Annotated in this window: 62 protein-coding genes and 1 pseudogene (2 of these 63 running past the window's edge); 18 read left to right on the forward strand and 45 right to left on the reverse strand. The window is 71.0% G+C overall.

All coding sequences use genetic code 11. The annotated features are described in order from the left end of the window. The 5 genes from rlmN to CBQ26_RS13100 form a co-directional block, all read left to right on the forward strand. Positions 1-1016 carry the 3' portion of a dual-specificity RNA methyltransferase RlmN gene (rlmN, locus tag CBQ26_RS13080; protein WP_088249071.1) on the forward strand. It extends 28 nt beyond the left edge of the window, so only the last 1016 of its 1044 coding nucleotides appear in the window; its start codon lies beyond the left edge, outside the window; its stop codon occupies positions 1014-1016. 108 nt (positions 1017-1124) lie between these two features. Further along, the gene (locus tag CBQ26_RS13085) at positions 1125-2732 is read left to right on the forward strand and encodes a tetratricopeptide repeat protein (protein ID WP_229844046.1); all 1608 of its coding nucleotides are present in this window, start codon (positions 1125-1127) and stop codon (positions 2730-2732) included. Continuing rightward, entirely contained in the window at positions 2729-3775 is a 1047-nt protein-coding gene (locus CBQ26_RS22860) for an SPOR domain-containing protein (protein WP_088249072.1), read from the forward strand. The genes CBQ26_RS13085 and CBQ26_RS22860 overlap by 4 nt, the downstream gene beginning before the upstream one ends. 1 nt (position 3776) lies before the next feature. Then, positions 3777-4475 carry a redox-sensing transcriptional repressor Rex gene (locus tag CBQ26_RS13095; RefSeq protein ID WP_088249073.1) on the forward strand — a complete coding sequence of 233 codons (699 nt, stop codon included), beginning with the start codon at positions 3777-3779 and terminating at the stop codon, positions 4473-4475. Beyond that, entirely contained in the window at positions 4472-6376 is a 1905-nt protein-coding gene (locus CBQ26_RS13100) for a hypothetical protein (protein ID WP_143342103.1), read from the forward strand. The genes CBQ26_RS13095 and CBQ26_RS13100 overlap by 4 nt, the downstream gene beginning before the upstream one ends. Before the next feature lie 114 nt (positions 6377-6490). Here CBQ26_RS13100 and cpdB read toward each other — a convergent pair whose 3' ends face one another. From cpdB to CBQ26_RS13125, 5 genes are all read right to left on the reverse strand, one after another. Beyond that, positions 6491-8365: a 2',3'-cyclic-nucleotide 2'-phosphodiesterase gene (gene cpdB, locus CBQ26_RS13105; protein ID WP_229844062.1), complete on the reverse strand. Its 1875-nt coding sequence runs from the start codon at positions 8363-8365 to the stop codon at positions 6491-6493. Positions 8366-8622: 257 nt separating this feature from the next. Next, positions 8623-9270 carry an FAD-binding oxidoreductase gene (locus CBQ26_RS13110; protein WP_088249076.1) on the reverse strand — a complete coding sequence of 216 codons (648 nt, stop codon included), beginning with the start codon at positions 9268-9270 and terminating at the stop codon, positions 8623-8625. A gap of 82 nt (positions 9271-9352) precedes the next feature. Then, the gene (locus CBQ26_RS13115; protein WP_088249077.1) at positions 9353-10786 is read right to left on the reverse strand and encodes an FAD-binding oxidoreductase; all 1434 of its coding nucleotides are present in this window, start codon (positions 10784-10786) and stop codon (positions 9353-9355) included. Between the two features lie 43 nt (positions 10787-10829). Then, positions 10830-12107, reverse strand: coding sequence for a glycolate oxidase subunit GlcF (gene glcF / locus CBQ26_RS13120; RefSeq protein ID WP_088249078.1), 1278 nt, complete (start codon positions 12105-12107; stop codon positions 10830-10832). Positions 12108-12216: 109 nt separating this feature from the next. Next, a complete protein-coding gene (locus tag CBQ26_RS13125; RefSeq protein WP_088249079.1) occupies positions 12217-12759 on the reverse strand; it encodes a hypothetical protein in 543 nt (180 codons plus the stop codon). Positions 12760-12860: 101 nt separating this feature from the next. On the opposite strand from CBQ26_RS13125, the gene CBQ26_RS13130 reads away from it, so the two are divergent. Then, positions 12861-13910, forward strand: a complete 1050-nt coding sequence (locus tag CBQ26_RS13130) for an LLM class flavin-dependent oxidoreductase (protein WP_088249080.1) — start codon at positions 12861-12863, stop codon at positions 13908-13910. A gap of 84 nt (positions 13911-13994) precedes the next feature. Here CBQ26_RS13130 and CBQ26_RS13135 read toward each other — a convergent pair whose 3' ends face one another. Then, on the reverse strand, positions 13995-15161 hold the full coding sequence (locus CBQ26_RS13135) for an MFS transporter (protein WP_088249081.1): 1167 nt from the start codon (positions 15159-15161) through the stop codon (positions 13995-13997). Positions 15162-15351: 190 nt separating this feature from the next. On the opposite strand from CBQ26_RS13135, the gene CBQ26_RS13140 reads away from it, so the two are divergent. Further along, the gene (locus CBQ26_RS13140; protein ID WP_088249082.1) at positions 15352-15888 is read left to right on the forward strand and encodes a hypothetical protein; all 537 of its coding nucleotides are present in this window, start codon (positions 15352-15354) and stop codon (positions 15886-15888) included. Here CBQ26_RS13140 and CBQ26_RS13145 read toward each other — a convergent pair. The 7 genes from CBQ26_RS13145 to trpC all read right to left on the reverse strand — a co-directional run bounded on the left by CBQ26_RS13145 (position 15876) and on the right by trpC (position 21816). Continuing rightward, the gene (locus CBQ26_RS13145) at positions 15876-16409 is read right to left on the reverse strand and encodes an isoprenylcysteine carboxyl methyltransferase family protein (RefSeq protein WP_088249083.1); all 534 of its coding nucleotides are present in this window, start codon (positions 16407-16409) and stop codon (positions 15876-15878) included. The two genes, CBQ26_RS13140 and CBQ26_RS13145, sit on opposite strands and share 13 nt — an antisense overlap. Continuing rightward, positions 16406-17371: a methylmalonyl Co-A mutase-associated GTPase MeaB gene (gene meaB, locus CBQ26_RS13150; protein WP_229844047.1), complete on the reverse strand. Its 966-nt coding sequence runs from the start codon at positions 17369-17371 to the stop codon at positions 16406-16408. Before meaB ends, CBQ26_RS13145 begins: the two co-directional genes overlap by 4 nt. A 113-nt stretch (positions 17372-17484) precedes the next feature. After that, entirely contained in the window at positions 17485-18198 is a 714-nt protein-coding gene (locus CBQ26_RS13155; RefSeq protein ID WP_088249084.1) for a histidine phosphatase family protein, read from the reverse strand. Then, complete coding sequence (gene purM, locus CBQ26_RS13160) at positions 18195-19250, reverse strand: phosphoribosylformylglycinamidine cyclo-ligase (RefSeq protein WP_088249085.1); 1056 nt, start codon at positions 19248-19250, stop codon at positions 18195-18197. The genes CBQ26_RS13155 and purM overlap by 4 nt, the downstream gene beginning before the upstream one ends. 96 nt (positions 19251-19346) lie before the next feature. Beyond that, a complete protein-coding gene (locus CBQ26_RS13165; protein ID WP_088249086.1) occupies positions 19347-20036 on the reverse strand; it encodes a TVP38/TMEM64 family protein in 690 nt (229 codons plus the stop codon). 47 nt (positions 20037-20083) lie between these two features. After that, on the reverse strand, positions 20084-21016 hold the full coding sequence (locus CBQ26_RS13170; RefSeq protein ID WP_244898042.1) for an MBL fold metallo-hydrolase: 933 nt from the start codon (positions 21014-21016) through the stop codon (positions 20084-20086). 11 nt (positions 21017-21027) lie between these two features. Further along, positions 21028-21816 (reverse strand): indole-3-glycerol phosphate synthase TrpC, encoded by a 789-nt coding sequence (gene trpC / locus CBQ26_RS13175; protein ID WP_229844050.1) that lies wholly within the window; start codon positions 21814-21816, stop codon positions 21028-21030. A gap of 122 nt (positions 21817-21938) precedes the next feature. Between trpC and hpt the strand changes: the two genes are divergently transcribed. After that, positions 21939-22466, forward strand: a complete 528-nt coding sequence (gene hpt / locus CBQ26_RS13180; protein WP_088249088.1) for a hypoxanthine phosphoribosyltransferase — start codon at positions 21939-21941, stop codon at positions 22464-22466. A gap of 58 nt (positions 22467-22524) precedes the next feature. Here the strand turns inward: hpt and CBQ26_RS13185 are convergent, their stop codons facing one another. Next, the gene (locus CBQ26_RS13185) at positions 22525-23601 is read right to left on the reverse strand and encodes an endonuclease/exonuclease/phosphatase family protein (protein WP_088249089.1); all 1077 of its coding nucleotides are present in this window, start codon (positions 23599-23601) and stop codon (positions 22525-22527) included. A 184-nt stretch (positions 23602-23785) separates the two neighbouring features. On the opposite strand from CBQ26_RS13185, the pseudogene CBQ26_RS13190 reads away from it, so the two are divergent. The 4 genes and pseudogenes from CBQ26_RS13190 to leuS all read left to right on the forward strand — a co-directional run. Beyond that, a pseudogene (locus CBQ26_RS13190) lies at positions 23786-24358 on the forward strand (ABC transporter ATP-binding protein); the annotation flags it as partial. Further along, positions 24355-25629, forward strand: coding sequence for a hypothetical protein (locus tag CBQ26_RS13195; protein WP_143342104.1), 1275 nt, complete (start codon positions 24355-24357; stop codon positions 25627-25629). The pseudogene CBQ26_RS13190 and the gene CBQ26_RS13195, both read left to right, overlap by 4 nt. 118 nt (positions 25630-25747) lie before the next feature. Next, on the forward strand, positions 25748-26164 hold the full coding sequence (locus CBQ26_RS13200; RefSeq protein WP_088249092.1) for a hypothetical protein: 417 nt from the start codon (positions 25748-25750) through the stop codon (positions 26162-26164). A gap of 256 nt (positions 26165-26420) precedes the next feature. Then, positions 26421-28889 (forward strand): leucine--tRNA ligase, encoded by a 2469-nt coding sequence (gene leuS, locus CBQ26_RS13205; protein WP_088249093.1) that lies wholly within the window; start codon positions 26421-26423, stop codon positions 28887-28889. Between the two features lie 122 nt (positions 28890-29011). On the opposite strand, the gene CBQ26_RS13210 is transcribed toward leuS, so the two are convergent. The 3 genes from CBQ26_RS13210 to CBQ26_RS13220 all read right to left on the reverse strand — a co-directional run bounded on the left by CBQ26_RS13210 (position 29012) and on the right by CBQ26_RS13220 (position 32021). Further along, on the reverse strand, positions 29012-29212 hold the full coding sequence (locus tag CBQ26_RS13210) for a hypothetical protein (protein ID WP_088249094.1): 201 nt from the start codon (positions 29210-29212) through the stop codon (positions 29012-29014). Positions 29213-29269: 57 nt separating this feature from the next. Next, on the reverse strand, positions 29270-30835 hold the full coding sequence (locus tag CBQ26_RS13215) for a GGDEF domain-containing protein (RefSeq protein ID WP_088249095.1): 1566 nt from the start codon (positions 30833-30835) through the stop codon (positions 29270-29272). A 121-nt stretch (positions 30836-30956) separates the two neighbouring features. Beyond that, positions 30957-32021 carry an alpha/beta fold hydrolase gene (locus tag CBQ26_RS13220; protein WP_088249096.1) on the reverse strand — a complete coding sequence of 355 codons (1065 nt, stop codon included), beginning with the start codon at positions 32019-32021 and terminating at the stop codon, positions 30957-30959. A 140-nt stretch (positions 32022-32161) separates the two neighbouring features. On the opposite strand from CBQ26_RS13220, the gene CBQ26_RS13225 reads away from it, so the two are divergent. Next, positions 32162-33166 carry a polyprenyl synthetase family protein gene (locus CBQ26_RS13225; RefSeq protein ID WP_088249097.1) on the forward strand — a complete coding sequence of 335 codons (1005 nt, stop codon included), beginning with the start codon at positions 32162-32164 and terminating at the stop codon, positions 33164-33166. 353 nt (positions 33167-33519) lie between these two features. Here the strand turns inward: CBQ26_RS13225 and CBQ26_RS13230 are convergent, their stop codons facing one another. The 6 genes from CBQ26_RS13230 to CBQ26_RS13255 form a co-directional block, all read right to left on the reverse strand. After that, entirely contained in the window at positions 33520-34341 is an 822-nt protein-coding gene (locus tag CBQ26_RS13230; protein WP_088249098.1) for an N-formylglutamate amidohydrolase, read from the reverse strand. Positions 34342-34381: 40 nt separating this feature from the next. Next, on the reverse strand, positions 34382-35461 hold the full coding sequence (locus CBQ26_RS13235) for a LysM peptidoglycan-binding domain-containing M23 family metallopeptidase (RefSeq protein ID WP_088249099.1): 1080 nt from the start codon (positions 35459-35461) through the stop codon (positions 34382-34384). A 73-nt stretch (positions 35462-35534) separates the two neighbouring features. Beyond that, positions 35535-35972 (reverse strand): D-aminoacyl-tRNA deacylase, encoded by a 438-nt coding sequence (gene dtd, locus CBQ26_RS13240; protein ID WP_088249100.1) that lies wholly within the window; start codon positions 35970-35972, stop codon positions 35535-35537. A 1-nt stretch (position 35973) separates the two neighbouring features. Then, positions 35974-36258, reverse strand: a complete 285-nt coding sequence (locus tag CBQ26_RS13245; protein WP_088249101.1) for a DUF1844 domain-containing protein — start codon at positions 36256-36258, stop codon at positions 35974-35976. Positions 36259-36334: 76 nt separating this feature from the next. Further along, on the reverse strand, positions 36335-37012 hold the full coding sequence (locus tag CBQ26_RS13250; RefSeq protein ID WP_229844051.1) for a uracil-DNA glycosylase: 678 nt from the start codon (positions 37010-37012) through the stop codon (positions 36335-36337). 94 nt (positions 37013-37106) lie between these two features. Next, entirely contained in the window at positions 37107-37484 is a 378-nt protein-coding gene (locus tag CBQ26_RS13255; RefSeq protein WP_088249270.1) for a hypothetical protein, read from the reverse strand. 531 nt (positions 37485-38015) lie between these two features. Here CBQ26_RS13255 and CBQ26_RS13260 point away from each other — a divergent pair. After that, a complete protein-coding gene (locus tag CBQ26_RS13260; RefSeq protein ID WP_088249103.1) occupies positions 38016-38636 on the forward strand; it encodes a C40 family peptidase in 621 nt (206 codons plus the stop codon). Between the two features lie 133 nt (positions 38637-38769). Here CBQ26_RS13260 and CBQ26_RS13265 read toward each other — a convergent pair whose 3' ends face one another. Together CBQ26_RS13265 and CBQ26_RS13270 are read right to left on the reverse strand one after the other, a co-directional pair. Then, positions 38770-39432: an outer membrane lipoprotein carrier protein LolA gene (locus CBQ26_RS13265; RefSeq protein WP_088249104.1), complete on the reverse strand. Its 663-nt coding sequence runs from the start codon at positions 39430-39432 to the stop codon at positions 38770-38772. A 141-nt stretch (positions 39433-39573) separates the two neighbouring features. Then, positions 39574-40761 carry a hypothetical protein gene (locus CBQ26_RS13270; protein ID WP_143342105.1) on the reverse strand — a complete coding sequence of 396 codons (1188 nt, stop codon included), beginning with the start codon at positions 40759-40761 and terminating at the stop codon, positions 39574-39576. A 71-nt stretch (positions 40762-40832) separates the two neighbouring features. Between CBQ26_RS13270 and CBQ26_RS13275 the strand changes: the two genes are divergently transcribed. The 4 genes from CBQ26_RS13275 to CBQ26_RS13290 all read left to right on the forward strand — a co-directional run bounded on the left by CBQ26_RS13275 (position 40833) and on the right by CBQ26_RS13290 (position 43582). Further along, positions 40833-41333: an LEA type 2 family protein gene (locus CBQ26_RS13275; protein ID WP_088249106.1), complete on the forward strand. Its 501-nt coding sequence runs from the start codon at positions 40833-40835 to the stop codon at positions 41331-41333. A 40-nt stretch (positions 41334-41373) separates the two neighbouring features. Beyond that, a complete protein-coding gene (locus CBQ26_RS13280; RefSeq protein ID WP_373297122.1) occupies positions 41374-42624 on the forward strand; it encodes an amidase in 1251 nt (416 codons plus the stop codon). Further along, positions 42621-43055, forward strand: coding sequence for a hypothetical protein (locus CBQ26_RS13285; protein WP_088249107.1), 435 nt, complete (start codon positions 42621-42623; stop codon positions 43053-43055). Before CBQ26_RS13280 ends, CBQ26_RS13285 begins: the two co-directional genes overlap by 4 nt. A 68-nt stretch (positions 43056-43123) precedes the next feature. After that, a complete protein-coding gene (locus CBQ26_RS13290) occupies positions 43124-43582 on the forward strand; it encodes a hypothetical protein (RefSeq protein WP_088249108.1) in 459 nt (152 codons plus the stop codon). 160 nt (positions 43583-43742) lie between these two features. Here the strand turns inward: CBQ26_RS13290 and CBQ26_RS21930 are convergent, their stop codons facing one another. The 20 genes from CBQ26_RS21930 to CBQ26_RS13385 all read right to left on the reverse strand — a co-directional run. Further along, a complete protein-coding gene (locus tag CBQ26_RS21930; protein WP_172418073.1) occupies positions 43743-43895 on the reverse strand; it encodes a hypothetical protein in 153 nt (50 codons plus the stop codon). A 28-nt stretch (positions 43896-43923) separates the two neighbouring features. Continuing rightward, positions 43924-44133, reverse strand: a complete 210-nt coding sequence (locus CBQ26_RS13295) for a hypothetical protein (protein ID WP_088249109.1) — start codon at positions 44131-44133, stop codon at positions 43924-43926. Positions 44134-44136: 3 nt separating this feature from the next. Further along, complete coding sequence (locus CBQ26_RS22215; protein WP_088249110.1) at positions 44137-44613, reverse strand: transglycosylase SLT domain-containing protein; 477 nt, start codon at positions 44611-44613, stop codon at positions 44137-44139. A 495-nt stretch (positions 44614-45108) separates the two neighbouring features. Further along, positions 45109-46080, reverse strand: coding sequence for a hypothetical protein (locus CBQ26_RS13310; RefSeq protein ID WP_088249112.1), 972 nt, complete (start codon positions 46078-46080; stop codon positions 45109-45111). After that, positions 46070-47194: a hypothetical protein gene (locus tag CBQ26_RS13315; RefSeq protein ID WP_088249113.1), complete on the reverse strand. Its 1125-nt coding sequence runs from the start codon at positions 47192-47194 to the stop codon at positions 46070-46072. The genes CBQ26_RS13310 and CBQ26_RS13315 overlap by 11 nt, the downstream gene beginning before the upstream one ends. Beyond that, a complete protein-coding gene (locus CBQ26_RS13320; RefSeq protein ID WP_143342107.1) occupies positions 47191-48690 on the reverse strand; it encodes a hypothetical protein in 1500 nt (499 codons plus the stop codon). The genes CBQ26_RS13315 and CBQ26_RS13320 overlap by 4 nt, the downstream gene beginning before the upstream one ends. A gap of 9 nt (positions 48691-48699) precedes the next feature. Next, on the reverse strand, positions 48700-49164 hold the full coding sequence (locus CBQ26_RS13325; protein WP_088249115.1) for a hypothetical protein: 465 nt from the start codon (positions 49162-49164) through the stop codon (positions 48700-48702). After that, entirely contained in the window at positions 49164-49451 is a 288-nt protein-coding gene (locus CBQ26_RS13330) for a hypothetical protein (RefSeq protein ID WP_088249116.1), read from the reverse strand. Before CBQ26_RS13330 ends, CBQ26_RS13325 begins: the two co-directional genes overlap by 1 nt. Further along, a complete protein-coding gene (locus CBQ26_RS13335; protein WP_088249117.1) occupies positions 49448-49651 on the reverse strand; it encodes a hypothetical protein in 204 nt (67 codons plus the stop codon). Before CBQ26_RS13335 ends, CBQ26_RS13330 begins: the two co-directional genes overlap by 4 nt. 23 nt (positions 49652-49674) lie before the next feature. Further along, complete coding sequence (locus CBQ26_RS21935) at positions 49675-49833, reverse strand: hypothetical protein (RefSeq protein ID WP_172418076.1); 159 nt, start codon at positions 49831-49833, stop codon at positions 49675-49677. A gap of 8 nt (positions 49834-49841) precedes the next feature. Next, the gene (locus tag CBQ26_RS13340) at positions 49842-50291 is read right to left on the reverse strand and encodes a hypothetical protein (RefSeq protein WP_088249118.1); all 450 of its coding nucleotides are present in this window, start codon (positions 50289-50291) and stop codon (positions 49842-49844) included. Continuing rightward, entirely contained in the window at positions 50288-50683 is a 396-nt protein-coding gene (locus CBQ26_RS13345; protein WP_088249119.1) for a hypothetical protein, read from the reverse strand. Before CBQ26_RS13345 ends, CBQ26_RS13340 begins: the two co-directional genes overlap by 4 nt. Continuing rightward, positions 50680-51318 carry a hypothetical protein gene (locus CBQ26_RS13350; RefSeq protein WP_143342108.1) on the reverse strand — a complete coding sequence of 213 codons (639 nt, stop codon included), beginning with the start codon at positions 51316-51318 and terminating at the stop codon, positions 50680-50682. The genes CBQ26_RS13345 and CBQ26_RS13350 overlap by 4 nt, the downstream gene beginning before the upstream one ends. A 3-nt stretch (positions 51319-51321) precedes the next feature. Beyond that, entirely contained in the window at positions 51322-51585 is a 264-nt protein-coding gene (locus CBQ26_RS13355; RefSeq protein ID WP_088249121.1) for a hypothetical protein, read from the reverse strand. Then, entirely contained in the window at positions 51585-51794 is a 210-nt protein-coding gene (locus tag CBQ26_RS13360) for a hypothetical protein (RefSeq protein ID WP_088249122.1), read from the reverse strand. Before CBQ26_RS13360 ends, CBQ26_RS13355 begins: the two co-directional genes overlap by 1 nt. 137 nt (positions 51795-51931) lie before the next feature. Then, positions 51932-52705, reverse strand: coding sequence for a hypothetical protein (locus CBQ26_RS13365; protein ID WP_088249123.1), 774 nt, complete (start codon positions 52703-52705; stop codon positions 51932-51934). Continuing rightward, a complete protein-coding gene (locus tag CBQ26_RS13370) occupies positions 52705-53187 on the reverse strand; it encodes a hypothetical protein (RefSeq protein WP_088249124.1) in 483 nt (160 codons plus the stop codon). The genes CBQ26_RS13365 and CBQ26_RS13370 overlap by 1 nt, the downstream gene beginning before the upstream one ends. Before the next feature lie 38 nt (positions 53188-53225). After that, positions 53226-53609, reverse strand: a complete 384-nt coding sequence (locus tag CBQ26_RS13375) for a hypothetical protein (protein WP_088249125.1) — start codon at positions 53607-53609, stop codon at positions 53226-53228. After that, positions 53609-53908 carry a hypothetical protein gene (locus tag CBQ26_RS13380; protein ID WP_088249126.1) on the reverse strand — a complete coding sequence of 100 codons (300 nt, stop codon included), beginning with the start codon at positions 53906-53908 and terminating at the stop codon, positions 53609-53611. The genes CBQ26_RS13375 and CBQ26_RS13380 overlap by 1 nt, the downstream gene beginning before the upstream one ends. A gap of 17 nt (positions 53909-53925) precedes the next feature. Next, positions 53926-54033: the 3' end of an ATP-binding protein gene (locus CBQ26_RS13385; protein ID WP_088249127.1), read on the reverse strand. The gene runs 612 nt beyond the window's last position; the window shows 108 of its 720 coding nt (coding positions 613-720); its start codon lies off the right edge, out of view; the stop codon is at positions 53926-53928.

Genomic DNA, 54033 nt, shown 5'->3' on the forward strand with positions numbered 1-54033 from the left:
ACGCCTACCCGTTGCAGGGCTTCCGCCGCAAGCAGCTGCTGGAGTGGGTGTTCGAGCAGGGCGTGGGCACCTTCGACGCCATGACCAACCTGCCCGCCCAGGCCCGCGCCCAGCTGGAGGCCTCGTACCTGCTGAACCCGTTCAAGCTGATCGAGACGGTCCGCAGCGCCGACGGCAGCGTGAAGTACCTGTTCACGCTGATGGACGGCCGGCAGATGGAAGCGGTGTACATGCCGTACCTGGACCGCAAGACCATCTGCGTGTCCACCATGGTCGGCTGCCCCGCCAAGTGCGCGTTCTGCGCGACCGGGGCGATGGGGTTCGGCCGGAACCTGACGCCCGGTGAGATCGTGGGGCAGGTGCTGGCCGTGGCGGGCGGCGAGGGCTTCGCGCCGCGCGAGATCCGCAATCTGGTGTTCATGGGCATGGGCGAGGCCATGCTGAACTACGACAACACCATGCTGGCGGCCCGCATCCTGCTGCACCCGGACGCGCTGGACATGAGCAAACGCCGCGTGACGCTCTCCACGGTGGGTATCGCCAAGGGGATTCAGCGGCTGGCGACCGAGGACGACCTGGGCATCAAACTGGCGATCAGCCTGCACGCCCCGGACGAGGAGACGCGCCGCCGCATCATCCCAACCGGCGCGGTGAACTCCATCGAGGAGATCATGGCCGCCGCCCGCGAGTACCAGTCGGTCACGGGCCGCCGCATCACCATGGAGTACACGATGCTCAGGGGAATCAACGATCACCTGTGGCAGGCGGAACTGCTGGCCGACCTGCTGCGCGGCATGGTCAGTCACGTGAACCTGATTCCCATGAACCCCTGGCCCGGCTCCGACTTCGAGAGCACCACCGAGGAGCAACTCCAGGCTTTCTACGACACCCTGGAAGCGCGCGGCGTGGACGTCAGCGTGCGCCGCTCGCGCGGGCGTGACGCCGGGGCCGCCTGCGGGCAACTGGCGCTGAAACGGCCGTACGCCGTCAGCGGGCAGACGACCGCCGGCGCCTGACCCGGCGCGGCGCTCCCCAGGCGGCGCCGCGCCGGTCATATGAGTAAGGGTTCCGAGAGAGGTTAATGCTACGCTACTCGCGTTTCCGAACACCAGGAGGCCATCAAGGTGACGCAATACACACGCTCCGTTCTGCTGGGCCTGACGCTGGCCCTCGCCAGCCAGGGTGCCGCCCAGACCATGATCGAGACGGTCGGTGCGGCCGGCATTCAGAACACCCTGCAATCCGCCGGTACGCCCGCCATCCCGAAAGTGACCGTTCCCGCCGCGCCGGGCGCCGCCAGTGACGCCGGCAGCGCCGCCACCCCGGCGGTCACCGTCACGCCCCTGACCGCCGAACAGCAGACGCAGCTCGAAGCCGCGCAGGCCGCGTTCCAGGCCCGCAACTACCCGCAGGCGCGCGCTGCCTTCGAATCGCTGATCACGCAGAACTACACCAACCCCGCCCCGCACTTCGGGCTGGGGCTGGTGCTGTTCGCGCAGAACGACGACAAGGGCGCCGCCTTCGAATTCACGCAGTTCGCGGCGCTGGCCCCCACCCGCTTCGAGGGACCGTACAACCTGGGCGTGATCGCCACCCGGCAGGGCAACCACGAGCAGGCGCTCACGCTGTACACCCAGGCCGCCAGCCTGATGAAGGACCAGGCCGGACCGGCCGCGCAGCGTCAGGTACTCGAGGCGCTCGCCGCCGAGCAGACCCGCAAGGCCGACTTCGCCGCCCTGAGCGGCACGCTCGCCGCCATCGGCACCCTGGACCCCCAGGACCTGGACGTGCAGTACCGCCTCGCGCAGGCCCGGACGCTCAGCGGACAGGGCGCCGCCGCGCTGCCCGGCGTGTACGCGCTGCTGGCGCAGGCCCCGGCCCGCGTGGACGCCGCGCTGCTGCTGGCCGACATCTACGTCGCGCAGGGACTCCCGGACCGCGCCGTGCGGGAACTCGACGCGGCCGCCGCGCGCGTCACGAACGGCACCGACCGCTCGGCGCTGCTGCTGCGCAAGGCCAACGTGCTCGCCCAGGGCGGCGACACGCGCGCCGCCGTGTTCGCCGCGCAGGACGCCACCCGCGCCGACAGCCGCAACGCCGCCGCCTTCGCCCGCGTGGGCGAACTGCGCGCCCTGCGGGGCGACCGGCCCGGCGCGCTGACCTTCTACCAGAACGCCGTGAAACTCGCCCCTGACAACGCCGCCTACCGCGCCGCGCTGGCCGGGGTGCGCCTGACCCTCAACCAGAACGCCGAGGCGGCCGCCGACGCCGCGCTGGCCCTGACGCTGCGCCCCGACGACACCACCCTGGCCCGCGCGCTGTTCGTGCAGGGCGTCGCCGCCTACCGCCAGGGACAGTACGCGCAGGCAATCCGCGCCCTGAGTTCCAGCCAGACGCGCGCCCCCAGCGCCGACACCAGCCTGTGGCTGGGCCTCAGCGCGTACGCGCAGAAGGACTACGCGGCCGCCGCGACCGCGCTGGGCGAGAGCGTGAAACTGAACCCCACGCCCACCGCCCGCCTGAACCTCGCCAGCGCCCTGCTGGCCAGCGCCCGCTACGCGGAAGCCGAGGCGATCCTGCGCGGCCTCGTCAGTGACGACCCGAAGAACGCCGAGGCGTGGTACCAGCTGGGCCTGTCGCAGCGCGCCCAGGCGCGTGAACCCGACGCCCGCGCGTCCCTGAAGACCGCCGCCGCGCTGGGCAGCACCCGCGCCGCCGGAGCGCTCCGGTGAGCCGCGCTCCCACCACCCCGCGCCGCTGGCCCGACCTGCTGATCGGCCTGCTCGTCCTGCTGCTGCTGGGCGGCTTCGGCACCCTGCTGCTGCGCGGCAACCCGCAGATCACCCCGGCCACCGGGACGCCCACCACGGAAACCGCCGGCGAGGCCAGCATTCCCGGTGCGCCCGGCACCACCGAGACCGGCGGGATCACCACCGCGCCCATCACGGCCGCCCCCAGCACCGACACCCCGGCCGCACCCACCGGCGAGCCTGCCCCGCAGGACAGCGCCGTCACCGACGCGCCGATCATCGAGGCGGCCCCCATCGGCACGCCCGACCCGGCCATCACCGGCGACACCGACCCGGCAGCCACCACCGACCCCGATACCGCCGACGCCACCACGGCCGACGCCACCGACGAGGCCGACGCGGCCGACACCGATCCGGCCGGCGGTCCCGCCCCCAGGCCCGAAGGCGCCGTGGCGACCAGCGAGACGCGCGTGCCGCTGCGCAGCGACTACCGCATCACCCTCGGGACGTTCAGCAGCGCCGCCGCCGCACAGACCGCCGCCGCGCCCGTCCAGGGCATCGGCTACACCGTCTACCCCATCGACGTGGGCGCGCAGGTCGTCGCGCAGGTCGGTCCCTTCGCCGACGAGCAGAGTGCCCGGCAGGCCCTCGCGGACGTGCAGCGCGCCTACCCCGGCGCGGTCCTGTACCCCCCGCGCAACCAGCCTGCCGCCTCCACGCCCACCACCGCCACGCCGGCCCCCACCAGCACCCCCCAGGCCACCAGCACCGACCCGGCCCCGGCCGCCAGCGCCCCGGCAGCCCCCAGCGGCCCCACCTACCTGCAGGTCGGCGCGTTCGACCGCGTGGAAAGCGCCCAGAACCTCGTGCAGCAACTCCGGGATCTCGGGTACAACCCCACCGTCAACGCCCCGGAAGGCCGCAAGGTCACCGTCCTCGTCGGCCCCTACGAGAACCCGGACGCCCTGACCCGCACCGAAACCCGCCTCGCCACCAACGGCCTCGACAGCTTCCGGGTCCGCTAACGTGGCCGAAATTCCCACCGCCGCCATCAGCCGCCTCGTCACCTACCTGCGCATCCTCGAACAACTCGAAACGCAGGACATCAGCCGCACCAGCAGCAGCGACCTCGCCGAACGCGCCGGCGTCAGCGCCTTCCAGGTCCGCAAGGACCTCGCGTACTTCGGCCGCTTCGGCACGCGCGGCATGGGCTACACCGTCCCCATCCTGAAACGCGAACTCGTGCGGGTCCTCGGCCTGAACCAGACCTGGAACGTCGTGATCGTCGGCGTCGGCCGTCTCGGACAGGCCATCGCCAACTACCCCGGCGCCAGCGACTACCAGTTCCAGTACGTCGGCCTGTTCGACGTGAACCCCGCCCTGGTCGGCCAGCAGGTCCGCGGCCTCACCGTCCGCCACACGGACGAACTCCGCGACTTCACCCGCCACAACACCGTCGACATGGGCTTCCTGGCCGTCCCACCCGAACACGCCCAGGACGCCGCGCAGGCCCTCGCCGACGCCGGCGTCAAAGGCATCCTCAACTTCGCACCCGTCGTCATCCAGCCCCGCACCCTTGAGCGCGGCGGCCCGCAAGAAATCAGTGACGAATGGCGTGGTCTGATCGTCGAAAACATCGACTTCCTCGCCGGCATGAAACGCCTCGCCTTCTACATCCTCAACCCGCACCTCAAAGACGCCCCCACCCCGGAGGACCCCGCATGAAGAAACTCTCGCTTCTGACCTTTTCCCTCATCCTTGCGGCGTGCGGATCACAGACTTCCCCAGATGGTGGCTCTGTAGCTGTCAGCGCCAAGTCGAACACCGTCGCAGTTACCGCTGGTAACCTGACTGGCTCGACCAGTTTTACGTTCACGAACAAGGCTGGCGGCCGTGAGGCGACGATCTCGACTGCGACCATCACCTGGACAGATCCGGCCAGTAACACGGCCAAATCAGAAACAGTCAGTCTGTCCCCTTTTACGTTGCCGTCCGGCTTCACATGCGCCAACACGGCCAGCAGCTGTAATTACAACGATCCCGGCACCACTCCAGCTGATCGCAGTGTCGACAGGAACATCAGCGACGCCGATCTATTCAGCAAAGTCCTGGCGGCCAATCCCGCAGTCACCAACCTGCCTCTGTCGGTCCGTTTCAACAACTCTCAAAATGCAGTACCGTTTACCTTCACCTCGAAAACTACGACAGGGGGCGACGGCTCAGGTGTACCGACAGAAGCAGCGCCCGCACCGCTTATCACCATCAACTCAACGGGCACGCCGCCGCTCAGCGGCAACCTGAGTGTCAGTGTGTCGGGCAACTTCGATGTGACCAGCAAGGTCAAGAATCTCGTGCTGGAAATCCGTGACAGTAAAGGCAACATCGACAACACCACCTACACCAGCGCCAACGCCAATGCGACATTCAGTATCGATACGACCAAGTACGCCGATGGTGATCTGACCCTGAAGGCGATCGGCCTGACCGAAAGCAACCTGCGTGGCGAGAGCGCCGCCCAAACTGTAAAGGTTCTCAACGTGTCAGCTCCGACCATGACCATCGTGAGCCCCGATGCAGGCACGGTCATCACAGGACCCACCACTGTGAGGGTACAGTTCCGGCAGTCTGTCAGCACCTTCAAACTCCAGCCATTGAGTGGCAAGGACGATGTAAAACTCGAGGTGCGCGACTTCCGCGGTCAGGTCGTCAAAACTGTTTACGGCCAAGCGCTCCAGGTCAGTTCAGGCATCTACGAGGCGTTCATTCCGCTCGACATCATCGGACCGGAATTCTCCAGCAATACCTACAACATCACGGCAACGGCCCAGGCAGTACTGGCCGACGGCAGTACCCGGAGTCTGAGTAGCAGCAACAACATCAGCACGAAGGTCAGCGACAACAAACCCCCAGCCCTGAGCATCCTGATGCCCGGCTATATTACTGATCCTTACGCCACGCCCACTCGCGCCATCATCACCCGCACCTCTGCAATTGCCATCCAGACCAGTGACGATAACGGCGTCAGCAGTCTGCGTGTCGATCTGGTCTGTGATCCGGCGACCGCTGTGGCCGGCCAGGTGTGTCCGTCGGCCCCGTACTCTTACAACGTGCCTGTCAATCTCGCTGGCATCATGTTCCGTGTCTTTGAGCTCGGCGCCCTGATGGACGCTCAACCGTACGTTCAGAACGGCAACTACACCATGCGCGTCACCTCGTATGATGGCACCAACGCCAACATTCAGGAGATGCCCATCCGTATCAGCCGCACAGCCAGCGAGTCGGTGATTGCCGGACTGGGTTCAGGCGTCGTCACTACCGTCGTTCCCGACAGCACTCCCGGAGCTGTGAACCCGACCTCTGCCACCTGGACGATTCCCGGCGCTACCACCAATGAAGTTCGCGTGATCACGCTCGCCTATGACAACACCATGGCGACCCTGGTACCTACCCGACAGCGCATTGATCCGGTGCTCCCGGCCGGTACTACCCTGAGCGTCACACAGTCGTTCAAGGATGAGGGCAGCTACCGAATTGATTACATCGTGCAGGATCTGACAACCGGCTTCACCCGCTACTACCAGGGCGGCGAAGTGGTCGTTAAGAAGAATCCCACCGCCACTCCCTGATACGGACTCGGATTGAACGGGCTTTGCAGCTCATTCAATCGGAATCCGTATCAGCCTGAACGAGGAAGCCCCCCACCGCACTGGTGGGGGGCTTCCTCGTGTACTGCTGTGCGTTCAGTTTTTGATGGTGTATTCGGCGAAGCCGTCGTCGCGGGTGCGCAGGAGGGCGGCGCCCTGGGGGAGGTATTTCTGGGCGTTGGGGCTGCTGATGTAGAGCAGGGTGGCGCCGGGGATGGGGGTGAGTTTCCAGTTGCCGTCGGCGGTGGGGTTGACGGTTTTCTGTTCGTTGAAGTATTTGACGAGGGCTTCGCGGGTTTCGTCGGGGGCCTGGAGGATGATGTTCTTGCCGTTCAGGCCGGGGAAGCTGCCGCCGCCGCTGGCGCGGTAGTTGTTGGTGGCGATCACGAACTGCTGGTTGGGGTCGATGGGTTTGCCCTGGTAGCTGAGGTTCTTGATGCGGCGGGCGGCGGGGTTGGCAACTTCGCCGCGGTTGTTGTAGCGGTTGGGTTGGGTGACGTCGATTTCGTAGGTGACGCCGTCGATCACGTCGAAGTTGTAGGTGGGGAAGGTTTCGTCGACGAGGGCCTGGGGTTCGGTTCTGGTGGGGTCGATCTGTTTGAACTGTCCGGCGCTGCGTTCGAGCCATTCCTGGACCTGCGCGCCGGTGACGAGGACGGCCTGGACGGTGTTGGGGTAGACGTACAGGTCGGCGACGTTCTTGATGGCGAGCGTGCCGGCGGGGATGTCGGTGTAGTAGCTGACGCCGGCGCGGCCGCCGGCTTTGAAGGGCGCGGCGGCGGACAGGACGGGCAGGTCCTTGTACTGGGTGGCGCTGAGGGCGGCCTTGACGTAGGCGGTCTGGGCGTTGCTGACGAGCTGGACGCTGGGGTCGTCCTGCATGAGGGCCCAGTAGGAGTTGATGGGGGCGCTCAGGTCGGCGACCTTGCCGCGCACGTAGCCGAGGGTGCCCTGGTGGGCAGTGTCGACGGCGGCGGCGACGGTGGTGTCGGCGGTGACGAGGCTCTTCTTGGCGGTCTTGTCCCAGATGGGGCGGATGCCGCCCTGGGCGTCCACGATGGTCCACTTCTGGGTTTTGCGGTCGAGGCTGAGTTTCAGGTCGGCGACGCCGAGGTTGTTGCCCCAGAAGCCGGGCATCAGGACGACCTTGCCGTTGATGGTGCCTTTGGCGAGGTTCACGCCGGGGACGTCCTTGTAGGAGGCGCTGGGGAATTCGAGGTGGCTGTGGCCGGTGAGGACGACGTCCAGTCCGGGGACCTTGGTGAGTTCCGCGCCGGCCTGTTCCTGGCCGGGGGTGTACGTGCCGGAGTTGATGCCGGTGTGGGCGAGCGCGACGACGATGTCCGCGCCCCTGGCTTTCATCTCGGGGACGAATTTCTGGGCGCTCTGGACGATGTCCGTGACCTGTACCTTGCCGTCCAGGTAGGCCTTGTCCCAGTTGAGGATCTGGGGGGGCGTGAAGCCGATCACGCCGACGTTGATGTAGTACGGGCGGCCCTGGGTGTCGCGGACGAGTTTGCGCTGGATGACGTAGGGGGTGTAGCGGTTGCTGCCGTCCAGGTTGAGCACGTTGGCGTTGACGTAGGGCATGGGGGCGGTGGCGAGGACGCGGTCGAGGTAGTCGAGGCCGTAGTTGAATTCGTGGTTGCCGAGGGTGGCGCCGTCGTATTTCAGGGAGCGCATGGCCTGGTGCATGGGGTGCAGTTCGCCGTCCTTGATGGGGGCGATGCGGGCGGCGTAGTCGCCGAGGGGGTTGCCCTGGATCAGGTCGCCGTTGTCGAACAGCAGGGTGTTGACCTTCTCGGCGCGGGCCTTGGCAATCAGGCTGGCGGTGTATTCCAGGCCGAATTCACCGGTGGGTTTGTCCTGGTAGTAGTCGTAACCGCGCGCGGCGGTGTGCAGGTCGCTGGTTTCGAGGATGCGGAGTTCGACGGTCTGGGCGCCGGCTGCACCGAGCAGCAGGGCCGTCATCAGGGAGATAGTTTTAAACACGCTGCCAAGAATAGCGAAAAGCGTCAGGATTGTATCGGCCGTTCCCATCTGGGTGGCAGGTCATGGAGGTGGGGTCCGCGCGGAGGCCAGCGTGTCTGGCTTATGCGGACTCCGTTTGTTTCGCCGACAATCCGGAACTTCACCGGATTGCCAGCTCCACGTCCGGAATCCGTTTCTCTCCCACTCGCTTCGCTCGGACCCAGCGGGCTTTGCAGCCCATTCAATCGGAGTCCGTATTACAGGCTGGCGGCCAGGGTGCGGAACAGCGTGGGCGGCGTGGGGTGGGCGGCGCCGTCCTGCCAGCCGAAGCGCAGGTCGCGCAGGGGGCCGCCCTCGCCGACGCCCATGCCCTGCGGGAACAGCGGGGCGTAGTCGGGTGGGGTGGTGACGGGGACCGCACCGGGCAGGTCGAGGGCCGTGCGGACCTCGCGTTCGTGACCGAAGTGCACGACGTGCGTGCCGTCCGGGGCGGCCCAGGTGAAGCGGGCGGCGGTGGGGACCAGCGGGCCGGGGTGGACGACGTGCCCGGCGCTCAGGCCGGGGCGCAGGCGCAGCGTGACTTCCAGCGCCTCGCCCAGCAGGCCGAAGCTGCCCACGAAGGGGCGGGTCAGGTCGTAGCCCTGCACGTTCTTGACGGTGCGGCCGCCCGCGCGGATCACGCGGCCGCTGGGGGCACGGAAGGTGACGCCCAGAATGTCGGACGCGAACGGGAACGTCTGTCCGAAGCCGCCGCGCAGGATCAGGTCGCCCACCGTGCCGGGCAGGTTCACGCGCGGGAACGGTGGGTACAGGCCAGCGGGCAGCGCGGCGAAGACCTCGGGGAGGGTGGTGTCGCCGCTGACGGTGACGGTCTGATCGCCGGGGGACAGGTCAAGGATGGTCATGGGGCGCCTCCAGCAGGGTAAATGGTTGATGGTTGAAAGGAGATGGACGAACGGCCCCGCTGGTTCCATTGACCATCAACCATCAACCTTCCACTCCTTCCGCAGGAAGAATCTTGCCGGGGTTCAGGGCGAGGTGCGGGTCGAGGGCGCGTTTGACGTTCCACAGGGCTTTCAGGGTGGCGGGGTCGACGGCGTCGGTCATGAAGTCGCGTTTCATGGAACCGATGCCGTGCTCGCCGCTCAGGACGCCGCCGTGCCGCAGGGCGACGAGGGCGATGTCGTGCGCGAGGTCGTGGACGGCGTGCGTGTCCTCGTGGCGGGGGTCGAAGAGGATGTTCGGGTGCAGGTTGCCGTCGCCGATGTGCCCGAACTGCACGAGGCGGAAGGGGCTGGCGTCGCCCAGGGCGCGGATCTCGCGGACCACGTCCGGGAGGGCCGAGCGGGGCACGACGATGTCCTCGTTCATGCGTTGCGGGCGGATGCGGCCCAGCGCGGGGCTGACGCTGCGCCGCGCGCGCCACAGGGCGGCCCCCTCGGCGTCGGTGGCGGCGCGGCGCACGGTGCCTCCGGCGCGTTCGCAGGCGTCAGCCACGAGTTGCAACTCGTCCTGCACGGTGTCCAGGTCGTCACCGTCGGTGTCGACCAGCAGCACCGCCTCGGCGTCTCGGGGCAGGCCGAGGTTCAGGTAGTCCTCGACGGCGTTCGTGCAGGCGCGGTCCATGAATTCCAGTTTGCTGGGCACGGCCCCGGCGGCGATGGCGGCGCTGACCGCCTCGGCGCAGGCTCCGACCTCGGGGAAGTGCGCCATCAGGGTGCGGGTGTGCGGGGCGGGCGGGATCAGGCGCAGGGTGGCCTCGGTGATCAGGCCCAGGGTGCCCTCGGAGCCGATCAGCAGTCCGGCGAGGTCGAAGGCGTCGCGGGTGACGTGGTGCTCCTCGCCGTCCGCGTCCACGAAGCTGAGGGCGCGGACGTAATCGCCGGTCACGCCGTACTTGAAGCACATGGGGCCGCCCGCGTTCTCCGCGAGGTTCCCGCCGATGGTGCTCGTGCGGAAACTGGCGGGGTCCGGCGGGTAGATCAGGCCGTGCGGGCGGGCGGCGTCGGTGACGGCCAGGGTGATCACGCCCGCCTGCGCCTGCGCCTCGCGCCGCTCGGGGTGGATGGTCAGGCGGGTCATGCGCGTGAACGAGATCACCAGTCCCGGTTCGGTGGGGGCCGCGCCGCCCGACAGGCCGCTGGCAGCGCCGCGCCCCACGATGGGCACGCCCGCCGCGCGCGCCGCCCGCACGGCCGTCACCACGTCCCCGGTACTTTCAGGCAGCACGACCGCCAGCGGCGTGGCACCGAACTGGATGGCGTCGTAGCGGTAGTTCAGGCGTTCGGACAGGTTCGACAGGACCTTGCGCGGCCCCAGCGCGCGGGTCAGCTCGGCGGCCAGCGCGCTGGGTGCCCCCCCGGCCGAGGCAGGCTTGCGGGCACCCGAATTCGTGGTCAGCGCCAGTTTCTCCGTGCTCACGAAACCCCTCCTCCATCAGCCATCGACCATCCCCTCTCCCCTTTCACAGTTCCCCCCGGTACGCCAGATCCAGAATCTCGACCGTGTGCATGACGGGCGCGCGGTCGCCCTGGCGGCGCACGTGGCTCTGGATCTGGGTGTGGCAGCCGATGTTGCCGCTGGCGATCAGGTCGGGCGTGGTGGAGAGGATGTTCCTCGCCTTGCGCGCCCCGAGTTGCGTGGCGAGTTCGGGCTGTTCGAGGTTGTACGTGCCGGCCGAGCCGCAGCACAGGTCCCCCTCGGGCACTTCGAGGACGGTGACGCCGGGAATGGCGCGCAGCAGGTCGCGTGGCTGGGCGCGCACGCCCTGCGCGTGGGCGAGGTGGCAGGCGTCGTGGTACGCGACCTTCAGGGGGCGGCTGGCGGGCAGGGTGGGTTCCAGCGTGCCGCCGGCCAGCAGGCCGCCCAGGTACTCGCTGATGTCCATGACCTTCGCGGCGAAGGCCTTCGCGCGGGCCTCGTCGGGCTCGCCGTGCAGGACCATCGGGTACTCCTTGAGGCCAGCGCCGCACCCGGCGGCGTTCGAGAGGATCGCGTCGAAGTCGTCCGGGTTGAAGGCGTTCAGGTTCGCGCGGACCAGTTTCAGCGCCTCGTCCCGCGCGCCGGTGTGCAGCGCGGCGGCGCCGCAGCAGCCCTGCCCGTCGGGAATGACGACCTCGATGCCGTTGCGACTCAGGACGCGCAGGGTCGCGGCGTTGAAGTTGGGCGTCAGGGCCTGCTGCGCGCAGCCGACCAGGAACGCCACTCGCCCCCGACGCACGCCGCGCGCGGGCGTGAAGGGCGCACTGGGCTGCATGGCGGGCACCGATTCCGGCAGCAGGTCCAGCGGACTGCGCAGCGCGGCGGGCAGCGCGGGCGCCAGCGGCTTGACAAACTGGCCCAGGCGGGCGGCCACGCTGAACACCTTCGGGGCGGGCAGGACCTTCAGGATCGCGGCCCGCTTGGCCCGGTCCAGCGGACTGCGCTGGCGTTGTGGCTCGCTCCAGCCCCGGAAGGCGGTGATCAGTTCCCCGTACGGCACGCCGCTGGGGCAGGCAGTCACGCAGGCCTGACAGCCCAGGCAGCGGTCCAGGTGCGGGGCGGCGTCCAGCAGCGGCAGCCCCCCCTCCAGCACCTCCTTCATCAGGACGATCCGGCCGCGCGGGCTGTCCATCTCGTCGCCCAGCAGCGCGTAAGTGGGGCAGGCGGGCAGGCAGAAACCGCAGTGCACGCAGGCGTCCACCGCGTGCGCCATGACCTCGCCCTGCCCGCCGAGGGTCTGCACGGGAATGTCGTTGTTCAAGCGTGGAACCTCATGCCCTACAGGATAGGCGCGGCCGGGCGGGACGACAGGGCGCGCGGACGCTGTGGGCTAGGGGGGTACGGGCCAGGGGGTGCCCCGCGCCTCGGCGTTACTTGGTCAGCCAGCGAAGGATCAGGTCCGCACTGCGCACCGGGCTCAACCCCGACACGTCCAGTGTGGGTGCGGGCCACTCGCTGCGATCTGCATTCAGCCAACGATCCCACTGCATGTCCGGCCAGCTTCCCTGGGTGATCACGTCCGGGCGCCACAGCGGGTCGTGGTGGTGCAGGCGCAGCCATGCCGACCAGTTCAGGACATCCTGCGTGTCCTGACCGTCACCGCGCGTCCGCAGTCGCCTGATGCGCTCGACGTCACCGACGTCCAACAGGGCGTGACGGACCGTTGCAGTGCCGGGCATCGAGGGGGCAGCCAGCACCTCGCCTAGCGGGCACGGCCCGAGCAGCCCGAGAGTTCGCCCCGTCCCCAGAGCGGCCCGGATCCACTCATCTGTCACCTGCTGCCGCTCGGCTTTACCACCACCTCGCCACCGCTCGTCGAAGTCGTGCCAGTCGACTTCCGGGCACGCGCCTTTCAGGTGGGGCAGCAGGGTGGTCTTTCCGACGCCGGACGCACCGGCCAGCACGATCAGCATGCGCCGACTCTGACAGGTCCAGGCCCGGCAGACATCCGTCACCTGACCTACCGTGACCACGCGCAGCTTTTCCGTGTGCGCTCAGGCGCAGACTGCCGGGCATGAGTGTTTCCTCTCCCCTGCCGCTGTCCGTGCTCGACCTTGTTCCCGTGCCGCTGGGGTCCAGCGCGGCCGGGTCGGTGGAGGCGGCGCTGGCGTACGCGAAGGCCGCCGAGGACGCCGGGTTCACGCGGTACTGGGTGGCCGAGCATCACAACATGGGCGCACTGGCCTCCAGCGTGCCGCTGGCGGTGCTGGCCGCCGCGTCGCAGCGCACCACGCGCATCCGGCTGGGGTCGGGCGGCGTGATGCTGCCCAACCACGCGCCGCTGAGCGTGGCGGAAGGGTACCGGCTGCTGTCGGCCCTCGCACCGGACCGGGTGGACCTGGGCCTGGGGCGCGCGCCGGGCACGGACGGCCGCACGGCCCGCGCACTCCGGGGCGCGCAGGGAATGATCGAGGAGTCCTTCGAGCGGCAACTCTCGGACCTGATCGCCTTCGGCACCGGGCAGTACCCGGCCGGGCACCCCTTCGCGGGCACGGTCGCGGCCCCAGCGGGCGAGGGCCTGTTCCCGCCGCTGTGGATCCTCAGCAGCAGCGGCTACGGCGCGCATGTGGCGGCGAAAGCTGGCGCGGGGCTGGCGTTCGCGTGGCACATCAACCCGGACACCGCGCAGGCCCGCGCCGCCGCCGACGCGTACCGCGCTGCGTTCCAGCCCTCGGAAGCCTTCCCGGAACCGCGCGTGATCGTCGCCGCGAGCGTCGTGACTGCGCCCACCGCCGCCGAGGCCGAGGAACTCAGCCTGCCGCTGGGTCTGATGTTCCTGCGCCTCACGCGCGGCGAGAGCGCCCCCTACCCCACCCTCGCCGAGGCCAAGGCCTACCCGTACACCCCGCAGGAACGCGCGCTGGCCGACTCCATGCGCCGGCGTGCCATCATCGGCGACCCGCAGAGTGTGGCCGCGCGCCTGCACGCCCTGGCCCGCGACGCGGCTGCCGACGAGGTGATCGTCAGCCTGAACATCCCCGACGCCGCCCAGCGCCGCGACACCCTGAAACTGGTCATGGACGCCGTCCGCGCGCAGGAAGCTCGGGAACTCGCACCCGCCTGACAATCAGGAGGCATGACAGGGTGGGTCCTGACCTCGGGACCCACCCTGCTGTTATATGGAGTCCGTATCCGGCCCGGCCGCCGATCAGCTGAACTGCACCTTCTTCGGTTCCGGGAGGCGCGCGGCGATGAGGGCGCTGGGAATCAGCAGGCTCAGTGCGGCGAGGGCAGCGGTGGTGGGGCTGGTGGCGTCGGCCAGCGCGCCGACAAGGAACACGAGGAGACCCGCGAAGCCCCAGGAGAAGCCCATCATGATCGAGCTGGCGACCGCGACGTGGCCGGGCGCGTACTCCTGCGCGGTGACGACGCCGACGGGGATGCTGGCGTTCACGGCGGCCCCGACGATGAAGGTCAGGGGGTAGAACCACCAGTGGGCGGGGCTGGAGAGGATCAGCAGGGCGAAGAAGGGGATGGTGGTGAGGATCGCGCCGCGCAGGACGGTCACGCGGCCCAGGCGGTCGCTGAGTCGTCCGCCGACGATGCCGCCGATGGCGCTGGCGACCGAGTACACGGCGAGCGTGACGGCGACCTCGCGCGCGCCGTAGCCGCGTGCCAGGAGCATGAACGGCAGCATGGCGTTGTAGCCCATGCTGGCCAGTGAGCGCAGGACGGCCATGGCCCACAGGGATACCAGGGGGCCACGGAAGATGCCCGCGTAGTCCCGCAGGGGGATGCGTTTGGCCTTCTGCACGCCGCTGGGGGTGACGGCGAAGGTGATGGCGGCGACGACCACGCCGATCAGCGCGAACCACGGCAGGTGCGTGAGGCCCACCCCGGCGAACACCGGGCCGAGGGCCATACCGGCGGTGCCGCCCGCGCTGAACAGGCTGGCCCACAGGCCGCGCCTGTCGGGGGGGCTGTGCTGCGCGACGTAAGCCGCTCCGGCCGGGTGGAAGAATCCGCTGCCAAGTCCGGCGACCGCGACGAGCAGGATCAGCGCCCCGAACCAGGGCACGAAGCCCATGAGGGTCAGGCCGATCCCGGTCATGAGGGGGCCGAGCGCGGCGGCGTAGCGGCGGTCCAGTCGCTCGCCCAGGATGCCCAGCAGGGGTTGCAGGACGCTGCTGGTCAGCGAGTACACGCTGGACAGCAGAGTGACGGCGGCGATGCTGACCCCGTACTTGCTCTGCAGGGCAGGGGTCAGGGGCGTGAGCATGGCGCTGTAGGCGTCGTTGATGAAGTGCCCGGCGGTGACGGCCACGGCGATGGCGGTGGCGTGGCGGGTGGCGGTGGCGGTGGCGCTGGCCTGCATATGGGCTGCACGGTACTGCGCGCGGCGGGGTGGGGTGGGGGTGACAGGCGACGAAGGGCGTCCCGGCGTCCGGACTGGCGGGCCGCCGCGTCCCCGCCCCCCCGGACGCACCTGATCGTTCAACATTCGGTGAAGACGACCCGGAGCAGCTGTGACAGCCCCGCAAGACCCGTGACCCTACCCTGGGAACATGACTGACCTGTTCCGCGCCTCGATTGCCCGCGCCCTCCCCAGCCCGGAGCGGGTGCGGGAGTCCCTGCGGCAGCTGAGCGGGCCGGACCTGCAGGCGGCCGCCGAGTACTTCAGCCGGACCCTGCCGGAGTTCGACGTGGCGGTCGCGTTGCCGGGCGCGGCGGGACTGGCGCAGGCGGTGGCGGACCTGCGCGGCGCGTTCCTGGTGACGGCCGGTCGCACGGCGGCGGGCCGCTGGGAGCTGGTCGCGCCGGACATGGCCGGCATCACGCGGGAGCTGGGGTCGGGGCGGCGGCCGGCGCGGGCCGCGCTCTTCACGCCGCAGCTGAAAAGCGGCCTGAAGGAACTGGAGGTCCTGCTGACCGCCGCCCGGCCCGGCTGGCTGGTGCCGGCGCTCGCGGCGGGCGTGGCGCGCACCGACGCGCTGGGCCGCGCCCGCCTGGAATTACAGGGCGTGCGGGTGGTAACGCCGGTCATGCTGGCCGACACGCCCGGCGGACTGGTGTTCGAGCGCCGTTATCCTCACTCGGCCTGACGCGCCTGCTGCCCGGCGCGGTAGTGGGCCAGGGCGCGTTCCTCGGCCGGGATGCGGATGCCCAGCAGCAGCGCGGCGTTCAGCAGCGTGAAGGCCAGCGCGGTTCGCCACGCGCCCACCGCGAGTGGCGCGGCGGCGAGTTCCAGCGCCACGACCGCGTAGTTCGGGTGCCGCAGGTAGCGGAACGGGCCGCCCGTGACGCGCTGCCCGCCCGGCACGATCAGGATGCGGGTGTTCCAGTAGCGGCCCAGCGTGCGGATCACCCAGTAGCGTAGTGGCTGGGCCAGCAGGAACAGCAGCAGCGCCGGGACGTTCACGCGCCGACCGTTGCGGCCTTCCAGGAACGTGAACACCATCCAGGCGGGGTGCAGCACGAAGAACAGCGGGTAGTGTTCCTGGCCGTACTCTGCGGCGCCCTGCTCGCGTGCCCAGCGTTCGTTGCGGCGCGCGACCCGCAGTTCCAGCAGGCGCTGCGCGGTCAGGAAGGCCAGCAGGCCGCCCGCCAGTGTGCGGGCCTTCACGACTGCTCCAGCAGGGTGTCGGCGGCCTCGTCGGCGCTCAGTTCACCACGGGCGACGCGGGCGTACAGGTCGCCGCTGCGTTCGCGGGCCAGTCGCAGCAGCCGCTCCTGCACCAGGGACCGGACTTCGAATTCGGCGCGGGCCTCGCGGCGGGCCAGCAGGCCGGCCTCGCCCAGGTGGGCGCGGTGCGCCTCGACCGCCTCGATCAGGGTGTCGGTGCCCTCGGCGCGGGCGGCGACCGTGCGGCGGATGGGCGCCATCCAGGTGTGCTCGTCGTGCGCGCCGAGGCCCTGCGCGGCCATCAGTTCGCGCACCGTGCGTTCCGCGCCGGGCAGGTCGGCCTTGTTCACGGCGATCACGTCCGCGATCTCCATGATGCCGGCCTTGAAGGCCTGCACGCCGTCCCCGCCGGCCGGCGTGAGGACCAGCAGGGTGTGGTCGCAGGCGGCGGCGACGTCCACCTCGGACTGCCCGACGCCCACGGTTTCCAGGATCACCCAGTCGAAGCCCGCGCCCTCCAGCAGGGCCAGCACGGACATGGTGCGGGCCGACAGGCCGCCCAGCGCGCCCCGGCTGGCGAGCGAGCGCACGAACACGCCCGAGTCGGCGTGGTGGCGCAGCATGCGGATGCGGTCCCCGAGGATCGCGCCGCCGCTGTACGGGCTGCTGGGGTCCACGGCCAGCACCGCGACCCGCTGCCCGCGCGCGCGCAGGGTGGCGATCAGCGCGTCGGTCAGGGTGCTCTTGCCGCTGCCGGGGCTGCCGGTCACGCCCAGCACCACGGCCCGGCCTCCCTGGCGGGCGGTGCGTTCACGCGCGGCGCGCAGCAGCGGCCGGGCGCCCGGCAGGCCGGCCTCGGCCAGCGTGACGGCGCGGGCCAGGGCGCGCAGGTCCCCGGCGCGGTAGCGGGCGAGCAGGTCGCCGGGCGGCGGACTGCCCGCCGGGGTCAGCGGGGCGGTCACGGCCTGCCCCGGCCGGAACGGGTGGATGGAAGGGAAGGCATGTGCCTCTCAGGCTAGCGCATGGGCGCGCGTCGGGGTTCAGCCGCGCAGGACGCCGTTCCCGCGACCGCCGCTCACGGGGCCTGCCCGAGGACGTCGTCGGCCTCTGTGGCTTCCAGCAGGCTTTCGAGGTGGGCGTCGTCGTTGAAGCCCAGCAGCATGCCGCTGCCCTGGCCCAGCAGGACGCGCGTGACCGAGGTGTTCGACACGCTCAGGCGCGCCCAGGCGTTGGCGGGCACGCCGCCCAGCGCCAGACCGACCGCCACGCGGACCACGCCGCCGTGCGTGAACACCAGCACCCGCTGGCCGGGGTGCCGCGCCTGGATCTGCGTGAAGGCCTCGCCGCTGCGGGCGTACAGGTCCTCCATGCTCTCCCCGCCGGGGCGGCGGGTGCTCCAGGGTTCGGCGCTCAGGGCCTGCAGGTACTCGGGGAAGCGGGCGCGGATCTCGTGGATGGTCAGGCCCGCGAGTTCCCCGACGTGAATCTCGCGCAGGCCCTCGTCGGTCTGCACCGGGGGTGCGCCGTGCAGCCGCTCGGCGACGATGCGGGCGGTCTGGGCGGCGCGGGCCAGGTCGCTGGTGTACACGGCGTCGAAGGGTTGCGCGGTCAGCCGCTCGGCGAGGCTGGACGCCTGCAACACCCCGATCGGGCTGAGCGGCACGTCCGTCTGCCCCTGGTAGCGGCCGTCGGCGTTCCAGGTGCTCTCGCCGTGGCGCACGACCCAGAATTCCGTGGCGGTGGCGCGGTCCGGCGCGGCGAAGCCGGTGGGGGCCAGCCGCCTGGTCAAACGGCTCCCGTGAAGGTCACGCCCTGACCGGCCGTCATCTGGCCGATCACCCAGGGCTGCTCGCCGGCGGCCCGCAGGGCGTCCAGCGCCGCCTGTCCCTGCGCGGCGGGCAGGATGAACAGGAAGCCCACGCCCATGTTCAGCGCGCGGAAGGCCTCTTGGCGTTCCACACCGGCGCGCGCCACGATCAGCTCGAAGACGGGCGGGACGGTCCAGCTGCCGGTATCGACCTGCATGCCGATCCCGTCGGGGAACACGCGGGGCGGGTTGTCGATCAGGCCGCCGCCCGTGATGTGCGCCATGCCGCGCACGTCCACCCCGGCGGCCTGCAGGGCGTCGAAGGCCGGCAGGTACGAGCGGTGCGGGACGGGCAGCAGGTCCGCGAGCGTCTGGCCGTTCAGGTCGTCGCGCGCCTCGTTCCAGTCGAGGTCGTCCAGGGCCATGCGGGCCAGCGAGAAGCCGTTGGTGTGCAGCCCCGAGCTGGGCAGCGCGATCACGGTGTCGCCCGCCTCGATGCGCGCGCCGGTGATCAGGGCGGGGCGGTCCACGACGCCCACGATGGTGCCCACGATGTCCAGTTCGCCGTCCACGTACACGCCGGGCATCTCGGCCGTCTCGCCGCCCAGCAGGGCCACGCCCAGCGCCTCGCAGGCCTGCGCCGCGCCGGTCACGACTTCCGCGACCCGTTCGGGCGAGAGTTTGCCCATGGCGACGTAATCCAGGAAGAACAGCGGGCGCGCGCCCTGCACCAGGATGTCGTTCACGCAGTGGTTCACGATGTCGCCGCCCAGCCCGCCGAAGCGTCCGGTGCGGACCGCGACCTTGGTCTTGGTGCCCACGCCGTCGGTACTGGCGACCAGGACCGGGTCTTCCATGTGGCCGAACGCGGCGCGGAACAGACCGCCGAAGCCGCCCAGGCCGCCCAGCACGTTGGGGGTGTGGGTGCGGGCCACCGCGCCCTTCATCAGGTGAACGGCGCGGTGGCCGGCGTCGATGCTGACGCCCGCGCGTTCGTAGGCCGACGCCTGCGCGCCTTGCTTGCTTTCAGTCATGTGCTCCTGCCTCCTGCAGTCCGCTGAGCGGACGTTCAGTGCAGTGTAACCAAACTCGCGCTGATCGGGGCCGGGCGGGGTCGGGGACAAGCGGGGTCAGGGCCGGGCGGCGCGGCGGGCCAGCAGCCAGCGGATCAGGCCGATCAGGCCCACCACGCCGGACAGCAGGCCCAGGCCCCACAGCATGCGCTGCGTGTCCCCGCTGAGCCACACGACGAGCAGCGTGACCGGCAGCGCCCCGATGGCGGTGGCGATCATGAACGGCCGGAAGCCCATGCGGGCCGCGCCCGCCACGAGGTTCATGACGTCGGCGGACAGGACCGGCATCAGGCGCACCATCAGCACGCCCTGCAGGCCGTAGCGGGCGGCGAAGTCGTGTGCGGCGCGGCGGGCGCTCTCGCCGGCCAGGGTGCGGACCAGGGTGTCGCCCAGCGTGCGGCCCAGCGCGTACCCGGCGGCCGCGCCCAGCAGCGTGCCCAGGTACACGATCAGGAATCCCTCGTAGGGGCCGTAGGCGCGGGCGGTCACGGCGGTCATGACCAGCGCCGGGAGCACCGGCAGGACCGCCTGCAGCACGAAGCCCGCGATCAGCGCGAGTGGCCCGGCCCAGCCCAGGTCGTCCACGAATGCGTGCGTGACGCGCGGGTCGCTGCTGGTCAGGGCGGCGTACGCGCGGCCCAGGAACTCGCGCACGTCCGGCTGGAGGGCCGCGCCGCCCATCAGCAGCAGTGCGCCGCCCAGGATCAGCCAGCGCAGGTAGCGGGGTGGGTGAACGGCGGCCGTCATCGCGGCCCAGTGTAGGGGACGGGCAGATGAGCTGCGACCATCAAAAGTTACGGTTCCTGCTGCGGCCGGGCCGGACGGCCCGCAGCGAGGGCGGCTGATGGGCGGGGCGCGGCGGCCAGCGGCACGGTCAGGTCGTCGTGCGCGTACTGCCAGCCGGGCGGCAGGTGACCGGCGCGGCGTACGTCCACGCCGTGCGACAGGTGCGTCAGGACGACCCGCCCGGCCGCCTGCGCCCACGGGAGGGTCAGGGCCTCGCGGACGTCGTACACGCTGCGGCCGCTCAGGGGCGCGCCGGACTCGTCCTCGAAGGACGTGCCGAGCAGCAGGGTGTCCAGGCCCGCGCCGCCGGGGCCGCGCAGCCATGTGCGGGCCAGTTCTGGCGGAATGCCGATGGCATCCGTGACGACCGCCGCCGACCAGCCCTCCCGCCCGGCCCCGGCGGGGCGGTCCAGGCGGTAGGCGTGGCTGTGGCCGTTCGCGCCGTGCGGCACCCGGAAGGCCCGCACGGTCACCTCGCCCACCGGCACGCCCTGCGGCGGGATGGGCTGCACCGGCCCCGCCCCGCCCGCCGGGAAGGCGTACGGGAAGCGCGCGGCGATCTGCGGGACCACCTCGGGCGGGGCGTACACCCGCAGCCGCCCGTCGGCGTAGCGCACGTAGTCGAGCAGGTCGCCCAGGCCCAGCAGGTGGTCGTTGTGCGCGTGCGAGATGAACACCGCGTCCGGCACGAGCGGGCCGTTCAGGCGGGCCAGTCCGGCGTGCGTGTCGGGCCCGGCGTCCAGCAGTGCCGACTGCCCGTCCGAACGCAGCAGCGTGGCGGTGCGGGTGCGGCGATTCACGCCGGGCCGCCCGTCCACGCCGCGCGCCTCGGTGCAGACCGGGCAGGCGCACCAGAAGCGCGGCACGCCCTTGCTGTCGCCCGTGCCGAGCAGCGTCAGGGAGTCGGTCTGATTGGGGCTGATGTCGGCTGGGCCAGTCACGGGGTCATCGTTCACGGGGTCATCAGGTCACGCGCGGCGCGGGCGAGGTCGCCGCTGCCCGCCAGACTGCTGCCCACCAGCACCGCGTCCGCCAGTCCGCGCACGGCGGCGATGTCCTGCGGGGCGCGGTAGCCGCTCTCGGCGACCAGCACGCCCGCGAAGCCCGCGTCACGCGCCCGGCGGATCAGGCGCGGGCTGACGTTCAGGTCGATCTCCAGGGTGGTCAGGTCGCGGTTGTTCACGCCGATGATCCGCGCGCCGGCCTCCAGCGCGATGTCCAGTTCGCGGTCGTCGTGAACCTCGACCAGGGCGTCCAGGCCCAGGTGGTGCGCCGCACTCAGGTACTCGCCGGTGTGTTCGTGCAGCACGCTGACCATCAGCAGCGCCGCCGACGCGCCCCAGTCGGCCGCCTCGCGCAGCATGGCGGGATGCACCACGAAATCCTTGCGCAGCGCCGGCAGGTCGGTCACGGCCACGACCTCCAGCAGCGCCTCGCGGTTCCCGTCGAAGTACCGGGGTTCGGTCAGGACGCTGATGGCGGACGCGCCGCCCGCCGCATACGCCCGCGCCGCGTCGGCCGGGTCGAGCGGCGCGATGGCCCCCTGGCTGGGACTGGCGCGTTTCACCTCGGCGATCAGGGACAGGTCCGGGGCGCGCAGGGCCGCCTCGAAGCGCCGCGCGGCGGGGCGGGCGCCTCCCAGGGCGGGGTCGGCGTCCCGGTAATCCCCGGCGCGGAGGTCCACGATGCGGCCCAGCACGCCCGGAACGCGCGTCAGGTCAGGGGTGCTCAGAACAGACATGCGCCGAAGCATAGAGCATTTGCCCCGCCGGCCAGGAGTCGGGCGCAGGAGTCGGGCGCAGGAGTCGGGAGCGGGCGCGGCCGGGACGGACCGCCACGCCCGGCGTGTTAGCCTGAGCCACTATGAGTCTCGCCCCCGGCAACGGCCCCGTACAGATCACGCAGGACCAACTTCAGGCCCGCATTCACGAAATCGCCGCGAAAATCCGCGAGGACTACCACGGCATGGAACCTCACCTGATCTGCGTCCTGAACGGCGCGTTCATGTTCCACGCCGATCTGGTGCGCGCCATCGACATGCCCTGCACCATCGACTTCCTGCAGGCCAGCTCGTACGGCAACGCCAAGCAGAGCAGCGGCGAGGTCCGGATCGTCAAGGACCTGCAGTTCCCGATCAGCGACCGGCACGTGATCCTGATCGAGGACATCGTGGATACCGGCATCACCATGAACTACCTGCTGCACTACCTGGAGGGCCGTGGCCCCGCCAGCCTGAAGATCGCGGCGCTGCTCAGCAAACCCAGCCGCCGCAAGGTCGAGATTCCCGTCGAGTACCTGGGCTTCACCATTCCCGACGCGTTCGTGTACGGCTACGGCCTGGACCGCTCGCAGTTCGACCGGAACCTGCCCTTCATCACCAGCCAGGAGTGAACGGGCGGCGGGGGAGCGGCCACTCCGGGTGAACCGGGGCCGCTCCCCCGCGCTGCGTTCAGGGCAGGGTGACGGTGGTCAGCATGGCGTAGTGGTCGCTGATCTTCGGCCGGTCCTGCCGCACGCGTTCGTCGCCGCGTTTCAGGCCCGGCGAGTACAGGAAGTAGTCGATGGTGCGGTCGGCGCGGCCCACGGCCGGGTCGTTCGGTTCGTGGGTGTAGAAGGCCGGGTCGCCGCTGTCGATCTGCGCGGGGCTGGGGAACGACTCGAACCTCGCGAGCAGCGGGGCCAGTTCCGTCTGCGGGTTGAAGTACGCCCGTTCCCGCTCGCGCAGGCGGTCGTAGGCGGCGCGGGTGCCGAGCAGGTTGAAGTCCCCGCCCATCACCCAGGGGGCCGGCGCGGCGCCGAGCAGGTCGTTCACGAACGCCGCCTGCCGCTGCATGGTGTCGCAGCCCTGCGCGAAGGCGTCCATGTGCGTGTTGAAGGCGCTCAGGGGCGCGCCGCCCTGCACGGGCAGGGTCACGCCCAGCACCGCCCGCCTGAAGTTGAACGCGACGGTGACCGGGTCGCCGCAGATGCGCGGCAGCTGGTAGCGGGTGGCGGTGTCCAGGCGGTAGCGGCTGAGCGTCACGAGGCTCAGGCCCACCCGGCCCATGATGGACGGGTGCGGCACGAACGCCGCGCGGTGGTAGTACGTGCTGGCCGCGCAGGGGAACGCGCCGCCCAACCGCTCCTGCAGCAGCGCCAGCTGGTCCTGGTAGTCGGTGCGACGGCTGTCGCGGTCGATCTCCTGCAGCAGGATCAGGTCCGGCTGCTCCTGCCGGATGGCGCGCGTCACCTCGTCCAGCGTCCGGGCGAGGCTCTCGGGGCTGGGGCGGGTGTCGGGGCCGTCGCCGTTCAGGGTGTCGTAGAAGAACACGTACCCGCGCCCCGCGAGGTACTGCACGTTCCAGTTCATGACCCGCACGGCCTGCCCGGCGCGCAGGGTGGGGGCCGAGTCGGGGCAGCTCAGGTCGGCGGCCTGCACGGGTTTCGGGTGGTCGGTCAGGGCGTAGATCAGGCCCGCCAGGACGCCCGCGAGGAGCAGCAGTCCGGCCAGCAGGCGCGGCAGCCACCGCGTCAGGATTCGCTTCATGATGCCCGCAGCATAGAGGCCGGGCGCCGGGTGTGGGAACCTCCCCCCCGCCGGGACCGTACCGGCCTTGCAGATGCCCCCGTCATCCCTGATCGCGCCGTCCCCCGCCGGGCCACCTCCCTCTGACCCGCCTCCCTCTGACCCGGCCCTGCCGGCCCTGTTCGTGCCGCCCGGTCCGCTGCTGGTCGCCGGGCGTCCGCTGGCGCTCCTGCCGGGCCTGACGCTGCGGGCGGGCGAGGTGCTGCACCTGCACGGCCCGAACGGCGCCGGCAAGACGACGCTGCTGCGCGCCCTGGCCGGCGAGCAGGCGGGCGTGGAGGGCGCGCGGATCGCGGGCGACGTGCCGGGCAGCCGGACGGCGCGGGCGGCGACGGCGTGGGTGTCGACCGACGCGCCCCTGCCGGACGACCTGAACGCCGGGGAGTTCCTGCACTTCACGGCGGCGCTGTGGTCCCGCCCGGCCGGGCCGCTACTGGCGCTGGCCGGAACGCTGGGACTGGACCGCTGGCTGGACGCGTGGCCGCAGGACCTGTCGCGCGGCACCCGCCAGAAGGTCGCCCTGAGCGCCGCGCTGGGCCTGGGCCTGCCGCTGACCCTGCTGGACGAACCGTTCGGGACGCTGGACACGGCCGCGCGGGCCGCGCTGCTGCGGGCCATCCAGGCGCGGGCGCAGGCGGGCGGGGCGCTGATCGTCACGACGCACGGGGACGAACTGGCCCCGTTGCGGCCCCGCACGCTGACGCTGGACGTGGCGTGAACGCCCGACCCGGTCGGCCAGAGCGGGCCGTGTGGGCCGCGCAGGCCCTGGCGACCCGCCGCGCGTGGCGGCAGACCTGGGGGGCGTGGCGGGCCGCCGGACTGCCGCTGATGGCCGCGTACCTGGGCGGCGCGGCCCTGATCGCGCTCGTCAGCCTGTGGCAGACGTACCGACCCGCGCCGCTGGACCTGCCGCTGACGCTGCTGCTGCCCGTGGTGTGCGCGGGCCTGCTGCTGGCCGCCCTGAGCGCCCGGTCCGGCCGCCCGCCGCTGGTCCTGTCCGGCGCGGACCTGACCTGGCTGCGCTCGCCCGCCGCGCCGTGGGCCGCGCTGCTGTGGCCGCTGCTGCGCCGCGCCGCGCCGTGGCTGCTGGCCGGACTCGCCGGCGGGAGCGCGCTGCTGGCGTGGTACGCCGGAAGCTGGGCGTTCGCCACGGCCCTGCCCCTGCTGACGCTCGGGGTGCCGCTCGTGCAGGCCGGAGCGCACGCCGCACGCCTGACCGGGCGGCCAGCGCCGGTCCTGCTGGCCGGGACGCTGCTGCCGCTGGCGGGCCTGCTGCACCCGGCACTCCTGCCGGTCGGCGCGGCCCTGACCGGCGTGGTCGCCGCGTGGACGTGGCGGCGCGCCCTGCACGCCGACCTGCCCCCGCGCCTGCACCGGCAACTGGACATCCAGGCGCTGCGGACCGGCGCGCGCCGCCTGGAGCTGCCCGCCCCGGTCATGACGGCCGACGGGCACCGGCCCAGGCGCCCCTGGTCTCCCCCGCTGCGCCGCGCCACACCCGCCGGGGCGCTGCTGTGGCGCGCGACCCTGAGCCTCCTGGGCCGCCCGTCGCGGCTGCTGCCGGCCCTGCTGGGCGGCGCGGCCCTGGCGGCGGGCGTGCCGGTGCTGGCGGCGCTTCCGCTGAGCGTCACGCTGGAACTGCGGCCCCCCGTCCCACCCGCCCAGGTGCCGCTGGACGCCCGGACGGCCCGGCTGCTGTCGTCGCTCCCGGCCGGCGTCGGCCTGGGCGCGTTGTGCCTGCTGGGCGCGCTGCTGGCCGGGGCCGGTCCGGCGGTGGCCCTGGCAGCCCTCCTGAGCCCCTGGGCGGCGCACGCCGTTCACGCGTGGCTGGTCGGCGGGCAGCCGGGGGCGGGGCAGGCGGCGTTCGGCGCCGCCCTGGCCCCCGCGCTGCTGGGAACCCTGTGCGGCGCGGCCGGGGTGGGGGCGCTGGCGCCGGTCGCGCTGCTGACCCTGGGCGCGCTGTGCCTACTCGCCCCGCCGCTGGGATGAGACGGACTCCGGTTGAACGGGCTTTGCCACCCGTTCGGGCCGGGCCGTCAGGCTCTGCCAGGGCTGGGGGCCGAACACCCCTGGGCGGCGCACGGGGGGCCGGGATAGCCTGCGCGGCATGAGACGAACGGTGGGAGTGGTCGCGGCGCTGGCGGTGCTGGCGGGCGCGGCCGGGTGGTGGCAGTCCGGGGCACGCTGGCGCGGGGAGCTGTACTGTTTCGCGCAGCCCGGACAGGTGTGGCAGCTGGGCGCGGTCCCGCCGGGCGCGGCGCCCGGATGTCCGGACTCGCGCAGCGTGCGGGCCGAGGTGCGGGCCGGTCAGACGCGCGTCGAGCAGTTCACCTTTCCCGACTGGCAGCCCGAGGCGGTGCTGGACGTCCTGAAGGCCGGGGGGTTCACGCAACTGACCGCGCGGCCCGACGACGGCGTGCAGTTCGAGGTGGTCCTGACGCGCGGCCGCGAGCGGGTGCTGTACCTCGCCGCGCACCAGGGAGCGGGAACGCTCGTGACGCTCAGCAGCACCCCGGCCCGCTGACCGGCCCGCGCCGGCCGGCGTGACGAATGGCGGGCCGGTGCGCTACACTTCCGGGCATGATCCGCTCTGCGCTTACCATCCGGGGACGCCTCGACTGACTGTAACGGTCCGTTCGAGCGTCCCCGGCTGGTTGCCGGGGCGTTTTTTTTGGTGATGGTGGATGGTCGGTGGTTGATAGACCAGCTTCAGCACTGGCAGACGCAACGGCTTCCATCAACCGTCAACTTTTACCCATCACCCTTCCGAAGGAGCCCAGATGAACAACGAGCACCCCATCAACATTCCCGAGCCGCGCATGGAGCGCTACAACCCGCACGCCATCGAGAAGAAATGGCAGAACGCCTGGGAGCAGAGCGGCCTGTACAGGTTCGACGAGGACGCGCCGGGCGAGAAGTTCTACGCCCTGACGATGTTCCCGTACCCCAGCGGAAACCTGCACATCGGGCACTGGTACGCGAACGTCGCGCCGGACGCGCGGGCGCGCTGGCTGCGGATGCGCGGGTACAACGTGCTGTTCCCGATGGGCTTCGACGCCTTCGGTCTGCCCGCCGAGAACGCCGCCATCAAGAACCGCACCAACCCGGCGACCTGGACGTACGCGAACATCGAGCGCATGACCGGGCAGTTCCAGGCGATGGGCACCATGATCGACTGGAGCCGCCAGTTCGCCACCTGCGACCCGGAGTACTACCGCTGGAACCAGTGGTTCTTCATCGAGTTCTACAAGCGCGGGCTGGTGTACAAGAAGGGCGGTCTGGTGAACTGGTGCCCGAAGGACCAGACGGTGCTGGCGAACGAGCAGGTCGTGAACGGCCACTGCGAACGCTGCGGCACGGCCGTCGAGAAACGCAACCTGAGCCAGTGGTACATGAAGATCACGGACTACGCCGAGGAACTGCTGGACTTCAGCGGCGCCGACATGCCCGAGAAGGTCAAGCTGATGCAGACGAACTGGATCGGCAAGTCGGTGGGCGCCGAGGTGACCTTCGACACGCCGGCCGGGCCGGAGACGGTCTTCACGACCCGTCCGGACACCCTGATGGGCGCGACGTTCATGGTGCTGGCCCCCGAGCACGCCAAGGTGGCGGACCTGACCACCGACGAGCAGCGCGCCGAGGTCGAGGCGTACGTGGCGGCAGCGGGCCGCAAGACCGACGTGGAGCGCCAGCAGGAGGGCGAGAAGACCGGCGTGTTCACGGGCAGCTTCGCCACGCACCCCATCACGGGTCATCAGCTGCCGATCTGGGTGGCGGACTACGTGCTGGTCACGTACGGCACCGGGTCCATCATGGCGGTGCCCGCGCACGACGAGCGTGACTTCGCCTTCGCCCGCCGCTTCGGCCTGGAGATCACGGAAGTCATCCGGCCAGAGGGCGGCGAGCCGATGGCCCCTGACGCCCAGGAGGCGTACACCGGCGAGGGCGTCATCGTGAACAGCGGCGAGTTCGACGGATTGAGCGGCGGGAAGGCCAGCATCGCTGGCATTGTCGAGCAGCTGGAGGCGCGCGGCATCGCGAAGGCGAAGACCACGTACCGCCTGCGCGACTGGCTGTTCGCCCGCCAGCGCTACTGGGGCACCCCGATTCCCTTCGTCCACTGCCCCGAGCACGGCGCGCAGCCCGTTCCCGAGGACCAGCTGCCCGTGCGCCTGCCCGAGAACGTGGAGTTCACCCCGACCGGCCAGAGCCCCCTGAAACTGGATAAGGAGTGGATGAGCGCCACCTGCCCCGTCTGCGGCGGCCCGGCCGAGCGCGACACGGACACCATGGACACCTTCGTGGACTCCAGCTGGTACATGTACCGCTACCTGAGCCCCGATTATCACGAGGGCCCCTTCGACCCCGCCAAGGACCCCATGATGCCCGTGGACCTGTACACCGGGGGGATCGAGCACGCAATCCTGCACCTGCTGTACTCGCGTTTCTGGGTGAAGGTCATGCGTGACATGGGCCTGACGAAGCACAGCGAGCCCTTCGCCCGGCTGCGCAACCAGGGCATGATCCTGGGCGAGGATGGCGAGAAGATGAGCAAGTCCCGCGGGAACGTCGTCGATCCGGACGACCTGGTGCGCGAGTACGGCGCGGACACCGTGCGCACGTACCTGATGTTCATCGCCCCGTGGGAACTGGGCGGCCCGTGGGACCCGCAGGGCATCAACGGTCCTGCCAAGTGGCTGTCGCGCGTGTGGAATCTGTACTTTGAGGAGAAGCCCACCGGTCCGGCCGAGACGATCAGCGAGGCCGACCTGCGCTTCGCGGTGCACAGCACCCTGAAGAAGATCGACGGCGACTTTGAACGCCTGAGCTTCAACACCATCGTCGCCGCGCTGATGGAGCTGACGAACACCCTGGTCAAGGCCAAGCGCGCCCCCGCGTTCGGCACGCCCGCCTGGGACGAGGCGCTGGACATCTTCGTGCGCCTGCTGGCCCCGGTCGTGCCGCACATCGCCGAGGAAATCTGGACCGGGCGCGGTCAGGACGGCAGCGTACACACCGCCGCGTGGCCCGAGGTCGACGAGCAGGCCGCCACCCGCGACACCGTCACGATGGGCGTGCAGGTCAGCGGCAAGGTGCGCGGGCAGGTCACGATCAGCAAATCGGCCACCCAGGAAGAAGCCCTGAGCGCCGCCCGCGCGGTCCCGGACGTCGCGCGCTTCATGGAAGGCAAGGAGATCGTCAAGGAGATCTACGTGCCGGGCCGCATCATCAACATCGTCGTCCGCTGACGACCCCACCGGCGCGGCCCCACCGGTCCCCTGCGGGCAGTGGGGCCGCCTGCGGCTTCAGCGCGCCCTCGCGCCTCTGCGTCTACCCGGATTCCCCGCGAGCTACCCGCCGGCAGTCCGGTTCAGTCGCTGGCCTGTGGCGTGCGCTGGGCGGGCTCGGCGGCCTTCCAGACCTGCGGGGTGGGGTAGCGGCTGAGCTGGCGGGTGGTGTTCAGGCTGTGGCGGGGGCCGCGCAGGGCGAGGTAGGCGACGCACAGGCCCAGGGCCACGCCGGTGATGACCTGCAGCAGGATGACGAAACCGATGACGGAGAGCAGGGTCATGCCCCCAGGGTGTCAGGTCCGCGTGAGGGGCCGTGAGGGGTGGGCTTGAGGTGACGTTCAGGCTTCGGCGCGGATGTGGTCGCGTCCGGCGTTCTTCACGGTGTACAGGCGGCGGTCGGCCTCGGCGACCAGCGCGTCGAAGTCCGGGGGGTCGGCGCGGGCCGTGTCGGCCACGCCGATGCTGAGGGTGACGCGCAGGTCCGGGATGATGTCCTGCCAGGGGTGGGCGTGCATGCGGCGCTGCAACTCCTGGCAGGTGAGGGCCAGGTCGGCGGCGCTGGCGTCAGGGCGCAGGATCATGAATTCCTCGCCGCCGTAGCGGGCGGTGACGTCGCCGGGCCGGGCGACGCTGCGGATCAGCTGCGCGGTGTGTTGCAGGACGGTGTCGCCCAGCTGGTGGCCCCAGGTGTCGTTGATGCGTTTGAAGTGGTCGATGTCGATGATGGCGGCCGCCAGGGGGCGCGGGGGGCTGCTGGCGGCGGCGAGACGTTCGCCCTCGTGGAAGAGGTGCTCGCGGTTGGTGAGCTGGGTCAGGTGGTCGGTGCGGCTCAGTTCGCGGATGCGGCGGTTCAGGGCGCGGAGTTCCTGAAGGTGGACGTTCAGTTCGTCGTTGCGGTGGCGTTCCTGTTCGGCGATCTCCTGAAGCGCCTGGATGCGGTGCAGGACCTCGAAACTCTGGAGGTTCTGGCGGCGTTCGGCGGCGTGCCGGCTGCGTTCGAGCCGCAGCGTCTCGCTCAGGTGGTGGTGGGCGGCGGCGTGGTCGCCCAGGGCGGCGTGCGCGGCGCTCAGCTCCTCGTGCAGGACCGGCAGGTTGACGTGCTCGCCGAGCAGGCGGGCGGTGTCCACGGCGGGCGTGAGGAGCGTGACGATCCGGTCCGGGGGGGCGTGGCGGGCCAGGGCGAGGCGCGCCGTGATCTGCACCTCCGGGTTGGTGTGCGAGCCGCTGAACTGCTCCAGGCGGGCGCGGGCGTCGGCGGCGGCCGGGTCGTTCAGGGCGATCAGGGCGTGGAGGCGGGCGGCCTGCACCTCGACTTCCAGGGTGGGCTGCTGGTCCATGAACGGGAAGGCCATGGCCTGCGCGGTGTGGTGCAGCGTGGCGTGGTGGTCACCGGCCCGCTGGGCGAAGTCGGCGAGGTTGGCGTGGGCGACGGCGACCCCGTGCGCGTAGTCCATGCCCTGGAAGATCAGGAGCGCCTCGGTGATGTGCTGGCGGGCGCGTTCCGGGTCGCTGAAGCGCAGTTCGACGCCCAGGTCGTGCAGGGCCGTCGCGGAGAGTTCCGGGTCGCGGATGTGCCGGGCGAGGTCCACCTGCTCCTGGTACAGCGAGACGGCCAGGTCCGGGCGGTTCAGCTGGCTCTGGAGCGCCGCGAGGATGTTCAGGCCCCGCCCGGTCCAGACGCTGGGCGGCCCGAGCCTGAGGCGGTTGAGGCTGAGCGTGACGCGTTCGACCGCGTCGGGCAGCGCCCCGTCGCGCCACAGCAGGTACGCGGCGATCACGCCGGCCTGCGGGTCGTCCGGGCCGCCGAGTTCCGGCTGGATGAGCGCGCGGGTCAGGGACGGCTGCGCGTCGCGGGCTTCCCAGGCGGTGTCCAGCGGAGAGAGGGCGGGGGGTGCGGTGTCCATCGGCTCAGGTCACGATAATTGAACCGACTCCAGCGCGTACCGGCAATTGCCTTCATGTGCGGGGGTGAGGGGACCGCCCCCGCCGGGGGAGGGAGTGGTCCTCCGGACGTGCGGACGGGGGTCAGGGTTGCGCGGCCCAGAAGGCGTCGAGCGCAGCCCGGACCTCGGGGAGTTTCTCGAAGTGCGGCAGGCCGTCGGTACCCTCGATCCTCACGGCGCGGGCACCGCTGCGCAGCGTGAACTCCTGCAGGCGGTCGAAGGACACGAAACCGTCCTGGTCGTACAGGACCAGCGTGGGAATGCTGAGGCGGCTGTACAGGTCGGCGTAGGCGTCGGCCGTGAACAGGCGCCCGCTGATGAAGTAGATCGGGGCGTACTTCGCGCCGGGCTGCCGGGTGGTGTCCAGCGAGTAGTCGATCAGACCGCCGTCCACCGGCCCCCGGAACGAGCGGCTCAGGAAGTACTGGATGCTGGGCCGCGTGCGGATGACCGCGTACAGCGGCGTGCTGAAGGCGTTCAGGCGGTTGTAGAGCTGCTGGCCGCCGTCGTCGGCGGTGGCTTCCTGGGTGCCGCCGCGCGGGTTGCCCAGGCCGCTGGGGCTGATCAGGGCGGCGCTGCGGACCCGCCGGTCGAGCAGCGCGGCGCGGGCCACGAACTCACTGCCCAGGCTCAGGCCAACCACGTCCACGTCGGTGTTCAGGCGTTCGATCAGGGCGTTCAGGGCGGCCGTCATCAGCTCCTTGGTGTACGTGACGTCCGGGCGGTCGCTGCTGCCGAATCCGGGCCATTCCAGCGCGTACACCGGGCGGGTGCCCACGTAGGCGTCCCAGAGGGGTTTCATCTCGTAGGCGCTGGCGGCGGCGTTCACGCTGCTCGTCAGGATCAGCGGGCGGCCCTGGCCGCGGTCGTCGGCGTAGTACGCGACCCGGCCGAAGTTCGGGATGGTCAGGTACCGCCGCTCGCCGCTCAGGGCGGGGCGCAGGGTCACGGTCCGGTCGGCGTCGGCCGCCTGGGCCGTGGCGGGGGCCGGCGCGGGGGCGGCCGTCTGGGCCAGCGCGGCCGTCCCCAGGGCCAGCCCGCCCACCAGCAGCGCGGCGGTCAGGGTGCGCGCCGTCACGGCAGGCAGGGAGCGGCGGGGGCGGGCGGCGCGGTCCGGCGCGGGCAGGCGGGTCGGTTCGGAGGTCATGCCCTCATGCTGGCCCACCCCGGCGGACAGGACTGTCCCTCCGGGTACGCTCGGGGGGACAGTCCTGTCCGCATCTCATGTGTCACACCATGCAGGCGGCGTTCCTCGCAGCTGCGGGAACTGCTCTAGACTGCGCGGCGATGCGTGCTGATCTGCTGTCCCGTGTGCTTTCGCTGCTGCCCGAACGGTCGGACCGTCCGGAACTGACCGGGTTCTACGGCATGCTGCGCGATTACCCCGAACGTGGCGGCAAGGGTATCCGCAGCGAACTGCTGCTGGCCAGCGCCCGCGCGCACGGCGCCCAGCCGGACGCGGCGCCCGCGCCGGGCACGCCCTGGGACGCGGCGCTGTGGCTGGCGACGGGTCTGGAGATGTTCCAGAACTGGGTGCTGATCCACGACGACATCGAGGACGACAGCGAGGAACGCCGGGGACGCCCGGCCCTGCACCGCCTGCACGGCGTGCCGCTGGCCATCAATGCCGGGGACGCCCTGCACGCCTACATGTGGGCCGCCGTTCACCGCTCGGGCGTGCCGGGCGGAATGCAGGCGTTCCTGGACATGATCCACCGCACGGCGGAGGGGCAGCACCTGGACCTGTGCTGGGTGGAGGGCCGCCGCTGGGACCTGCGCGAGGAGGACTACCTGCAGATGGTCCGCCTGAAAACCGCGTACTACACGGTGGTCGTGCCGCTGCAACTGGGCGCACTGGCGGCGGGAGCGCAGCCGCACGCCGGGTTCCACGCGGCAGGGCTGGCGCTGGGCGCGGCCTTCCAGATCCGGGACGACGTGCTGAACCTGAACGGCGACCCCGTGAAGTACGGCAAGGAAATCGGCGGGGACCTGCTGGAAGGCAAACGCACCCTGATCGTGCTGCGCTGGCTGGCGCACGCGCCGCGCGAGCAGCGCGAGGTGTTCCTGGCGCAGATGCACCTGGACCGGCCCGCCAAAGACCCGGCCGTGATCGCGCAGATTCACGGGTGGCTGCTGGAGAGCGGCAGCGTCGCCCACGCGCAGGCCACCGCCGACGCCCTGGCGCGCGAGGGCCTGACCCTGCTGGAAGAGGCCCTGACCGGCGTGCCCGATCAGGCGGCGGCGCAGGCGCTGCTGGGCGTCATCCGGGAACTGGCGACCAGAGACGCCTGATCGGGACTCCGATTGAATGGGCTGCACAGCCCGCTGGGTCCTAGCGAAGCGACTCGGAGAGCTGCCCCGCAGAGTGGAAGCAACACGCCCATCCGGACGTGAAGCCGGCAGTGGCAGTGAAGTTCCGGATTGCTTGCGAAACAAACAGCAGTTCAGATCATCAACGGTGCGGACACTGTTCCAGCGTCAGACGGGACAGGCTTGGAACACGTCTTCTGTCACCCCCTCCCAGCCTCCCCCCTCAAGGGGGAGGGGCAAACACGGCGTGTTCATCGCTGGTCTGCCCTGAAGTGATGAACCTGTCCGCACCATTGATGATCCGGTAGAGGGCAGACCTCAGCAGGGCAGCAGGTTCAGCGCAGCAGGTTCAGGGCGGCGTGCGCGAACACGCCGAACGCGGCGTTCAGGGCGCGGATGGCCGGGTCGATGGGCTGCCCGCCCTGCAGGTACAGGCTGGCGTTGAATTCGATGCCGAAGGCGGGCACGCCGCTGCGTTCGCGGTGCGTGCGGCTGAGGGTGTCGGTCGCCCAGGGTTCCCCGATCGTGACGCGCGGGTCGGGGCTGGCATCGATGATGGGCGCGAAGGCGTCCTGGCAGGCGCGTTGCAGTTCACTCCACAGGGCGTGCGGGAAGGTGGGCTGGGCGGGTGTGCCGGGCATCAGGCAGATGGCGGGGCGGGGCGTGCCGGTGTCGTTGCCCAGCGCGGGACCGGTGGGTGCCATGGAGTGACCGACGATCATGAGGGCCGCGCCGCGCAGTTCGGTGCTCAGCTGGGCGTCGAAGGGGTCCCAGATGCGCCGCAGCCGCGTTTCGCGGGTGGCCTCGCCGGGCGTCCAGCCGGCCGGGTACAGGGGCGCGCGGTCGAAGCCCATGACCTTCAGGACGCCGTTGTCGTCGCGGTCGTCGCGGTCGCGGTTCAGGTCGGCGGCGAATCGGCTCCAGGGCGCCTGGGCGTGGCGGGCGCCGGGCACGCTGAACAGCAGATCCGTGTACGGGTCGCCGTCCAGGAACAGGCGGCGCAGGAACGCCTCGCGGCGGGGCGTGTCGAAGGCGTCGTCGCCCAGCATGTCGCGCAGCACGTCCGCCGGGAGCTGCCCGGAGGGGTGCGGCGTGACGATCAGCAGCTCGCCGGTGCGGGGCAGGTCGCCTGTGGAGTGGCCGGGCGCGGAGGTCATGCGCGGAGCATAGCGCCGCCCGGCCGGGCCACGGATGGACTCAGCGGGGCCACAGGCGGTTCATCCAGCTCGCCGGGTTGGTGCCCTCGCCCCGCACGCGGATCTCGAGGTGCAGGTGCGCGCCGGCGCTCAGGCCGGTGTTGCCGACCTCGCCGATCTTGTCGCCGCGCGTGACCTTCTGCCCGACCCTGGCGGTCACGCGGCTCTGGTGGAAGTACAGGCTGGTCACGCCCGCTCCGTGGTCGATGACGACCAGCCCGCCGCGCACCGGGTACCGCCCGGCGATGACGACCGTGCCGTCGTTCACAGCCAGGACGGGCGTGCCGGCCTTTGCGGGGTAGTCGGTGCCGAAGTGGTACGCGACCGGGCCGCCCGCCGTGTACGTGCGCGGCTGCCCGAAGGAACTGCTGGTGGGCGCGGCGCCCTTCAGGGCCGGCGCGAAGGGCCGCGCCCAGGCCTGCGGGGTGCGCCGCGCGTAGGCCTTCTCGACCAGGGCGTCCTCGGCCTTGCGGGCGGGGTCCTGCAACACGCCGCTGACCTGCGGCGGCAGGTTCAGGTGCTGGATGGGCTGGTCGAGGCCCACGACCGGGATGCGGCCGCGCACGAGTTCGCCGCCCACGCTGACCTCGTACACGACCGGGGTGGTCTTGCCCAGCACGACCCGGCCCGGCACGACGTACTCGCCGGCCGCCCCGACGGGTTTCAGGATCTCGTTGGGCTGCCGGACGTCCTCGCCGATCTCGCTGGGGAAACGGACGGTGGCCTGCGCGGCCCGCGCGCCGCTGAGCTGCACGGTGAACGCCTCGCCCATGCGCAGGCTGCCGGGCACCGTGACGTTTACCCCGGCGATGCGGGCGGTGGCGGGCGTGGGCGCCAGCTGTTCGGGCGGCAGCGGGGCGGGCAGCGCGGGCGCGGCGGGCGTGGCCGCCTGTCCCGGCAGCCGCAGTTGCTGCCCGGCGTTCAGGGCGGGGCTGCTCAGGCCGTTGAGTTTCAGCAGGGCGTCCACGGTCGTGCCGTTGGCCCGCGCGATGGAGAACAGGGTGTCGCCGGGTTTGACGGTGTAGGCCGACGCGCCGCCCGTCAGGAGCAGCGCGGTCAGCAGCAGGGAGCGGCGGTTCATGCCCCGCATGATAGTCGCCCCGCGCGTGAGAAGGCCGGAAGGACGACCCATCCGGACGGCACCGGCCTGCGCGCTACAGGTCGAGGGTCAGGGTGACGGGGCCGTCGTTCGTCAGGTCGAGGACCATGTGCGCCCCGAACACGCCCTCGCCGACCGGGAGGCCCAGCCCTCGCAGCGCGGCGTTGAAGGTGCCGTACAGCGCGCGGGCCTGTTCGGGCGGCGCGGCGCCGGTGAAGCTGGGGCGGTTGCCGCTGCGGGTGTCGGCGTACAGCGTGAACTGACTGACGCTCAGGACGCCGCCGCCGATGTCCTGGACGCTGCGGTTCATCTTGCCGTTCTCGTCGTTGAAGATCCGCAGTTTGGCGATCTTGGCGGCCAGGGCGCGGGCCGTCTCCTCGGTGTCGCCGGGCGCGACGCCCAGCAGGACCAGCAGGCCGGGGCCGGTCTGCCCCGTGACCTCGCCCTCGACCGTGCAGGTGGCGCGGGTCACGCGTTGCAGGGTGGCGCGCACGTCAGTTCTGCGCCGCGCCGCCCTGCGGGGCAGCGTTCAGGCGCTCCCGGACGCTGCCGATGGCGTTCGTCAGCAGGTCCGCCTCGGTGAAGTCGAGGTTCCCACGGGTCTTCTCGGCCAGCATGGTCAGGAGTTTCAGGCTGCGTTCGGCCGTCTGGCGGGCGCGGCGTTCCTCCAGCAGGCCGTCGCGGGCGGCGCTGGCGGTCGCGGCGTTCAGGTCGCCCAGCGCCGCCTCGGCGGTCGCCTGCAGGGAATTGACAAGTCCAACGAATTCCGGGTGTGACATGCGCCGAGCATAGCGGGCAGCGGCGCGGGCAGGTGTCCGCCCGGCGACGGTACGGGCGGGGCAGACCGGGGCGGGGTCAGAACAGGCCCGGCTGGCCCTGCATGTCGGGCGGGGCGGGATCAGCGAACGCCTGGGGTTCGTGCAGGCCGCGCAGCACGGCCGCCGCCTCGCGGATGTCGCGCCACGTGAGGCTCTTGGGACCGCCGGGCGCGCGGGTGTCGCGGCGCAGCAGGTACGCGGGGTGCAGCAGCGGCATCAGGTGGGCGGTGTACGTGCCGCCCTGGCCGTCGTCGTGCCGGTAACGGAACCACTGGCCGCGCAGGGCACCCATGTTCAGGCGGGTGTCCAGCAGGTAGGTGGCGGCCGTGTGCCCGACCGCCAGGATCACGCGGGGGCGCAGCAGCGTCAGTTGCGGTTCCAACCAGTGGGCGGCGCAGGTGCGGGCCTCGTGCGGCAGCGGGTCGCGGTGGCCGGGGGGGCGGCACTTGACGACGTTGGTCAGGTACGCCTCGTCCCGCGCGATGCCGGCGGCGTGCAGGATGCGGTCCAGCAGCTGTCCGCCCGGCCCGACGAAGGGGCGGCCCTCGCGGTCCTCGTGCGCGCCGGGGCCTTCCCCCACGATCAGCAGCGGGGCGTCGGCGCGGCCCTCGGCGACCACGACCTGCGTGCAGCCGGGCCGCAGGTGGCAGGCGCGGCAGGCCCGGTTGCGTCCCTCCAGCCCGGTCAGCGTGGTGGGTGGGGACGGGTCGGTCACGTCCTCAGGATAGATCGGGCGGGGGGCCAGCGGTCTGTAACGGCGCGCAGGGGACGCCCCCGGTCCGTGCGGGGCGTCCCCTGCGGGCGCGTGGTCAGCCGGCCTGCGCGGCGGCCAGTTTGGGGCGTTTGCTGCGCGCCTCGCGGCGGGTCTTGGGGTCCAGGCCGACGAGCAGGAAGAAGTTTTCCAGGGCGTTCTCCTGTCCCTTGACGTCCGGGTGTTCGTGTTCGGGGGTGCCGGTCACGAAGGGCAGCGCGCGGTACAGGTCGAGCGCGTGGGCGATCACGTCGTCCGGGGCGTGCGTCTCGGCGTGCGTGCCGAGCCGGGCGTAGATCTCGCGGCGGCTCTCGGCGTGTTTCAGGAAGGCGTCCGGGTGCGGCGTCTCGGCGGCGCGCAGCATGTCCTGACGGGCGATACGGCGGTAATGCTTCAGGCCGGTCTGGATCTGTTCGGTGGTCATGGTTTCCTTCATGCTGTCCTCCAATGCACCGTGATGGGTTGGTGGGGCCCGGGCGGGGCCAGTGGGTCGGGAGTGCTGATGCCGAGTATAAGCCAGTTCCCGGCGGGCGGAGGCGGCCACGGCAGCGGGCACAGGGGCCGCTCCGGGGCTGGGCACAGGGCCGCGCGGCGCCGGCTTTCCTGTCCGGCCGGGTCGGAGGGGCCGGCCCGATTGCCGCGCCTGACCTGTTTCCGGAGCGGTGTGGCGAGGACCGACCCTCCGGCTGTGGAGCAGGTGGCGTGGAGCGGTCAGTCGGCCTTCTCATCATGAGTATTTAGTGAGCCGGTGAAAAACCCGGCAATCCGGATCGGACGTGCCTGACAGCGCAGGGACGCCCGCCGCCCCGGATGAGCCACTTTCTGAGAAAGCTGAAGCTCACCCCCCCGGATGACCTCATGAACAGCTGTGGCCGGACGCATAGACGCCGTATAGGCGCATACCGGAGGCCGGTTTCTCCATGAATGAAGGACAAATAAATAAAGGCACGCTAAACTTCGGGCGTCGATGAAACTCTCCCACGTACTCCTGACCGCCCTTGCCCTGAGTGGCACCGCCAGCGCCGCCACCTACACCGTCAAAGCCGGCGACACCCTGTACTCCATCGCCAAGGCCACCGGCGTGGACGCCAGCACGCTGATGAAACTCAACCGCCTGAACAGCAGCACCATCAACGTCGGGCAGAAACTGACGGTCAGCGGCGCCGCCAGTGCCTCCGCCGCACGCGCCACCACCGCCGCCGCACCCGCCGCCCGCGGAGGCACGTTCGTCCGCGCGGCCGCCACCCGCTACCTGGGCATCCGCTACGTGCTGGGCGGTAACGGCAACGGCGGCATCGACTGCAGCAGCTACACCATGAACGTGTTCCGCCAGATGGGCATCAACCTGCCCCGCACCGCCGCCGCCCAGTGGCGCGTCGGCAGCCCCGTCAGCCGCCGCGACCTGCGCGCCGGCGACCTGGTGTTCTTCAACACCATGGGCCGCACCGCCAGCCACGTCGGCATCTACATGGGCGACGGCATGATGGCGAACGCCAACTCCTACAAGGGCCGCACGGTCGTGGAACCCCTGTTCGCCAACTCGTACTGGGCCAACCGTTACGACGGCGCCCGCCGCGTCCTGAACTGAACGCCGCGCCCGGAGTTTCACCGACACCCCCCGCCCATCCCGGCGGGGGTTTTTTCATGTCCGGACAGCGAAAGCGGCGGCCCGGTGTTCCTGTGACACCGGGCCGCCGCAGCTTGCAGTTCAGAAGAGGCGGTTACTGACGGATGACCTGCGCGTCCTTCGGGAGGGCCTTGATGGCCGTGGCGGTCAGGCCGGCGTTCACGCGGTAGTTGGAGACGTTCAGGTCTGCCAGGGTCTTCCCGGCGCTGTTCAGCACCTGGATGCGGGTGGGGCGCCAGCCGGCCTCGGTGATCCAGACGCGGGTGCGGTCGGTGCCGCCGGTCTTGGGCGTGGCTTCCAGCTGGAACAGGCGCTTGCCGGCGCTGCCGCTGGTGCCCAGCAGCTTGACGTTGTAGCTGCCGAGCATGCTGGCGGTGTTGCTGAGCTGCGTGAAGTCCAGGCTCAGGCCGGCGGTGCTGGCGGCCTTCTGCGCGCTGGTGACGGTGATCTGGTTGGTCAGGTACAGGTACTGACGGATCTCGTTCTTGTCGGCCACGACCACGTTGTCGGCCAGCGCGTCCGGCGCGGCGAACTGCACGCGGGCGACGTTCTGCGCGGGAATGGCCTTGATGGTCATGTCGATCTTCTGGCTGCTGGTGTCCAGGGTGGCGTTCCCGCTGAGACGGAACGACACGTCCCTGGCGGCCTTCTGGGTGGCGTCCACCCGGTTGATGACGTCCTGCGCGGTCTGGGCGCCGGCGACCGAACCGAGGGCCAGCAGGGCGGGAGTCAGGAGGGTCAGGGAGAGCTTCTTCATGCCGGTCAGTATCCCGTCCGCCCTCATGAGAAGGGGGCCGCGCGCCTGATGGGAAGTTCATGCTCGGAACGAAAAATGCGCTGCTGGACACAGTCGAGCGGTCCAGCAGCGGCCAGCGGCTCCCCCGGCGGGGGCGGACCCTCAGGGCAGCGGCAGGGTGTACCCGACCCGCACGCCGAAGCCCGCCTGCCCCTGCCGCGTGCGTCCGGCGCTGGCGTCCAGGGTCAGGGTGCCGCTGCCCGCCGGGAGGCTGGCGCTCAGGCCGGTCCTCAGCGGCGAGCTGACCGTCCGCCACGGCTCGTAGGCGGCGTACAGGCGCACACTGCTGCCCTCGCCGATCAGGTCCGGCGCGGACAGACTGCCGGTCACGCCGAAGGTGTTCAGGCCCGCCAGGGCGTCCACGCCCACGCTCAGGCCGCTCTCGGCGGCGTAGGTCAGGCCGCCGGTCAGGCCCAGCACGTCCCGCCCGGCCAGCGCGCCCGCCCGCCACGTCAGGGTGCCGGTGGGTTCGGTGTCCGGCAGGGTGTCGTCCATACCCAGGGGATCGGCGTCCGGGGTGTCGGTCGCAGGGCCGGCCGGATCGGCGGCGGCGTCCGGAGGGGCAGCCTCCGGGGCAGCAGTCTCAGGGGCAGCAGTCGGGTCGGGTTCTACCGCGTCGGGTTCTGCTGCTTCGGGTTCCGCCGTGACGGGGCGCGTCAGGACGCGGCGGCCCTCCACGCCCACGCTCAGCTGCGGTTGCGCGCCCAGTTCGCCGCCCACCACGGCGATCAGGTCACGGTCCACGCGGTAACGGGCGCCCAGTGAGGCGTTCCAGCCGCGTTCGCGCAGGTCTGCCGGGGCCTGCGCGAACGCGGCGAGCGGGTCCACGTCCGTGACGGGCGCCGTGAAGTACGCGCCCGCGAGGTTCAGCGCGACCGGCCCCACCCCGGCGCTGGCGCGGCTGTCCAGGCGCACGCCGCCCTGCCAGGTCACGGCGAGGTCCGTGCGGGCCGTCGCGGCGCCCAGCGGCGGCAGGCTGAGGCTGCGGGCGTACCCGACCTGCGCCGCGCGGCTGCCCACGGCGGCCGACACCTGCCCGCCCAGCAGGTCCAGTTCCGACACGCCCACGCGCCCCCACAGTCCGGCGTCCGGGGCGCGGTACGACACCCCGAAGTCCAGCGTGGCCGCCTGCGCGGACGACACGAGCAGCGCCGCGCCGAGCGTGGCGGACAGCGAACGGGAACGGCCGGAACGGGGTGCGGGTCGCATGCGGGCAGCGTAGCGCAGCGGCCCGGCGGCCTCCAGCCCCGCTCCCTTCACGACTGGCACGTTCACGCCTGTCCCCTTCATGCCTCCGCACCCGCGCCGAAGCTGACGCGCCCGGTCAGGTTCCCGCCTGCGGGGCGGGGTAGCCTGGGCCCATGCGCCTGCTGCCTGCCGCCGCCCTGAGCACCGCCGCCCTGTCCCTGAGCGCCTGCGCGCCCCTGCAACAGATCGTGCAGGTGCCGCAGGTGCAGGTGCAGAACGTCACGCTGACCAGCCTGACGCTGCCCGGCGGGTTCGGCAGCGCGCCGGTGGCGAACCTGAGCATGACCCTGGAGGTCACCAACCCCAACCCGCTGCCGCTGCGCATGGCGAACATCGCGGGCGCCCTGATCATCGACGGGGCGGCCGTGGGGGACGTGTCGTTCCCGAACGTCGACATCGCGGCGCGCGGCGTGAGCACCCAGCGGGCGGACCTGTCCATTCCGGTCACGCTGAACACCGCCGCGTCGTTCCTGAAGGTCGCGCGCGGCCAGCTCGTCACGTACCGGGTGGACGGGGGGTTCACCGCGAACTTCGGGCCGCTGGGATTGCAGCAGTTCGGGCCGTTCACGCTGTCGCAGGGGCAGTGGAAACAGGCGCCCATCCTGCCGTTCTGAACGCCTGGGCAGGACCGCGCCGGGACGCTACGCTGTGCGGGTGACCGATCCCGCCCGCCCCGACCACCGCACCCCCACCACGCCGGAGGCCATCAGCCCAGACGCCAGCGACCCGCAGCGCGCCTGGGCGTTCCGGCCCGCGTCTCCCCTGCCCGGCGTGCCCGGCGGGCCACTGTCGGGCCTGACCTTCAGCGTGAAGGACCTGTTCGGCGTGCCCGGCTGGCCGCTGCACGCCAGCACCCGCGCGCCCGTCCCGGACCCCGGCCAGAGCGTGCTGGTGCGCCGCCTGCTGGACCTGGGGGCCAGCGCGGCCGGCAAGACGCACCTGCACGAGATCGCGCTGGGCATCACGGGCGCCAACGGGTTCGGCGGGACCACGCACCCCACCCGGCCAGAGTGCGTACCGGGCGGCAGCAGCAGCGGCGCGGCCGTCAGCGTGGCGCTGGGACAGGTGGACTTCGCGCTGGGCACTGATACCGGCGGCAGCATCCGCGTGCCGGCCGCGTGGTGCGGCGTGCGGGGCTTCAAGCCCACCAAGGGACACGCCGACTGGAGCGAGGCGGGCGTGCTGCCCCTGTCGCGCACCTGCGATCACACCGGGCCGCTGGCCGCCGACCTGCGCACCATCATCCGCGTCCACGAGGCCCTGACCGGGCAGTCCGTGCGCCCGCAGGACTGGACGGGGCGGCGCGTGGGCCTGTGGCTGCCGGACGGCTGGGTCACGCCGGACGTGCGCGCCGCCATGATGGGCGTGGCGGGCACCCTGGAGGGCCTGGGCGCGACCGTGACGCCCGTGGACTTCCCGGAAGTGCTGGACGCGTACTCGCCCATCGTGCTGAGCGAGGCGGCCACCGTTCACCGGGACGCCCTGAACCTGCCCGAGCCGGGCTTCCTGCCGTTCACACTGGCGGCGCTGCAGCAGGGCGCGGCCCTGAGTGCCGACGAGGTGCAGGCAGCCTTCGCACGCCGCGCCGCGTACCGCGAGAGGCTGGACGCCCTGCTGGGCACCTTCGACGTGCTGCTGGCCCCCGCTGTCCCCACCCCGCCCCCCCTGATCGGGCAGGACGAGGTGGACCTGCCGGGCGGCCCGCTCCCGCTGCGCCGCGCCGTGCTGCGCCTGACCGCGCCGTTCAGCCTGCTGGGCGCCCCGACCGTCGCGCTGCCCACCGCGCACCACGCGGGCGGCCAGCCGTTCGTGGGCGTGCAACTCGTCGGGCGGCACGGGCAGGACGACACGCTGCTGGCCCTGGCCCACGCACTCGACACCGCCCCCGCCACGGAGCCTGCGTGAAACGCGCCGCCCTTCCACTGGCCGTCCTGCTGGCCGCCTGCGCCCCCGCCACGCAACCCGCCGCGCAGCCCGTGTACTCGTACGCGGGCGAGGCGCGGTTTCTGCTGACCCCGCAGAAGATCCGCGTGACGTACACCGTGGACCCCGTCACGCACGAGGCGCGCGGCGAGTACCGCAACCTGACCAGCGGCGGCACCTTTATCCTGCGCGGCACGCAACTGCCCAGACCCGGCGGCGCGGCCACCCTGACCGCCACCATCGACCCCGGCGACACGCCCCGCCTGAACGCCAGCCTGCTGGGCTTCGGGGTCAGCAACGTGCCCCTCAGGGCCAGCGGCCTGCTGAGCGCGGCCGTCACGGACACCCTCCTGAGCGGCACCCTGACCGTGAGCGGCGTGAAGCACAACGTGACCCTGCGCGCCGAACGCTGACCCCCTCCGCAGCGCATCAGGCGCACGGCATCAGGCCCGCTTCATGAGGGCTGCGTACGCTGCGGCCCATGCGCCGCCACCCCGCCCCCCTCACCCTGACTGCCGCCCTGCTGCTCCCGCTGGCCCTGAGCGGCTGCGCGTTCGGCGCGTACTTCCCGCCCACCACCTCCCTGGAACGGCAGATCAGCGGCGTGTACGAGGGCGTCGGCGTCGGCCCCACCGGACGCGTCCCGTACCGCCTGACCCTCGGCCTCGTCGAACGCGACGGACGCGCCAGCGGCAGCCTCGTGAACCTGGAGAGCCGCAAAGTCTACGCCGGAAGCGGCCCCTTCAAACGCCTCGTGGACGGCACGGAACTCACCCTGAAGCTCTACGAGAACGGCGCGCACCGCGCCAACCTGTACCTCGTCCGGCACGACAAGGACGGCACCGTCACCCTGAACGGCCACCTGCGCACCGTCCTCCTGGGCCGCGAAGCCCTCGGGTACACCCTGCAACTGCGGCCCATCCCGCCAGCACAGCCCTGAACCCCCTCCCCAGCGCGCCCACGACGCTGCGCTAGACTGCCCTCCGACCGCCCAGCGCGACACAGCGGGCAGGCAAAGGCCCCGGAATCCATCCGACCGGCTGAGAGGAGAGACACACATGAAGGCAATGATCGTCACCTACGGGTGATCAGTCGCTGCATCAGTGTTTGCTGATCTTGACCCGCGCCGCATCCTTGGCTTTCATGCCTTTGATGACGGCGTTTTTCACGGTCTGGGCAGCAGTTTTGCTGGGCAGATTTGCGGCGTAGGTCTGGGTGAAGGCGCCTTGCTTGTACTCGACTTTGTAGGGCATGGGATTCTCCTGGGAAGTGGGGGTGGGTTCAGGCGCGGGTCCAGCTGGTGACCAGCTGGTTCAGGCTGCCGGTGACGGCGTGCACGTCGCCGGCCACCTGCGGGATGTTGCTGCCGGCCCAGAAGTTCTTGTCTTCCAGGCTGCGGCTGAGTTTTTCGGCGATGATCACGCTGCCGGCGAGGATGGCCAGGGCCACCAGGCCGCTGCCGATCAGGACGGTCTGTTCGGTCTTGTTCATGGGTCAGCTCCCCCACCAGGCGGTGGTCTTCAGTTCCGGGTGACGCTGCGCGATGGCCAGGACGGTCGCTGAGTACGGGCGGGCGCCTGGGCAGCCGAGTTCGGCGCGTGCGACGGACAGGGGCGTGCTGCAGGTGAGTTCGCCGCGCTTGTACTTCTGCCAGTTGCCGCGGCCCATGCCGTAGTGCCGCAGGGTTTCGCGGACGCTCCCTGAGCATTCCGGGTAGGCACTCCGGAGCCACTTCATGTACCTGAGTCCCGCGCGAATCTGCGCGGCTGGTGTGGTCATGGGCCACGCGGCGCCGACCTGCTGCGCGGCAATGGGTGTCACCTGCAGGGGACCGGTCGCCTTGCTGCTGGGATTCACCGCCGTGAGCTGAAGGCTGCTTTCGGCGTACGCGTGACCGAAGGCTAAATCGAGCGGGTACCCCTCCTCGGCACAGACGGTCACGAGTTGAATGGCCAGGGTGCGGGTGGCCACTGGTGACAACCGGCGGGCCGGTACTTCCCGCAGGATGGCCGCCTCACACCGGTCAATCAGTGACGGAGCACTTCCTGCAGGCCGGGGGACGGCTGGAGTACTGGTGTACGGGGCCGCAGGTCCCGCTGGTTGAGGCGTGATGGCCACCGGCGCTGAGCGTTGCGTGACGATCCGCTGCGCGAGGACCGCGCTGACCAGCAGCGCGCCGCCCGCGGCCGCCACGCGGATCTGCTGGCCCCTATCGACGTCGCTCTTCACGATCTTCCGTTCCGGACAGGCCACGGGGCCGCAGGCGACGACCGCCGCGCAGATCCCAGCCACCCCCGACGAACCAAGCGCAGGCGTTGAGATCCTGGTAGTTGGTCACTGCCCCTTCGACACTCCCCGCTACATGGTTGGCACTGCCACTGCTGCGCGGCGCCACCCCAGCCGCCAGCACCGGCACGGGCACCGGGGCGGGCTGCACCAGCTCAGCAGGCACCGCACCGGGCGAGATCACGCGCGCCCCCACGTCACGGACGGGCCGCGCAGTGTGAGGCGGTCAAGGTCGGATTTCACGAACTCCTGCCCCGGATCGAACGACCAGACCCAGGCGTGCCGGTTGTAGTAATCGGTGGCGCACAGGATCGTGACCGCCACAACCGCGCCGTTGTACTGGGACGTATCCCAGCTGTACGTCTGCCCCTGCCGCGTGTAGCTGCCTGCCACGTAGGCCGGGGAGCTGCCCGCGTTCGGGCTGGTGTACGTGCCGCCGTCCAGATGGCGCCACAGGTTGTAATCCGACGTGCGCCACTCGGCGCCCCCCTGAAGGGTCATGCCGTTCTGGAGGCCCCCGAACATGCCGGAGGGCATCTGCGCCACCATGATCATGTCCACGATTTGCAGGTCGCCCGCGTGATCCCCCACGCCGCACAGGTGATACGAGCCGGTGCGCGTCCCTACGCCGTCGATGGTGACAGCGCCAGCCGTGCGGGCGGTCGGGCCGACCGTGATTTGCAGCGTGTACGTGAGGCGCAGCTTCTGCGTGCTGTCCTTGCTGATCACGATGGGATTCCCGTTCGCGTCCCGGAACAGTTCACGCACGCTCAGGTTCCCGGCACCGTTCGGCCCATAGCCCCATTCGGTCAGGTTGCCGTTAGCCTCCTGGAATCCGAACTCGCGCTCCAGCACGTAGTTATAGACCCCCTCAGCGGTGCGGGTGGTGCGGGGGTAGCTCACGCCGATCTGGCGGGTAGTCGCCAGCGGCGCCGCGAGGCCGGTCTGGGTGACAGCGGGCGCGGTGCTGCCAGTGCCGACGTGCGCCACGTCCACGGAGCCGCGAATACCGTAGGCGGCGTAGTAGTCCAGGCCGCTATTCAGGATGAGGTTATGCTGCTCCCCTTCTTTCAGGATCAGCCCGCCCTCACTGAGCAGCTGATAGTGCAGCCAACCTTCCACGGTCACGTTCACGGGTTTGTCATTGAGCATTGAGGGAGCCTCCAGTCAGGCCGGACACGGTGCCGCGCACCGCGTCAGGGCCACGAGAAACGACGATCACAGCGCGCACGAGGGCGCCGGCAGCCAGGCCGGATACGGTGCCGCGCGCTGTGTCCGGGCCGCCCGTGGTCACGATCACAGCGGGGCGCAGGGCGCCGCCCTGGAGGCCAGTCACGGCGCCCTGAGCGCGGTCAGCAGGTACAGAGAGGATCAGAGTCGAGGGCACCAACGCCCCACTCTCCAGGCCACCCACGGCGCCCCAAGCGTGACCGTCCGCCATGCTCACGCGGCGCGTGACAGGCATCAGGGCGCCACCACTCAGGCCGGACACGCGGCCCCGTGTCTGCCCGCGCAGATAGGCCGGGTACAGGCCAGAGCGCAGCGTGAGGGGCGCGCGGGCCGCCTCGCCTGCCGCCTGCCACGCCAGCGGGCCGGGAATGATCTGGTCGAGCACCGCGCCGTCCGGCACCGCGTCCACCACGGCCGCCGCGACGGCGTAACTGTCCCGTTGATGCCGTGCGACCAGCTGCGCGCCGTCTAGGTGCATCAGCACCACGTCTGACACACTCGGCTCCCCGTGGAGGACGGCATCACACATCAGCAGCGGCTCACGCCCAGCCCACGGCCCGCGCGTCACGTAGGCGTGCACAGCCGGGTTCCACTGACGCACGTAGATCCGTTCATCCCGCTCCCAGGCGAACACCGGACGGGCCGCCTGATCGAACGCCAGCGCGACGTGCCGCACGTCCACCAGATCCCCCAGCGCGTCAGGGTCGGAACGATCCACCCACACACCCGCGCGTGCTTGGTACAGGCGCGGGCCGCCTTTGTACAGGCCCAGCGCCCAGCGCCCGCCGTACAGCTCGGCCAGCGTGCCGCCCCCAGGCTGCCCCAGGTGGTACGGGCCAGCCGACACCACCAGCTCCGGGCGCAGGGTGCGCCCTGTGCGCTTACTGACCACCACGCCGCCCAGCTGCGCGGCCGTGCCGGCGGGGAGGATGCCGTCCCGCTCCTGGTCACGGATCACGGCAGGCGGCAGGGACGCCCAGGCCGCCCGCTCCAGGCTCAGGCCCCACCAGACGCCCCAGGACGCGCCGTAGCTCACTCGCGCCACTCCTGCCAGCGGTGGACGGTGATCGGCGCCGGTTTCCCCAGCAGCCAGCGGCGGCCCGGATGCGTGAGGATCGCAAACCGCCAAGACGCGACCGCCGGGTCTACCCAGCCGGGGAACTGCTGCTCCAGTGTGTGCAGCAGCTCGCCCGCCTCGTTGTAGAGCCGGTGGGTGAGCGTGAATCCGGCCGTCGTGCCGCCCGTGCCGAACTGCACCCGCGCGTCCCGGCGCGTCATCTCCAGGCGGCACCGCTCGCCGCCCCGGACGCCGAACGACCACAGGTTGTCATCCCGGCGTGGGGGGTGTATCAGCGTCAGCACGTTATCCACGCGGCCCAGACTGTCCTGATAGACAAGCGTGGCGTTCTCTCCGGCGTAGCTGCCCCCCGTCATGTTCAGGAGGTGCGGCAGCTCGTCATGCAGGCGCGCGTCTGGGTAAGCAGTCGGCAGGAAGCTGACCTGACCGCCCCAGGCGCGCACATCCGGCGTGTCATCCAGGCTGAACTCCAGCACCCAGCGGGAGGCCAGCGCACCGGACGGCCCGAGAGGCGCCGCCGTGCGGATCAGCTGCGCGCCGGCGGTGCGCGCCTCCGTGGCTGTGGTGGTCAACGTGACCGGCACGGAGAGATCCAGGTCAAACACCACGGCGCCGGTACTGCTGGAGCCGTCCGGCCACACTGAGGAGGGCGTCAGCGCCGGTATGTGCGCCGTGAACCCGCCGGCCACCGGGTAGGCGTTCACGTCTGCCGTCTGCCCGCCGCCCAGGTCAGCGCGGGCGCGCGGCGTCCGGAGCGTCCAGCGCAGCGTGTAGGCCCCACCGGGCAGGACGCGGCCCACCGGCAGATCCAGCGCGGCCACGTCGGGGAACTCCGCGAATGTCGGGAAGGGGCCGCCCAGGAACACCTCCACTTTGCGGCTACTCAGCACACGGCCGCCCTTCGGTGCCGCGTCCAGCAGCTCCGCCACCGTGGCGCCGTCCGGGCCGATCAGCGCGAGGTCATAGCGGGTGTCGGCGCACTCCAGGCGCGAGTAACTGCCGCTGCCGCCGCTGCCGGCCGCGCCGTAGGTGGTGCCGCCCAGGCGGAAGAGGGCGGAGACCCGCGCGACGTGCGCGGCGCCGGGAAGATCGACCAAGAGAGAGTGGGCGGCACCGGCCGCCGGGAGACCGCCAACAATCGCGCCGAACCGGAAGTCGCCCGGTGTGTTGGGCGGGAAGGCGGACAGCAGACTGCGGGGGCCGGTCAGGGGCGTGCCCTGGAGCGTCCAGCCGGTGTCTGGTTGGTTGGTCGCGTACTGCGCGGCCGCGTAGGTGTAGGGACTCAGGGCCGCCGGGGACAGCAGCACCGCGCGCAGGTACTCCTCGATCGAGTCGAACAGGTCCACGTCTTGCCCCTCAACGAACGGGCGCGGCCCGGCAGACAGCAGCGCGGACAGCGTGTCGGCTGTGAGGCGTTTGTCGAATGGGGCACCAGGTTCAGGTCGTCGCAGCATGGCGTTCCCTCACTGCATGTACAGCTGGTAGGTGGCGGGACCGTCCGGGCCGGCGTCGATAATCACCTTGCTGATCAGGCAGGTCAGGGTGATGGTGGTCGACGGCGGGACGGTGTGGCTGGTGCTGGCCTGCCCGCCGAGTCCGACGAGGGTGACCTTGAAGGCGCTGTCGCCGAGGTTCGCGTAGAACCCGCGGGAGACGGCGCGCCCCTGGTTCAGCGCTTCGACGTCCACTTCGGCGCGGCCGTCCGTGACGGCTTCGACGATGACAGGCAGACTGCTCAGGCGGCGCGGGGCAATCCGGGCGCTGTCCTGCACGTCCACCACGCCGAACTCGAAGGCCAGGGCGCGCTGCTGCGCCTGGGTGGCCTCGCGGGTGGCTTTCGCTTCCGCGTAGAGGTGGGCGAGGCAGTTCTTCATGTCGTCCAGGCCGGTCTGCAGCAGGGGAATGTACTTGGTGAAGTCCGGGAACATCAGCAGTTCTCCGTGAGGCGCTGGTAGAGCCTGGGGGCCAGCCAGTGCAGGACGTCCGGCAGGACCACCAGGGCAAACCCGATGGATCCGGCGACCCAGCTGATGCCTGTGCCGGCGTGCAGGTGGTGGGCCACGACCGCCACCAAGTACAGGAACCCGCCCAGACCCTGACTCCATTCGGCGTAGTTGCGGGCGGTGCCGGACAGCACGAAGAGCACGTTGCGGGCGCAGTAGGCCAGCACCAGGGCATAGACCAGGGTCAGGATGATGGAAACGAGCAGGTTCATTCTTCTCCTTGCTGTTCAGGCGCGGATTTTTCCTTGCGCCGGTTCAGGACTTCCGGGACTCCCAAGGCGGCGGTGATCACACCGCCGAGGAAGAGGCTCCAGGTGCTGTCGAGGGGCGCATTGCGCCAGATGCTGTTGCCGGCGAGGGCGAGCATGATCACAACGACGGCGATGAGCAGCAGGCCAACAGGTCGTTGCATTGGGCTCCTGACAGGTGAGGGGGTTATTTCGTGCCGCCGCAGCCACAGCCGCAGTCGGCTTTCTTCGGCTGGCGCGTTTCGATGAGGCGCATGGTGAGGACCACGACGCCGTACACGAGGAGGGTGCCCACGGCGGTGTACGCGCCCTGGCGGATGAGTTGGGGTCCGGTTCCTTCTTTCATGGGGTCACCTACGCTTCGAGCGGGGAAGTTCTGACGACATCGAGCCAGGCCTGCCGACTTCGGTCGAGCGGCGCGACGTCCGTGCGGAATTCCTGGTACACGGGCTGTATGGAGTGGCCGGGTCCTGAGCGGTCCTTCAGTTGGTCGACCAGCAGATCACGCACCGACGGAGGGGACGCGGGCGGGTTGGTCTGCCCCACGACGGCCCACGGCAGGTCGGTCAGTGGGATGGGGGGCGCGACGGGCATGATGGTCATCCGGCCCGGCTCCGGCGCGAACGGCATGGGGGCCGGCGCGGTGACGATGGGTGCCGTGGTGACCGGAGGGGTCGGAGATGGTGTGGACACCACCGGGTTGGGGGTGAGCGCGGCGCTGTTCCTGCGCAGCAGGTAGGACACGCCGGCCGCGCCCGCACCGACGGCCGCCAAGAGCAGAGCGGTCGACACGAGGGTCTTCACCGCTTGTACCCCACCCCGAAGCTGCTGCCGGCCGTGCCGGAGCTTCCGCCGGCTGGCGTGAAGGCAGTGGCCGGGTCCATGGGGCTCGACGTCGCCGGGGGCGTGGTGTACTGGCCCGCGTACTTGTCGGTGAGACTGGGACCGTAGTAGCCGCCCGAGATGGGCGCCAGGGGATTGCCGGGCAGGATCCCGTTCACCCAGCGGTCCACGAGGCTGCCGTACCCGTGGAAGGCCAGGCCGTTGTGGACGCTGAAGTCCGGGGTCTTCTCCCAGAAGTTCACGGGCTCACCCGTCTCCCCTTCCGGGGTGGGACGGAGCACGACGGCGGCCGCGACGGCCACCAGGGCCGCGATTCCGCCCGCGATGAGCAGTGTGGTGTTGCCTTTGGTCATGTGGTCCTCACGGCGACGGGCTGCTTGATGACGCCCAGGTCGCGCAGGTTGGCGATGAGGCTGAGCTGCTGGCTGTTCAGTTCGCTCAGGCGCGTCAGGAGGGGCCGCTTCTGCGCCTCGGTGCGCGCTCCCCACTCGCTGGTGACGGCCGCGCGGATCCGGGGTTCCATGTTCCCGTTGTTGCAGCGAGCCGCCTGGGTCAGCCACGCGCCGGAGTTCCTGCAGGTGGCCCACTCGCGGTCAGCGACGCTGGCCAGGAACGTGGGATCCACCGGCTGCCCGTCGATGACGTTCAGCTGGTCGGTGAGGCGTTTGATCTCGTTGTGGGCGGTGGCGAGATCCCGTTCCAGCCCGCTGATCTTGTCGGCCCGGCGCCACGCTTCCTCACGGGCGCGCTCGGCTTCCAGGGCCTGCTGCGCGCTCCAGCCGGCGTTGCTGCTGCCGACGGGAACGACCACGCCGTTCCCGACTGGGAGGGTGTTTCCGGAGGGGGCCGGGGCGGGCGTCGCGACAGTGGACGGAGCCGGTGCATCCTGGCTCTTCTTCACCAGGACGAAGCCACCCACGGCGGCTCCGGCGAGGATCAGCATGCCCAGGGACACGCTGGCGGCGACCATGACTTCACCTTGCTTCACACTTCACCAGTCCTTCCTGACGCCGGCGTACGCCCAGCCGGGGCCGATGTAGCTGTAGTCCACGGGGCCGGTGTCGATCAGGCCCGTGGGGGCGTACCCGGTGGCCACGCCGACACTGACGGGCGGCAGGGTCCTGTTCGCGCCGGCAGGCAGTGTGACGGGCGCACCGGGAGCCGCAGGACGATTGCGGGGCAGGGAGGCCACCAGGGCCACCCCGCCCGCGGTCAGGACGCCCAGCAGGGCCACGACCAGGACGGGGCGTTTCATCAGGCCACGGCCTTGTACGCGACGAACCCGGCGACGAGGACGCCCACGCCGATCAGGGCGTAGGTCATGACCTGCCGGGTGGATTCGGCGGCCAGCCGGTCGCGTTCCAGTTGCGCGTTGGTGGCGGCCGCCTGGGCGTTCGCGGCGGCCGTTGCCGCCTGCGCTTTGGCCGCGCCGGTTCCCGTGACGGCATCGACAATTCCGACCACGGGACCTGCGAGGGCACCGACTGCTGCGAGCCATTCCATGTTGCTCCCTGTCCCTGTGTTGAGAGGCTTGTGTTCACCCGCAGCTGCCGCCTGTTCGGCGTAGGCGCGGGTGGCCTGGTAGCTGACGCCCACGCGCCTTAGAGCGTGCCGCCGCGCAGTTTGAGTTCCGCCTGCGCGTTCAGCTGCGCCGCGTCCAGCACGCGGATGGGCGTGTCGAAGACGGGCAGGCTCAGTTCGTGCTGCGCGTACCGGTCGAACACGATGGGCGTCCGGCTGCGCACGGCGAGTTCCAGACGGAACTGCGGGGGCAGCGGGTACTCGCGGCCTTCACTGCCGAAGGTAGGGGCGCTGCGGGCGTTCGTCTGGTCGGTCTCGTGGATGGAGCGCAGCGCGCCGCCGAACAGCTTGGCGCTGGCGACGTCGCTACCCAGGGGCCGCACGATGCGCAGTTCGAACTCACCGTCACCGGTGGTGAAGTACACGGCCACGCGCGTGGCGTTGCCGGGCCGGTCGACCGTGACGGTCCCGGCCGCCCAGTCCACGGCCGCCACCGGCGCGGAGAGCCAGGTGGTGCCGCCGTCCGCGCTGGTGTACGCCAGGACGTCCGGGTGGTAGGAGTTCGGGAACGCCGCGCCGGGCCGCGGGGACCTGATCAGGGCGTGCCCGGCGGCCGCTAGGTCCACGACGAACGCACCGGCCGCCGTGCCGCCGGCGACACCCACTTCATGGCGGCCCTTCAGGTAGAAGCGGAAGTTCTCGCCGCCCCGGAACAGCAGCAGGTGCCCGAGCGGGCCGTCGAAGTACGCCACGGCACTCTGCAGGCCGAGGACCTGCTGCGCCGGCTTCAGCCGGTCGGCGGTGAGGCTGAGGCGCGCGGCGGTGGCCAGCGCCTGGAAGGGCATGCCGGTCATCAGTTCAGCTCCTCGAAGTCCACCTGGAAGAAGCTCTTGCCCCAGTCCACGACCTGGGGACCCTCGACGTAGAACAGCAGCTCGTGCGCCTCGGGGATCTCGATGCCGGGGCCGACGTTCAGGTCGGTCTGCCCGATGATGGTGGCCTTGAAGTCCTCGTTGCGCTGCTGGGTGGTATCCATGTCGTGCCACACGCTGTACGGCAGGGCGCGGTGGAACTTGGGGAACTCGTCGGCCGGGCCACGCGTGGCGACCAGGAGCTTGCTGGCGCCGCTGATCTTGTTCCCGGCCGCGTCGCGCAGGTCGAGGATGATGTACGTGCCGGTCACCAGGGCGTTCCGCACCATGTTCTGGTTGTGCAGGCGGTACAGCGCGCCGCGCGGGACGGTGATGCGGGCCACGGGCGTGCTGGTGCTGGCGACGTTGGCGGTCAGGGTCACGATGTTGGGGTTGCTCTGGCTGGTGATGCTGGTTTTACGCATGCTGGTTGCCTCCTGGCAGAGATGGCGGTGGGGGAACTTCAGCGGATCGCGGGGAACACGTCCTGCAGGACATGCGCCATGGCGACGGCCGCCACGCCCAGGAAGGCGTACTGCGCGTTGCCGTTGGGGACGTACTCGATGCCGGCCACGCACGCGACGACGATGCCCAGGCGGGCCAGCTGACGGTTCATGCCCAGCTGGGGAGCTTCCGCGCCGGCCTTGCCGTCGGCGTCCGGGGCGTAGAACTTCAGGCGGCCGCCTTCCAGGCTGGCCACGCCGAACGTGTCGCGCATGCCAGTCCACAGCTGCTTTTCCAGCACGGCGCCTGCGGCCGCGCCGGCCGCGGTGGACAGGACACGGGGATCGGTGAGGGTTTCAATGATGTTGCCGTCGGGTTTACTGAGCCACTGCTGTTTCTGCATCACGCGTTCTCCTTGAGTGTTTCGATGGCCTGCGCGGCGAATTCCCGCCGCACCAGTGCCTGGATGAGTCGCCGCACGGCCGCCCGCTGTCCCCAGTCGACGAGCGGCAGATCCATGTACTTCCCGATGACGGGAAGCACGTGATCGACCGCCTCGAGGCGGGGCATCACGAGATCCAGCGCGAACTCCTCGCGCTCCGGCCCGTCAGCGCCGGGCAGGGCGTTCCAGGCGTGCTCGATGCCCTCACGGGCAAGGACCTTGGCCTGCTCCCAGATGTGCTTGAGTTCCTGCTGATTCATGCGCCCTCCTTCCCTGCTCAGGCGGCCTGAGCGACGCGGCCGCCCTGACCGTCCCGCCGGATCACGACCGTGCGGCCGCGCTTGCTGTCCCGCACCGCGTACTCCGGCGGCTGCCCGTCATCCGG

The organism is Deinococcus indicus, assembly GCF_002198095.1.
In the GTDB taxonomy this organism is placed as follows: Bacteria; Deinococcota; Deinococci; order Deinococcales; family Deinococcaceae; genus Deinococcus; species Deinococcus caeni.

Coding starts and splice junctions, on each gene's coding strand:
- CBQ26_RS13100 (WP_143342103.1), top strand. CDS start 4,472: ATGAAGAAACTCTCGCTTCTGACCTTTTCCCTCATCCTTGCGGCGTGC.
- cpdB (WP_229844062.1), bottom strand. CDS start 8,365: ATGACGGCCCTGCTGCTCGGTGCAGCCGGCGCCCAGACCGTCGAACTC.
- CBQ26_RS13110 (WP_088249076.1), bottom strand. CDS start 9,270: ATGACCATCCTTGACCTGTCCCCCGGCGATCAGACCGTCACCGTCAGC.
- CBQ26_RS13125 (WP_088249079.1), bottom strand. CDS start 12,759: ATGCTGATCGTGCTGGCCGGTGCGTCCGGCGTCGGAAAGACCACCCTG.
- CBQ26_RS13130 (WP_088249080.1), top strand. CDS start 12,861: ATGAGTGTTTCCTCTCCCCTGCCGCTGTCCGTGCTCGACCTTGTTCCC.
- CBQ26_RS13135 (WP_088249081.1), bottom strand. CDS start 15,161: ATGCAGGCCAGCGCCACCGCCACCGCCACCCGCCACGCCACCGCCATC.
- CBQ26_RS13140 (WP_088249082.1), top strand. CDS start 15,352: ATGACTGACCTGTTCCGCGCCTCGATTGCCCGCGCCCTCCCCAGCCCG.
- purM (WP_088249085.1), bottom strand. CDS start 19,250: ATGACTGAAAGCAAGCAAGGCGCGCAGGCGTCGGCCTACGAACGCGCG.
- CBQ26_RS13165 (WP_088249086.1), bottom strand. CDS start 20,036: ATGACGGCCGCCGTTCACCCACCCCGCTACCTGCGCTGGCTGATCCTG.
- trpC (WP_229844050.1), bottom strand. CDS start 21,816: ATGTCTGTTCTGAGCACCCCTGACCTGACGCGCGTTCCGGGCGTGCTG.
- hpt (WP_088249088.1), top strand. CDS start 21,939: ATGAGTCTCGCCCCCGGCAACGGCCCCGTACAGATCACGCAGGACCAA.
- CBQ26_RS13185 (WP_088249089.1), bottom strand. CDS start 23,601: ATGAAGCGAATCCTGACGCGGTGGCTGCCGCGCCTGCTGGCCGGACTG.
- CBQ26_RS13200 (WP_088249092.1), top strand. CDS start 25,748: ATGAGACGAACGGTGGGAGTGGTCGCGGCGCTGGCGGTGCTGGCGGGC.
- leuS (WP_088249093.1), top strand. CDS start 26,421: ATGAACAACGAGCACCCCATCAACATTCCCGAGCCGCGCATGGAGCGC.
- CBQ26_RS13210 (WP_088249094.1), bottom strand. CDS start 29,212: ATGACCCTGCTCTCCGTCATCGGTTTCGTCATCCTGCTGCAGGTCATC.
- CBQ26_RS13215 (WP_088249095.1), bottom strand. CDS start 30,835: ATGGACACCGCACCCCCCGCCCTCTCTCCGCTGGACACCGCCTGGGAA.
- CBQ26_RS13220 (WP_088249096.1), bottom strand. CDS start 32,021: ATGACCTCCGAACCGACCCGCCTGCCCGCGCCGGACCGCGCCGCCCGC.
- CBQ26_RS13225 (WP_088249097.1), top strand. CDS start 32,162: ATGCGTGCTGATCTGCTGTCCCGTGTGCTTTCGCTGCTGCCCGAACGG.
- CBQ26_RS13230 (WP_088249098.1), bottom strand. CDS start 34,341: ATGACCTCCGCGCCCGGCCACTCCACAGGCGACCTGCCCCGCACCGGC.
- CBQ26_RS13235 (WP_088249099.1), bottom strand. CDS start 35,461: ATGAACCGCCGCTCCCTGCTGCTGACCGCGCTGCTCCTGACGGGCGGC.
- CBQ26_RS13245 (WP_088249101.1), bottom strand. CDS start 36,258: ATGTCACACCCGGAATTCGTTGGACTTGTCAATTCCCTGCAGGCGACC.
- CBQ26_RS13255 (WP_088249270.1), bottom strand. CDS start 37,484: ATGAAGGAAACCATGACCACCGAACAGATCCAGACCGGCCTGAAGCAT.
- CBQ26_RS13260 (WP_088249103.1), top strand. CDS start 38,016: ATGAAACTCTCCCACGTACTCCTGACCGCCCTTGCCCTGAGTGGCACC.
- CBQ26_RS13265 (WP_088249104.1), bottom strand. CDS start 39,432: ATGAAGAAGCTCTCCCTGACCCTCCTGACTCCCGCCCTGCTGGCCCTC.
- CBQ26_RS13270 (WP_143342105.1), bottom strand. CDS start 40,761: ATGAAGGGGACAGGCGTGAACGTGCCAGTCGTGAAGGGAGCGGGGCTG.
- CBQ26_RS13275 (WP_088249106.1), top strand. CDS start 40,833: ATGCGCCTGCTGCCTGCCGCCGCCCTGAGCACCGCCGCCCTGTCCCTG.
- CBQ26_RS13290 (WP_088249108.1), top strand. CDS start 43,124: ATGCGCCGCCACCCCGCCCCCCTCACCCTGACTGCCGCCCTGCTGCTC.
- CBQ26_RS21930 (WP_172418073.1), bottom strand. CDS start 43,895: ATGCCCTACAAAGTCGAGTACAAGCAAGGCGCCTTCACCCAGACCTAC.
- CBQ26_RS13295 (WP_088249109.1), bottom strand. CDS start 44,133: ATGAACAAGACCGAACAGACCGTCCTGATCGGCAGCGGCCTGGTGGCC.
- CBQ26_RS13310 (WP_088249112.1), bottom strand. CDS start 46,080: ATGCTCAATGACAAACCCGTGAACGTGACCGTGGAAGGTTGGCTGCAC.
- CBQ26_RS13320 (WP_143342107.1), bottom strand. CDS start 48,690: ATGCTGCGACGACCTGAACCTGGTGCCCCATTCGACAAACGCCTCACA.
- CBQ26_RS13325 (WP_088249115.1), bottom strand. CDS start 49,164: ATGTTCCCGGACTTCACCAAGTACATTCCCCTGCTGCAGACCGGCCTG.
- CBQ26_RS13330 (WP_088249116.1), bottom strand. CDS start 49,451: ATGAACCTGCTCGTTTCCATCATCCTGACCCTGGTCTATGCCCTGGTG.
- CBQ26_RS13335 (WP_088249117.1), bottom strand. CDS start 49,651: ATGCAACGACCTGTTGGCCTGCTGCTCATCGCCGTCGTTGTGATCATG.
- CBQ26_RS21935 (WP_172418076.1), bottom strand. CDS start 49,833: ATGAAAGAAGGAACCGGACCCCAACTCATCCGCCAGGGCGCGTACACC.
- CBQ26_RS13345 (WP_088249119.1), bottom strand. CDS start 50,683: ATGACCAAAGGCAACACCACACTGCTCATCGCGGGCGGAATCGCGGCC.
- CBQ26_RS13355 (WP_088249121.1), bottom strand. CDS start 51,585: ATGAAACGCCCCGTCCTGGTCGTGGCCCTGCTGGGCGTCCTGACCGCG.
- CBQ26_RS13365 (WP_088249123.1), bottom strand. CDS start 52,705: ATGACCGGCATGCCCTTCCAGGCGCTGGCCACCGCCGCGCGCCTCAGC.
- CBQ26_RS13370 (WP_088249124.1), bottom strand. CDS start 53,187: ATGCGTAAAACCAGCATCACCAGCCAGAGCAACCCCAACATCGTGACC.
- CBQ26_RS13375 (WP_088249125.1), bottom strand. CDS start 53,609: ATGCAGAAACAGCAGTGGCTCAGTAAACCCGACGGCAACATCATTGAA.
- CBQ26_RS13380 (WP_088249126.1), bottom strand. CDS start 53,908: ATGAATCAGCAGGAACTCAAGCACATCTGGGAGCAGGCCAAGGTCCTT.